This window comes from Butyricicoccus sp. AF35-5AC, assembly GCF_003477715.1.
Taxonomy (GTDB): domain Bacteria; phylum Bacillota; class Clostridia; order Oscillospirales; family Butyricicoccaceae; genus Agathobaculum; species Agathobaculum butyriciproducens.
On record NZ_QUDX01000006.1, the window covers coordinates 171,935 to 229,605 of the forward strand.

Below are 57,671 nucleotides of genomic sequence, written 5' to 3' on the forward strand. Positions count from 1 at the left end.
TTAACGCCGCCGAGGTACTTCTCGAGCTTAGCGATCTCGAGCTGGAGCTTGATAACTTCCTTCTTCGGGAGCAGATCGAAGGTGCCGTCAGCCTGCATCTTCTGCAGCTGGTTCAGACGAGCGATACGGGTACGCATGGTCTTGAAGTTGGTCAGCATGCCGCCCAGCCAACGTGCGTTAACGTAGAACTGACCGCAACGCTCAGCCTCTTCCTTGATTGCGTCCTGTGCCTGCTTCTTGGTGCCGACAAACAGGATGGACTTGCCGGAAGCTGCCATATCGCGTACGAAGAAGTATGCTTCCTCGAGCTTCTTTACAGTCTTCTGGAGGTCAATGATGTAGATACCATTGCGCTCGGTGAAGATGTAGGTAGCCATTTTCGGGTTCCAACGACGGGTCTGATGGCCGAAGTGTACGCCGGCCTCCAGCAGCTGCTTCATAGAAATTACTGCCATTTTGTTTTTCCTCCTTGGTTTTTCCTCCATCCCTGATCATCTGACAGCGGCAACAGAACGAGCGTCCCATCACCGACCGCTTTCATCACGGGATGTGTGAATTCATGCTATGATAGTTTACACCAATGGGAGAGGGATGTCAAGAGGAAAGTTGAAAATTGAGGATGGAAAATGGAGAATGGAGAATGAACGATACGGTTTACGGCGTTTCCCCAGGGTTGGCAGTGCATGAAATGCATACCGCAGGGTGCTGAAATCTTTTTTTGCTGCATAAATTATGACAGGAGGGGATTTCTTTGCGATTGGGTTTTCGTCACACCGCGTTTCAGGCGGTATGCACGGTTTTGGTTTTATGCTTTGCGCTCGGACTGCTTGAGCGTGCCGACACGGTGCAGCCGGTATTCGGGGAGGACAGCGTGCGCGTACCGATTCTAATGTATCACAGCATTCTCAAGGACAGCGCACGGCAGGGCAAATATGTTATCTCGCCGGCGGTTTTGGCGGCCGATTTGGATGCCTTGCAGGCGAAGGGGTATACCGCCGTAACGGTGAGCGATCTGCTGGCGTATGTGCAGGACGGCGCAGACCTGCCGGAGAAGCCGGTGATGATCACCTTCGATGACGGCTACTACAACAACTACATTTACGCCTATCCGCTGCTCAAGCAGCGCGGAATGAAGGCGGTTGTGTCCATCATCGGCAGTCAGACCGCGCTTTTCACCGACAACGGAGAGGAAAACGCCTACTGGTCGCATTTGCGGCTTGACCGCCTGCGCGAAATGCAGGATGTGTTTGAGGTGCAGAATCACTCGTGGAACCTGCACGAGTACGGTGAACGCCGCGGCTGTCTGCGCCGGAGAGGCGAGGACGAAATGCGCTATGAGACCCTGCTCCGCGAGGACACCGAGCAGACGCAGACGCTCATCACAGACGCCGGACTGCCCGCGCCGACCTGCTACACCTATCCGTTCGGTGCGTGCTCCAAGGAGAGCGAAGCGCTGCTTAAAAGCATGGGCTTCCGGTGTACGCTCGGGTGCGAGGAGCGCATCAATACCGTTACACGAAACCCGGACTGTCTGTTTGAACTGGGGCGGTTCAACCGTCCGGCAGGGCAGAGCACGGAACGTTTCCTGCACCGCGCGTTAGGAGAGGATTAAATGCAGAATACCATGCGATTTTCCGAGCTGCACTGCCGTGAGGTGATCAATCTGTGCGACGGAGCACGGATGGGCGAGGTGAGCGATCTGCTGTTCGATCCGGTCTGCGGACAGATTACCGCACTCGTTGTGCCCGCGCAAAGCGGCATTGTCGGGCTGTTCTCCAAAAATGACTGCGTTATTCCGTGGGGGTGCATTGAAACCCTTGGGGAGGACTATATTCTGGTGAGATACAGGGAGAAATAATGCAGGATTAAATCTATACCGTAGGGCGGAGCACTCCGGAGTGCCCCGCCCTGCGGAGAAGGCAAAACCACATCAAATGCAAAAAGAAAAAGGCGGACAACCGTCCGCCTTTTGGCTCAATCCTTCTTATACTTTGCAACGCCCTCGGTGTAGAGGTTGCCGCCGACCGAATCCTGCGACACGATGGCGGAGAAATTCTCCACGGTGAGACGCTTGACCGACTCACAGCCCAGCTCGTCATATGCGATGACCTCGACATTCTTAATGGATGCCGCCTTCGCCGCGCCTGCGCCGCCGATGGCTACCATATAAACCGCGCCGTTGCGCGCCATTGCGTCCTGCACGCCCTGATTGCGCACGCCCTTGCCGATCATGCAGGCAAGACCTGCATCGAGCAGACGCGGTGCGAACGGGTCCATACGGCCGGAGGTGGTCGGGCCGACCGAGCCGATGACCTGACCCGGCTTTGCGGGGGTCGGTCCGGCGTAGTAGATCGCCGCGCCGTCGAGGTCGAACGGCAGCTTGTCGCCTGCGTCCATCGCGGCAACGATCTTCTTGTGTGCGGCGTCGCGCGCGGTGTAGACCGTGCCGGTCAGCGTTACGGTGTCGCCCGCGCGCAGCTTCGGCGCCATTTCCTTGAGCTGTTCGGTTTTCAAATCGTAGTGTGCCATGCTTATTCCTCCGTTTTCGGGCGCAGATTGTTCAGAACCTCACGCAGTCCGTTTTTTGTCTTGTCCGGCTCGGGATGGGGCGCCTCGCCGTCCTTTTTGCCGAGCGACGCGCTGATCTTGTCAATTTCGCCGAGCACTTCACCGGCTTTGCGGGCCATCTCGGCGGATTCCTGCTGGTTGCGTGCCAGCACGGTGCGGTAGTTCTCCTTGGTGGCATCCAACTGACGGCGCACCTGCTCGATGGTCTCCATCGACTTGCGGCGCAGCTTCTGCAGCTCTACCTTGGCATCCTCCTCGATCTGCTTGGCGCGCCGGTACGCGGAAAGCTCCATCTCGGCGATCTTCTCTCTGGTCGCATCGTATTCACCGCATTTGGCTGACAGCTTGGCGTTCTCCGAGGTCAGCCGGTCGTTTTCCGCCGCAAGCTGCGCCGCGCGGGCGTTCTGCGCCTCGATCTCGGTCGCCTGCAGGGAAAAACCGCTTTCGATCTGGTCCAGCTGTGCGCGGATCTTATCGGTATCCAGCGTCATTTCGCCCAGCCGCTCGAGCAGCTCGGCGTTCTTCGCGGTAAGCGCCTCGTTCTGCGTGCGCAGCTCGTTCATCGCGGACTGCGCTTCGGTCAGCTGAGAGCGAAGCTCGGCGGTCTCGATGTAGTATTTCGTGTCGGTTTCTTCTATGTAATGCAGTACGTCCTCGCGGTTAAAGCCGCCGAAGATGGCACTGCGGAATCCACGGGTTTGCTCGTCCATTGCAGTTCCTCCCACAATAATCTTTCTTTAGTATAGCAAATTCATGAGATAAAGGCAAATAATAATTAGTAATTACTAATTCCTAACTGCTAATTACTGACTCATATATATAATATGTGTCTTGCAATCAAAAAAAGAACGTGCTATTATTATCTTAACTTGCAAAAACGAGGAAGATGCTCAATGTTAGAATTAAAAGATTTCGAGGCAGCTGCGGACCGACTGAAAAACGTCATCCACAACATTCCGCTGTCTACGTCCTGCACCTTCTCCGCCATGACCGGCGCAGAGGTTTATCTGAAGTACGAAAATCAGCAGAAGACCGGCTCTTTTAAGGTGCGCGGTGCTTACAATAAGATTATGAAGCGCTTCGCTGAGGGCGACCTGCACGCCGTTGTTGCGTCCTCTGCGGGTAACCATGCACAGGGCGTTGCCTTTGCGGCAACCGCTGCCGGTGTAAAGTCCACCATCGTTATGCCGCGTTCCGCGCCGATCGCCAAGGTTTCCGCAACCCAGGGCTACGGCGCCGAGGTTGTTCTGGCGGGCAACATTTACGATGAAGCCTATGCCAAGGCATGCGAGATCTGCGAGGAGACCGGCGCAGAGTTCATCCACCCGTTTGACGATGAGGATGTTATGGCGGGTCAGGGCACCATCGCGCTGGAAATCCTGCGCGACCTGCCGGGCGTTGACATGATCTTCGTTCCGGCCGGCGGCGGCGGACTGATCTCTGGCGTGGCTGCCTGCGCAAAGCAGATCAACCCGCGCATCCAGATCATCGGCGTACAGGCTGAGGGCGCACCGGCGATCGCAAATTCGTTCCGCACCGGTGAGCGTACTCCGTCCGATACCGTGCACACCATCGCTGACGGTATCGCTGTAAAGACCCCGGGCGAAAAGACCTTTGAGTATATCAAGAAGTATGTGGACCGCGTTGTCACGGTTTCCGATGACGAGATTGCTTCCGCTGTTCTGCTGCTGCTCGAGCGCTGCAAGCAGGTCGTTGAGACCTCGGGTGCGGCTCCGCTCGCGGCTGTCCTCAACAACAAGGTGGATGTACGCGGCAAGAAGGTCGTCTGCGTGCTGTCCGGCGGCAATATCGACGTATCCTTTATCCACAAGATTGTGGAAAAGGGCCTGATCACCCGCTGCCGTCAGCTGAAGTTCTCTGTGCTCATGCCGGATGCTCCGGGCGCACTCGAGCATTTCTCGCACATCGTTGCACAGCAGAATGCCAATATCATCCTGTTCCAGCATGACCGCGTACAGACGGACCTCGAGATCGGCGAGGCGATTATCCATGTCGTCTGTGAGGTCGGCGGCGTTGACCACGCCAAGCGCCTCATCGACACCCTCACCGATGATGGCTATAAGGTGTTTACTTCGCAGATTTGATAAAAATGCAATGAAATTACAGCGTTCCGCTTGGATAGAGCGGGACGCTGTTCTTTTTTTCGGAATAATGGCGGATGGAGAATGAACGCTGTGGTTTAACCTTCTTCGCATTGCGATATCACCGTATGAAATGTATACCGTAGGGTGCGCCAAGGTGAATTGCGGCTATGCCGCAATTTTCCATTCTCCATTTTCAAGTACGCCTGCCTCCTCACTCCTGCCTGAATCAATGACAAATGTAATATTGACAAATAAATAACGATGTGCTATTATCTCAGCGTGATAAGGAATGAAAAAACAGGTGGACGTTTTATCGCATTATTTGCCTTAAAACGGATAGAATAATAAAACCACGCATACAGTCAATCGCAGAAAGGAAGCATTACGCTATGGCAGCACACATCAACGACGAAATGCTGAACAAAATGGACGCATACTGGCGGGCGGCAAATTATCTTGCAGCCGGTCAGCTTTACCTGCTCGATAACCCGCTGCTCAAGGAGCCGCTGAAGCCTGAGCATATCAAGAAAAAGATCGTCGGTCACTGGGGCACGGTGCCCGGTCAGAATCTGATTTACGTTCACCTGAACCGCATCATCAAGCAGTATAATCTGGATATGATCCTGCTGTCCGGTCCGGGTCACGGCGGCAATTTCTTCGTGGCGAACACCTACCTCGAGGGCACCTACAGCGAGGTTTACCCGAACATCAGCGAGGACACCGAGGGCATGAAGCGCCTGTTCAAGCAGTTCTCGTTCCCGGGCGGCATTGCCAGCCATGTTGCCCCGGAGACCCCGGGCTCCATCCACGAGGGCGGCGAGCTTGGTTATTCTCTGGCGCACGGCTTCGGTGCGGTGCTGGATAACCCCGACCTGATCGCAACCGTAGTTGTCGGTGACGGCGAGGCGGAGACCGGCCCGCTGGCAACCTCGTGGCACGGCAACAAGTTTCTCAATCCGGTGACGGACGGCGTTGTTCTGCCGATCCTGCATCTGAACGGCTACAAAATCTCCAACCCGACCCTGCTTTCGCGCATTCCGGAGGAGGAACTGCGCAAAATGCTCGAGGGCTGCGGCTGGAAGCCGTATTTCGTCGAGGGCGATGAGCCGATGAAGGTACACCGCGCACTGGCGGACACGCTCGACACCGTAACCGAGGAAATCCTCGCCATCCGCAAGCACGCCCGCGAGACCGGCGACACGACCCGTCCGATCTACCCGATGATCGTGCTGCGCACCCCGAAGGGCTGGACCGGCCCGAAAAACGTGGACGGCAAGCAGATCGAGGGCAGCTTCCGCGCGCATCAGGTGCCGCTGATGATGGACAGTCCGGAGCACCTGCCCATGCTCGAGCAGTGGCTGCGCAGCTACCATCCGGAGGAGCTGTTCGACGAAAACGGCAAGCTGATTCCCGAACTCAAGGCACTGGCACCGACCGGCGAGCACCGCATCGGCGCAAACCCGCACGCCAACGGCGGTCTGCTCATGCACCAGCTGCGCCTGCCGGATTTCCGCGATTACGGACTGAATGTTCCGGCTCCGGGCAGTGTTGAGGGTCAGGATATGATCGAGCTTGGCGCTTATGTCCGCGATGTCATCAAGCTGAACATGGACAGCCGCAACTTCCGCGTATTCGGCCCGGACGAGACCATGTCCAACCGCCTGAGCCACATTTTCGAGGTCACCGACCGCGAGTGGAACGCCGAGCGTCTGGACACCGACGAATTTCTGTCCGCAAGCGGCCGCGTGATGGACGGCATGCTGTCCGAGCACATGTGCGAGGGCTGGCTCGAGGGCTATCTGCTGACCGGCCGTCACGGCTTTTTCGCAAGCTATGAGGCATTCATCCGCATTATCGACTCGATGGCGGCACAGCACGCCAAGTGGCTCAAGGTCTGCAACGGCCTGCCGTGGCGTCAGCCGATCGCGTCGCTCAACCTGATTCTGGCTTCCAACGTATGGCAGCAGGACCACAACGGCTTTACCCATCAGGACCCGGGTTTCCTTGACCACATCGCCAACAAAAAGGCGGATGTTGTCCGTCTGTACCTGCCGCCCGATGCAAACTGCCTGCTCAGCTGCTTCGATCACTGCATCAAGAGCCGCAACTATGTCAACGTCATCGTGGCTTCCAAGCATCCGCGTCCGCAGTGGCTGACCATGGAGCAGGCTGTGCAGCACTGCACCCAGGGCATCGGCATCTGGGAGTGGGCGTCCAACGATCAGGGCGCAGAACCGGACGTTGTTATGGCGTGCTGCGGCGAGACGCCGACGCTCGAAACGCTGGCTGCCGTATCCATCCTGCGGGAAGAGCTGCCCGAACTCAAGGTTCGCGTTGTCAACGTGGTTGACCTGATGAAGCTGCAGCCCGAGCGGGAGCATCCGCACGGCCTGTCCGATGCCGAGTACGACATGCTGTTCACCAAGGATAAGCCGATCATCTTCGCCTTCCACGGCTACCCGACGCTCGTTCATGAGCTGACCTACCGCCGTCATAACCGCAACCTGCACGTTCGCGGCTACAGGGAGGAGGGCACCATCACCACGCCGTTCGATATGCGCGTGCAGAATGATATCGACCGCTTCCACCTTGTCAAGGACGTTCTGCTGCGCCTGCCGCAGCTTGGCAACCGCGGCGCGTATCTCTACCAGAAGATGAGCGATAAGCTGGTGCAGCATCAGCAGTATATCAACGAGTACGGAGAGGATATGCCGGAAGTCCGCGAGTGGAAATGGAAATAATGGAGAATTGAAAATGGAAAATGGAGAATGACCGTGAAGGGATGGTTCTCCGCAGGGCGCACATTGTGCGCCCTTTTCCTTTTGCAACGATAAATCATGTTCATACCGACAAATAACTGCACAAACATTACCGTAGGGTGCGGCAAGGTGAATTGCGGCATAGCCGCAAGAGAAGGTGCCCTGGGGTACGACCTCGGCGCACCGTTTGTAAATTCATCGGCAACATTTATCTCGTAGTGGAGCACAGTGTGCTCCCTCGTTGTGGTTAAACGGGTGTGCGGCCGCTCCTTGCGCAGGCTCCGGTCGCGCTGCGGGCGAACAATGTTCGCCCCTACGGTTACGCATGTGCAGACGGTTTACACGGTGCGCCGGGGTCGGCGCACCCTACGGTAAGGCTTTCTATCACGTTAATTACTAACTTCTAATTCCTGATTACTAATTATGCTTGACATGCCGTCTGGTTCGTGTTATTATCTAACTGTACTAAAACACACAGTACAGTTGATACACTCTCAAATCAACAAAAGGAAAGGAGGCGCGTCAGGTGATTAAAATCGACTATCGGGATGCCCGACCCATCTATGAACAGGTGGTGGACGGCATTGAGGGACTGGCTCTGCGTGGGGCACTGCCGGCGGACACCCAGCTGCCCAGTGTACGGCAGCTTGCGATGGAACTGTCGATCAACCCGAACACAATACAGCGCGCTTACGGAGAGCTGGAACGCCGCGGTGTGATCTACGCCGCAAAAGGACGGGGAAATTTTATATCGGACAATGCAGCGGCGCTGCGTTCCCAGAGGCTTGACGAACTGGGTGAGCAGATTACCGTACTGGCCGGTCAGGCGCGCTCACTCGGGGCGACCGAGGAGCAGCTGCGCGGCTGGGTAGAGAGGAAAGGAGAGAGCAGAACATGATTACGGCAACCAACGCGACCAAGCGGTTTGAGGACATCACGGCGGTCGATCACATCTGCGCGGAAGTGAAGGACGGCTCGGTCTACGGCCTGATCGGCTCGAACGGCGCGGGCAAGTCCACGTTCCTGCGCATGCTGGCCGGCATTTTGCAGCCGGATGAGGGCACGGTGCAGATCGATGGAGAGGACATTTTCGAGAACATTGCGATGAAGGAACGGTTTTTCTTCATCTCGGATGAGCAGTTCTTTTTCCCGAACAGCACGCCGAAGGAAATGAAAAACTACTACAAGCGCTTTTACAGCAAATTCGATGAAGCGCGCTACCGCAAGCTGATGAACGGCTTCGGTCTGGACGAAAACCGCAAGCTGCGGACGTTCTCCAAGGGCATGAAAAAGCAGGTTTCGGTCATCTGCGGCGTATGCAGCGGCACGGACTACTTATTCTGCGATGAGACGTTCGACGGTCTCGACCCGGTCGTTCGCCAGACGGTAAAGAGCCTGTTTGCCGAGGATGTAGCGGACAGAGGTCTGACGCCCATCATCGCCTCGCACAACCTGCGTGAGCTGGAGGACATCTGCGACCATGTCGGTCTGCTGCATCGCGGCGGTATCCTGTTCTCGCGCGATCTGGACGACATGAAGCTCGGTATGTACAAAATGCAGTGCATTTTCCCGAATCCGCTGCCGGATTCCGCGTGGGAAGGCTTTGACATTCTGCACAAGGAGCAGCGCGGCTCGCTGTACACTATTACGGCGCGCGGCAGCCGCGAGGAGCTGCTCGCCAGGGTGAACGCGCTGAACCCGACCTTCTGCGAAATGCTCCCGCTGACGCTGGAGGAAATCTTTATCAATGAAACGGAGGTGGCAGGCTATGATGTCAAGAAACTCCTGTTCTAAGGGTCTCGTGCGGGATTGCATGAAACGCAACCTGTGGGCCATCGTGCTGTCCACGGTGGGATTCTTTATGGCGCAGCTGCTGCCGGTGATTATGACGGCGCAGCACAGCCTGTCGGCACATAAGCAGGATCTGGTCAATCTGAGTGCGGCAGATGCTGCGGCAAGCTGGCAGGGATATGTGGAGAGCGTCGGTGAGATGCTCGGCGGACAGAATGTGTTTGTCAAGCTGGCCGTCATCATTCTGGCGGTCACCTGCGGTGTGAGCATGTTCGCGTACCTGCACAATCGCCGCAAGGTGGATTTCTATCACAGCCTGCCGATTTCGCGCAGCCGTCTGTTCGCGGTAAACTACGCGACCGGTGCGCTGTGTGCGCTGGTGCCGTACCTCGTGCTGCATGCGCTGAGCATCGTCTGCACGTGCGCGATGGGCTTCGGTGAGGTAGTCAACGCATCGCTCATCGGCGTGATCGCGTCCAACGTCATTTTCTTCTTCCTGCTGTACGCGATGGCGGCTGTTACGACCATCCTGTGCGGCAACACGGTCATCACGCTGCTGCTCGGTCTGTGGGTGTACTTCGGACCGACGCTCGTAACCGCACTGTGGCAGGGTCTCAAGAGCATGTTCTTCCAGACCTATGTGACGGATGCTTCCATGACTTCGCTGCTGTTCTGCAGCAAATTTGCACCGCTGATTCAGTATTTCGGCGTAAACGGCACGAAAATGCATAGCTGGGCAGTGGAGCCTGTCTATACAATGGATTACGCAGCCGGGCTGCAGGAGTCGAGTGCCATCGGTCTGCTGATCGGCTATGCGGTTGCGGCGATCGTTATCACCGCACTGGCGCTGTTCCTGTTCCGCATCCGAAAGAGTGAGCGGGCGGGCACGGCACTGGCATTTAAGCCCGCAAAGCTGCCCGTCAAGATTATTATCTGCGTGGTTATGGGTACGGCGTTCGCTGAGATTTTCAAAATGCTGGTCTACGAATCCGAGCTGTGGTTCTGGGTCGGTCTGGTACTCGGCACGGTCATTTTCCACTGCGTGGTGGAGATTATTTATGCGTTCGACTTCCGCGCCATCTTCCGCAAGCCGCTGCAGCTGGTTATCATCCTTGCAGTGCTGTGTGCGGGTCTGCTGACCATGCAGTTCGACGTGTTCGGCTACGACAAGTGGCTGCCGGATGAGGGCAGCATTGCAGCGGCAGCGCCGATGGGTTACGTCGGTGAATCGGCACTGCTCAGTGAGCCGGAAAACATCGCGGCAGCGCGGCAGCTGGCGGCGCTCGGCGTGGAAAGCCTGAATAATACGGATGAAAATGCACAGAAGGCGTGCATCACCGTCACCTTCAAGCTGAAGAACGGCAAGGTGAAGAGCCGTTCGTATGAGCTGCCGGCCACAGACGAAGTGTTCACGCTCAAAAAGCAGATTTACCAGTCCGCAGAGTACAAGCAGAAGGCGTGGTCGCTGTTTGCGCTCGGCGAGGTCAATGAAGGTTATCACCGCAACATTGTTTTCTACACCAACGGTGACGGCTACAACGGCGTCGGCACACTCAGCGACTCGCAGAAGGCACAGGAGATCATTGACACGCTCAAGGCAGAGACGCTGACCCACACCGGTGATGCCATGCCGGTGCTGCGCATGGAATTCTCGCAGCAGAACAACGACGATTATTACAGCGAGGGTGCCGTATGCGTGACCGACAAGGACGTAAAGACGCTTGCACTCATCAAAAAGTACGCCAATATCGTTCCCAAGGCCATTAGCGCGAAAAACGTAAAGCTGATTACACTGAGCATCTATCTGCCGGATAAAGACTTCTGGCAGGGCGTGCAGGTGACCGATAGAGCAGACATCGACGCGCTGCTCAAGAATGCGGTCAACATTGACGCAATGAATCTGTACGGCAGCGATGCGATGGCGTACGGCGTTATGCAGCAGTTTACCCGCAGCGACGTATCCGTGACCTACACGGACGAAAAGGGCGATGAGTGGAACGCAAGCGCAGGCTATATCGAAGAGGATTATCCGAAGGATATCATCGAGAAATACCGTGCACAGGCCGAGAAGGACGCGGAAAACGGCGTCGAGTCTGCACAGGACGGTGATGTTGCCTATACAACGGAAGTGCCCCTCGGATGAGAAAGCGCGGTATCATCGGCACGCTGCTTCTGCTGGTGTACCTTGCAGGTGTGGGACTGTTTACCGGTCCCTCGCTGGCGCAGCTGCTCGTCGGCAGGCTGCCGCAGCCAAGGCTGGAGCTCGTTCCGTTTGCGGACATCATTTCGGTCGTGACGGACAGCGCAGCGCCCGGTCTGGGCTCGTTCGTGAACATTGCCGGAAATATCGCGCTGCTGTTTCCGCTCGGGCTGTTCCTGCCGCTGTTCTGGCGGTGGTTCGAGCGGGCAGGCCGCACCATCGGCTGGTGCTTCGGCACCTCGCTCAGCATTGAGCTGATACAGCTGGCCGCGGGCGGCGTAACCTCAGTGGATGATCTGCTGCTGAATACGCTCGGCGGTGCGCTCGGCTTCGCGGCGGCAAGGCTTCTGATGAGAGCGTGTCCCAAGCTCGCGCCGCAGGGCGAGGGAAGGGCAGAGTGGGCAGCACCGCTTGTCTGCTGGCTCGTCATCATCGCGGCAAGTACAATATCCGATCTGCTGATTCTGTGGTAGGAGACAGCGGGTCGCAGGATAGAGAGTAATATACGGAAAACAGGCACACCGAGAGGTGTGCCTGTTTTGGGGTTTATGTGATTGAAATACGAGGTAAATGCACAAAAGCCGCCCCGAAGAGCGGCTTATTGACAGTATGAAGCTGCTGATATGGAACGGTGAGGTTATCCCCACGGAATAAGGGGGTGACGCGCATGACAACAATGGAGGTACTTACGCTTCTGATGCTGCTTGCGACGGTTGTCTTCGGTATTTTGAACCTCAAGAAATAACCGCCACCTAAAAAGGCAGCGGCGTTTTCCTCAAGCTCTAAACTTGTTCGGGGAACGACCGCACCTGACACGTGAGAGCCGTTCTTATATCAGTATAATAAACGGACGCTCCGGTTTTGTCAAGTGATGAAACCGGAGCGCTTGTTTGTTGAGAGACATGGTTTTGTACCATATATCCCGTAGGGCGAACAGCGTTCGCCTAAATTGCACGTTGTCATTGATTGGTAGGGGGGCGCACACTCCGACTCGCTAAGAGCCGCCTACGGCGGTTGCTCGCTGGACGCCCACTGCGGTGGGTGTGTGCGCCCCCTACGAGGTAACGTCGCAAACGGCAATATATCGTTACAAACGGTCCGCGCTGGTAGATTTCATCATTGAACGACCGCTCTTTCCTTCGGATTGGGCGCGTGCTGACTTGGCGTTCCTTCGGATTGGGCGCGTGCCTGCCATGATTGGCTATTGCCGCCCATGGTCGCACTGCCACACGCCTGCCTGCCCGTCCGGTGGTGGATTCGCTTCCGTTGCGACGGAAGCCACGCCGGTTGAAACGTGCCACCGGCACGTTTCTAAGAGCCGGCTTTCGAATCCATTCCACCTGACACCAAAAAAGAACCGATACTCGAATGAGTATCGGTTCTTTTGGTGGAAGGTGGTGGATTCGAACCACCGAAGTCATAGACGACAGATTTACAGTCTGTTCCCTTTGGCCACTCGGGAAACCTTCCATATTCAGTTACCAGCTTGATTGGAGCTGGTGGACGGACTTGAACCCCCGACCTGCTGATTACAAATCAGCTGCTCTACCAACTGAGCTACACCAGCGTTTTGTCAAGCCGTCTGTCTCAGCGACTTATATATAATAGCATGCAGAGAGCAAATTGTCAACAGCTTTTTGCGAAGTTATCAAAAATAATTGTAAAGCCCCGTAAACCGCTATCGGAAAAGGGCGGACACACCGATCCGCCCCTGCGTACGGATTAAACGAACACATTTTGCACCAGCACCATGTAAAGCACCGTGCCGACGCCGATGGACAGCAGGTTATTATGCTTCCAGATGTGCAGCAGCGCCGTGATGGCAATGCACAGCAGTTCGGGAATACCATGCGTACCCGTCACCCAGCCGACGTTCTTGAGGCAGTACACGACCAGCAGCGCGATGACTGCGGGCGGCAGGGTAGAGCCGAGGTATCGGATGATCGGCGGGATGGGCTTGGAGCCGTTGAACAGCAGGAACGGCGCGACGCGCGTTGCAAATGTGCAGACGGCTGCCACGGCAATCATGGCGATAGCATAAACAGTTGTCATAATCAGGCGACCTCCTTTGCCAGACGGCCGCGCATAGCGACCAGCATGACGCAGATTGCGAGCATGGCGGGCAGGATGAAATTGTCTGGCCCGAGGATGGCGAGCGACACAGCTGCCGCAGCCAGCCCCATCAGTGCGGGGATGTGGCACTTCGTGCTCTGCCACTGCTCCACGAAGATAACCGTGAACAGCGAGGTCATGGCAAAATCAATGCCGGTGGTGTCAAACGGCAGTATGCCGCCGATGATCGTGCCGAGCACGCCGCCGAGGATCCAGTAGCTGTGATCCAGCATGGCGATCCAGAAGCGCATATCGCCCGCATCGATGCCCTCCGGCGTTTTGACCGAGCACAGCAGGGAATAGGTTTCGTCGGTGAGCGAAAAGATCATGTACCACTTGCGGTGTCCCATCGCGTGGAACGTTTCCAGAAAGGACAGGCCGTAGAAGATATGCCGGCAGTTGAGCAGCAGCGTCATCACCGCAACGGTAACAAGGGACGCCTTGGCCGCCAGAAGCGACACAAGCAGATACTGTCCCGAGCCAGCGTAGATGCTCAGGCTGCAGAAGAAGGACCAGATCGATCCGAAGCCGATATCGCGCAGCATAACACCGAATGCAAAACCGATGAACAGATAGCCGCACAGTACGGGTATCGTGGCGGTAAAGGCAGGACGAAACGCCTTTTTCATGGAAATCACCTACATACTATAAGGGTAAAAGAAAAGCGCTCTGCGAACAGAGCGCTTTGGCATTTCAACGTAAACGCACAGATCGTTAAAATCAGATAGCGCGGGTAACCTTGCCGGAACGGAGGCACCGAGTACATACGTTGATATGGCGGGGAGTACCATCGACCATAGCCTTTACGCGACGAACGTTCGGCTTCCAGGTTCGATTGGAACGACGGTGAGAGTGGGAAACCTGAATACCAAAGGTCACACCCTTATTGCAAATATCGCACTTTGCCATTTTCCTGCACCTCCTTCTTTCGGGCATTGCATAGCAGATATTATATTACCACATGTATAGAATGAATGCAAGCATTTTTTTCAGAAAAAGAGAAAATTTCAAGTTTTCCTGCGGTCCGTGCGGAAATCGTTGAAAATAACAGGAAAATAGGGTATAATACATCTATATCTACTTTATGTATTATACAGTAATCAGACAGCAGAGTAAAGAGGATATAGAATACCTGCCACGGCGGAAGGGAGCATTATACTTATGCAGTTAAAAGAATTCGGTGTCAGCTTGGGCGATCTGATCCATGAATTTAATTTTGAGGTCGTTTACGGTCCGGAGGGCTTTGAAAAGACCGAGATCACCAAGGACGACGTAAACCGTCCCGGTTTGCAGCTGGCAGGATTTTTTGATTATTTCGATCCGAACCGTATCCAGATCATGGGCAAGGTTGAGTCCAGTTATGTAGAGGGGCTGTCGAGCGAGGAGCGCCGCAGCCGTTTCGACCGTCTGTTCGAGACTGGCATCCCTGTGCTGCTGCTCTCGCGCAACATTGACGTATTTCCGGAGTGCCTTGCGGCTGCACAGGAGCACGGTGTGCCGATCCTCCGTACCAATGAGTTTACCTCTACCATCATGAGTGCGATCATCGCCTCCCTCAAGGTCAATCTTGCACCGCGTGTTACGCTGCACGGCGTACTCATCGAAATCTACGGCGAAGGTGTGCTTCTGCTCGGTGACTCCGGTGTCGGCAAGTCCGAGACCGCGATCGAGCTGGTAAAGCGCGGCCACCGTCTGATCGCGGACGACGCGGTTGAGATCAAGCGCGTATCCGACAAGACGCTCGTCGGTACGGCGCCCGAGGTTATCCGCCACTTTATCGAGCTGCGCGGCATCGGCATTGTTGATGTTCGCCGTATCTTCGGTGTCGGCGCGATTAAAATGACCGAAAAGGTTGAGCTTGTCATCAACCTCGAGCCGTGGGAAGACGGCAAGCAGTACGACCGTCTCGGCATGGACAGCCAGACGACCTCCATCCTCGATATCGCAGTTCCGAGCCTGACCATTCCGGTAAAGCCCGGTCGTAACCTTGCCGTTATCATCGAGGTTGCAGCGATGAATGACCGTCAGAAGAAGATGGGCTTCAACGCCGCAAAGGAACTGCAGGAGCGTATGCTCAAGCAGTACGGCAACTGATAAAAGGTAAATAAGGCAGTACAGCACAATGCAAGCGGTATTGCCTTGAAAATTTAATAAAAGGTGGGGATCTTTATGAAAAAAGCAGCGGTATTGGTATGTATGGCGTCTGTTCTTCTTTCGGGATGCAGCGGCGCCGGTGGGGAAAAGGTGTCGCAGACGGCGGATTCCTGCGCGCAGGCGGTTGCGTCCGAGCTGGCAAAGACCGACTGGACGGCAGTCAGCACCGATGCAAACAGCGAGGACGCTGCGTATGTGATGGCGCATAGGGACACGGTTGCGCTCGACAGGCTGATCGCGTTTACACTCACGTCCGATGGCGGGCCGAGTGAGGGCGCGTGCGAGGAGCTGCGGAGCCGTTTTCTGGAATCGCCGCACACTGTTCTGGCGTATCTGGTGCTGATGGGGGATCAGACGGTATCGTCGGACGACAGCACACCGGCGGCAGAGTTCATCTGCGGGCAGATTGCCTCGGCAGATGCCGCATGGCATGACGGCTCGGAGGAGTTTGCACAGGTAATGGAATCGTGCAAAGCCGACTATCCGGAAGGACCGGCGGCAGAGCTGCTGAGCAAAATGGAGACGGCACACGAAGCCTCTCTGGAACGAAATAAATAAGGGATGCAGGCAAAAGCGTGACTTTAGCGGTCATGTCTTTTGCCTGCGTTTTCTTTTAGGGAAAACGACTAAACAGAGCGGATGTTTTTTGTTGCACTCACCAAAAGAAAACCGGGAACAAAACCACTTCCGGACCGTCTAACTGGGTATAAAAAGGAGGTAGTTATTATGATGGAGAAAAAACGAATGGCGGCATTGCTTGCAGCGGTGCTGTTCGGCATGAGCGCGATTCCCGCCGGAGCGGTGAACCTGATCGACACGGACGCGGCAGCGACCGACTCCGCCGAGCACGCGGAGCTTGATCTGTACGGCGTGCGCGCCACAGTAACCGACAGGCAGGACGGCGAGCTGACCGTCAGCACCGAAACCGCAGGCACAGTTGTGGTGCATATTTCGGAGCAGACGATCATCATGGACACGCAGACTGGTTTGCCGGCAGGCGCGCAGGATATCAAGAAAGGCGATGAGGTGTACCTCTACTGCGGGGAAATGATGGCGCTGTCCGAGCCGCCGCAGGTGTATGCCAAGGCGGTTCTGGTCAATCTGACCGACGAACACGAGCCTGCAAGCCTGCTGTCTGCCGAGCAGGTGAAGAGAAATGCGGACGGCAGTCTGACTGTGCAGGCAAGCGACGGCGGCCTGACGCTGAACATTGCACGGAATGCGTCTGTTACGCCGTTCGGCACGAAAAACAAGGCAAAACTTGAGGATATCCGCATGGGAACCCGGTTTTTTGCATGGTATGATACGATTCTGGAATCCTATCCGGCACAGGCGAGCACGGACAAGGTTGTGCTGCTGCCTTCTGAGGACGATACGTTCGCCATCGTCATTGAGGGCGATATGGTCGCTGGCGAAGGCCGCATGACAAACGGCGTGGCCATGGTTCCGCTGCGCCTGACTGCCGAGCTGTGCGGCTTTACGGTTAAGTGGAACGCCAGAGATCGCGCGGTGCACCTCACCAACGGCACGGTGCAGACGACTGTGACCATCGGTCGGGATGCGTATTTCCGCGCAACCGCTCTGCCGGACGCGGACGGCATGAGCCGCCCGGGAGCACTCGGTGCCGCGCCCTATATCGCACAGAGCAGAACGTGGGTTCCGGCGGAGCTGTTCGGCCTGCTCGGTGAGCAGCTTGAGATGCGCGGGGATGCGCTGTATCTCGGCGGGGTGCCGAATGCTTTCACCGGAGAAGCCGATGAGACGAATGCGTTTAACATCGTGTGCAAGGACAAGACGCTCGACAAAGGGCGCATGGAAAACGGTGTGGCTATGGTGCCGCTCCGTGAGGTCGGCGAAGCCCTCGGCTACACCGTGACGTGGGATATAGAGAACCGTCAGGCGAAGATGAACAACGGCAAGGTTATGACGCATATAAACATCGGTGAGGATTCCTATATCCGTTCGGTGATGAACGGCGATGGCACGGAAGCACCGGTTTCGTTCGGCGCGGCGCCGTATTTCGCTGATGGCAAGACGTGGGTTCCGGCAAAGCTGTTTGAACTGCTCGGAGAACAGGTTGAAATGAAGGGGAATACGCTGTATCTCGGTGGAACGGAGAACTAAATACGAGAAAGGATGACCGCCATGAAACGAAAGTGGAAAGCCTGCCTGTGCATAGCCGCGTTCCTGCTGGCGGTGCTGCCAGTCTCCGCAAGCGCGGATTCTGGCCCGAAACCGCAGATCACCATTCAGGTGCAGAATGCGCCGGACGGCGATTACTACGTTGACCTGCTCATTCCGGGCGAGATACCCGAGCGCGGCATCGACAATATAGAGTGGAACCACATTGACCGTGCGTCTCTGCCGCTGGATGCGCTGGAGCGCGACCGCATGGACGGCTGGCACTATGCCATGCTGGACGGCACGCCTGCACCGCTGTTTTACAAGCATCCGGACAAGGACATGTTTGTGTTCAGCTATTTCGGCACGCCGGACACGTTTCGGATTGCGATTTATGATGATTCTCAGCAGAAAGTAAACTTTTCTGAGGTGATGAAGCGCACACAGCTGCAGCAGATATTCACCTGTGACTTTGCGGATAATACGGTAAAAACCGGAAATCCGCTGCTGACATATCTCAAACAGTTCGCGTCCTCGCTGCTGCCGACGCTGCTAATAGAGGGAATCCTGCTGCTGCCGTTCGGCTTCTGGGACAGGCGCAACGCAAAGCTGTTCCTCGTTGTCAACATCGGCACACAGCTGCTGCTCACTGTCGTAACGGCGGCCTGCATGTGGATTGGCATGCCGTTCTACCGGTATCTGGTGTTTGCGCCGCTTGAGCTTGTGATTTGGATCATCGAGGCCGTTATTTACCGCAAACGGCTGCAGACCCGGCGGGAAACGGCTCATCCGGTCGCTTACGCGCTGTGCGCCAACGCATTGAGCGCAGCCGCAACTTTGTTCAGCGTGCACATGATATTTCCGTGGGTTTGAGTGAAAAGAACCTGTCAATCGACAGGTTCTTTTGCAGGCTGTCGCGAAACTACAGTTTCGCCGACAAGCAGGAACGGACCGTAGGCCGTTCCAAAGTCGTCCAAAAGTTCCCATACGGAAACTTTTTCCCTCTTAAGGTATAAAAACCGAGATACACGCTCCCGGTTTTTATGAATTTGCAAAGCAAATTCTATTTAACGCGCGCTGCCGCGCGATATGATAAAATTGGTTCAATACCAACTTTTTTGACAAACTGAAAAGAACCTGTCAATCGACAGGTTCTTTTGCGTATTCCGGCATTTTGTGGTATGCTATACGGAGCAAAGGAGGCGAGCGGCCGTGTCAGACAAAGCATACTATCATCTGCCCGGATTGTTTGAATTTTACGAGTTTTACCGCGCATTTCTGCCGTTATACCGCGCAAATCGTGACTGGTTTTATGACTGGTGTGAGATTGGGTCCATTTACGGCGCACCGGCGGACTGTCTCTGGGGAGGCGGACGAGCGGGTTTCGGTGAGTGCGGCGCACGCGAAGCGCTGGCTCTGGCGCAGGAATACGGCATTTCCGCGCGGCTGACATTCAGCAATTCGCTTCTGCGCGAGGAACACCTGTCCGATCGCAAATGCAATGCACTATGCGAGTTGTTTTCGCAGGCAAACAGCGTGGAAAACGGCGTAATCGTGCATTCTGAGCTGTTGACCGACTACCTGCGGACGCGGTATCCGGCGCTGTACCTCGTGTCGTCCACGACCAAGGTGCTGACCGATTTTGAAGATTTCCGGCGCGAGCTGGACAGGGAAGAATTTCGGTATGTCGTGCCGGATTTTCGATTGAATAAGCGGTTTGACGAATGGAACGCCTTGTCGCAGATGCACAAAGATAAGGTGGAATTTTTGTGCAATGAGTGCTGCTGGTTTGGGTGCAATGACCGCAAACGCTGTTACGAGGTTGTCAGCCGCAAAAATCTCGGCGAGGACTGCGAGCACCGGTGCAAAGCACCGAATGCACAGGGCGGCTATCGGTTCTCCAAGGCGATGGAAAATCCGGAGTTCATCGGCATTGATGCTATTTTGCGGACGTATCTGCCGATGGGATTTTCACAGTTCAAGATTGAAGGCAGGGGACTGGGCAGCGCGCTGATCCTCGAGTTTTTGCTGTATTATATGACAAAACCGGCGTATCAGCTGCGCGTGAGAGAAGAAATCTATCTGGATAATATGCTCGATTTATTTTAGAGCATAAGAAAAGAACCTGTCGTAAGACAGGTTCTTTCAGTCTGTCAAAAAAGTATTATTTTAATTTTTACGCTTCGTGCGGCAGCACGCATAAAATAGAATTTGCGGAGCAAATTCATAAAAAGTCGGGGCGTGTACCTGACTTTTTATACAAGGGAAGAAAAAATGTGCCCGCAGGGCGCGGTTTTTCTTCAGTATTCGCTCGAAAGCGTGGTTTCGAGCGAGATGCTGCTCGAAAAACGAAGTTTTTCGACAGTCTAAAAGAACCTGCCGTAAGACAGGTTCTTTTTCACATAAGCAAGCAGAAATTACTTGTTCTTATTCTTGATGTACTCGTCCATTGCAGCCGCAGCGCGCTTGCCTGCGCCCATTGCGAGGATAACGGTAGCTGCGCCGGTAACGGCGTCGCCGCCGGCGAATACGCCGTCCTTGGAGGGGATGCCGTGCTCGTCATCAGCCACGATGCAGACCTTGCGGTTGGTATCCAGACCCGGCGTGGTGTGACGGATCAGCGGGTTCGGGCTGGTGCCGATTGCCGCGATAACGCAGTCCAGATCGAGCACAAACTCGCTGCCCTCGACCGGAATCGGACGGCGGCGGCCGGATGCGTCAGGCTCGCCCAGCTCCATCTTCTGGCACTTGAGGCCGGTGACGTTGAAGTTCTCGTCAGACAGCACCTCGAGCGGCGCGGTCAGGAACTTGAACACAACGCCCTCTTCCTTCGCGTGGTGAATCTCCTCGAGACGAGCCGGAAGCTCCTTCTCGGAACGGCGGTACACGATGTAAACTTCCTCGGCGCCCATGCGCTTTGCACAGCGGGCGGCGTCCATGGCTACGTTGCCGCCGCCGACTACTGCGACCTTCTTGGCGTGGTAGATCGGGGTGTCGGCGTTTTCCTTGTACGCCTTCATCAGGTTGATGCGGGTCAGGTACTCGTTCGCGGAGTAAACGCCGTTTGCGTTCTCGCCCGGAACACCGATAAAGGTCGGCAGACCGGCACCGGAGCCAACGAAAATTGCTTCAAAACCGTCACCGAACAGCTCGTCGATGGTCTCAGAACGGCCTACAACAAAGTTGAGAATGAACTCAACGCCCAGATCCTTCAGCGTGTCGATCTCCTTCTGCACGATAGCCTTCGGCAGACGGAACTCCGGAATGCCGTACATCAGTACGCCGCCTGCGGTGTGCAGCGCCTCGAAAACGGTAACCTCGTAACCCATGCGAGCCAGATCGCCTGCGCAGGTCAGACCGGCCGGGCCTGCACCAACGATGGCAACCTTGTGACCGTTGGACTCCGGCTTTACAGCCTTCTCGGTGCTGTTTTCGCGCGCATAGTCCGCAACGAAGCGCTCCAGACGGCCGATGGCTACCGGCTCGCCCTTGATGCCACGGACACAGTGACACTCGCACTGGCTCTCCTGCGGGCAGACACGGCCGCAGACAGCCGGCAGAGCGGAGGTTTCCTTGATTTTGGCAGCCGCCTCGAGGAACTTGCCCTCGGCAACCAGAGCGATAAACTCCGGAATCTTAACCTGTACCGGGCAGCCGGTCATGCAGGGCTTGTTCTTGCAGTTCAGGCAGCGCTGTGCTTCCTCGATCGCCATTTCGGCGGTGTAGCCAAGCGTTACCTCTTCAAAGTTCTTATTGCGGACGTCCGGCGCCTGCTCAGGCATCGGGCACTTGTTCGGATTCATATTCGGCATGATTACTTGACCTCCTTCTTGAACAGATTGCAATGCTCCTCGCGGCGCTCTACCGCCGCGCGCTCCTGTGCCTTGTACATGGCACCGCGGCGCATTGCACTGTCAAAATCAACGAGGTGACCGTCGAAATCCGGGCCGTCAACGCACGCGAACTTGGTTTCGCCGCCAACGGTGAGACGGCAGCCGCCGCACATGCCGGTACCGTCAACCATGATGGTGTTCATGGAAACGATGGTCTTGATGCCGTACGGACGGGTGGTCTCGCAGACAAACTTCATCATGATCATCGGGCCGATGGCAATAACGGCATCGTACTGGTTGCCCGCGTCAATCAGCTCCTTGAGCACTTGCGTAACCAAAGCCTTGCGGCCGTTCGAGCCGTCGTCGGTCACGATGTGCAGGTTGGTGCAGGCGTTCTTCATCTCGTCCTCGAGGATGATGATGTCCTTGCTGCGGAAACCGGCGATCAGGTCAACCTCAGCGCCCATTTCATGCAGCTTCTTGGCCTGCGGATATGCGATAGCGCAGCCCAGACCGCCGCCGACAACAGCGACCTTCTTGAGACCCTCGAGCTCGCTCTCCTTGCCGAGCGGACCGACAAAATCATGCAGGCAGTCGCCCTCGTTCAGCGCGCCGAGCGCCATCGTCGTTGCGCCGACCTCCTGGAAAATAATCGTGACGGAACCCTTTTCGCGGTCAAAATCTGCGATTGTGAGCGGAATACGCTCGCCTTCTGCGCTGACACGCAGGATGATGAACTGACCCGGCTCTGCCTTGCGGGCAACGTGCGGTGCCTCGATCACCATCAGCTTGGTGTTTGCGTTCAGCGTTTGCTTTTTCAAAATCTGATACACTCTTTTTCGTACCTCCTTGCGATTGTCGCATCGAACATTTTACATTATACTGTATCGCTTTAAGCAACGCAAGTGAAAATGAAAAATCAGCAGTAAAAATGGGCAGAATCGATGAAAACACACCTTGTTTGTCAAAAAATTAACTGGTTTGACGAAAGCTTCACAAAGCCGGACGGCAGTAAAACAGCACAATGTCGCTTTTCGGAACCCAGCCGCAGGCTGTGCGCGTGCGTACATGACACCAGCCGTTCTGCTCGCACAGGATGAACAGGCGCGCACCGCTTGCTGCACTGCCGACAATCGGCGCGGAGCGAACCGGATCGGAGTGCAACAGGAGAAGTGCGCCGCGCGGCTCGGCGCAGGCCGTGCGAAACGCAGGCGATACATATATAACAGGGGACATAGGGCACCTCCTTGTGGTTAATGCAGACTATGCTGCAAAAATGCAGAGCGTTAATTGGCAATTAACGAATTACCGATGGCTTGTGTCATGATTACTGAAAAAATAAATGCTTTTCCATAGTTTTTTCGCTGAAATTTAGGTTGCATTATTATAGAACGCGCTGTATAATAATCAATATTAGAAAGAGATGCCCGTTTTGCACGGGTCAAATCGGAAGGAGTTAACACAAATGAAGAAGTTTTCCATTGCTATGCTGAGCATGGTACTGGCAGGTTCTATGCTGCTGACCGGCTGCGGCGGCTCCAAGACCGCTGATTCCAGCAGCGACGCACAGGATTCCACCACATCTACCTCTGCGGACGGCGGCACGCTGCGCATGGGTACTAACGCTACTTTCCCGCCGTACGAGTTCGTTGGCGACGACGGTAACGTACAGGGCATCGATGTGGACATTGCTGCTGCTATCGCTGACAAGCTGGGCATGAAGCTCGAGGTCACCGATATGGAGTTCGATTCCCTGATTCCGGCGCTGCAGAGCGACACCGTCGACGTGGCGCTGGCTGGCATGACCGTTACCCCGGATCGTCAGGAGAACGTAGATTTCTCGGATTCCTACGCAAAGGGCGTTCAGGTCATCATCGTTAAGGACGGTTCCGATATCGCTTCTCCGGATGATCTGGAGGGCAAGAACATCGGCGTTCAGACCGGCACCACCGGCGACATCTACTGCACCGGTGACTACGGTCAGGAGCATGTAAAGCAGTTCAACAACGGTCCGCTCGCAGTTGCTGCACTGGTAAATGATCAGATCGACTGCGTTGTTATCGACCAGGAGCCGGCTAAGAACTATGTTGCTGCAAACAGCGGCCTCAAGATCCTCGACACCGCTTACGCTGACGAGGATTACGCGATCGCTATCAAGAAGGGCAACACCGAGCTGCTCGACAAGGTAAACGGCGCTCTGAAGGAGCTCGAGGGTGACGGCACCCTGCAGTCCATCGTCGACAAGTATATCAGCGCTGACTCCGCAGCACAGTAAATCAACAAACGCGTACAAAGGAAGAGGGACGGTTCAGCGCCGCCCCTCTTTTGCAGTAAAATGAAAAGAAAGAGGGGATGACCTGTGAACGGTATTACAATGGACCAGTGGCTGAAAATTGTACCGGATTCGGTTGTCAATCTGCCGGAGGGTCTGCGGAACCTGCTGTTCCAGCTGTACCAGACCTTTATCGCAGCGGACCGCTGGAAATGGTTCCTGAACGGTCTGAAAATCACATTTGCGGTCACGATCGGTGCACTGATCCTCGGTGTTATCATCGGTCTGCTGATCGCTATAGTCCGCACGGCGCATGATTCCCGCCGCATGGGCAAAAGCAACATCATTCTGAGCATTCTCAACGCAATCTGCAAGCTGTATCTGACCGTCATCCGCGGTACGCCTATGATGGTTCAGCTGCTGATCATGGGCTTTGTTATCATGGTGCCTAAGGATGATACAGCGCGTCTGGTGTGCGGCATCGTTACACTGGGCATCAACTCGGGCGCGTATGTTGCCGAGATCGTGCGCGGCGGTCTGATGTCGGTCAATCCGGGTCAGATGGAGGCCGGCCGTTCGCTCGGCCTGAACTATGCACAGACCATGCGCCTGATCGTCATTCCGCAGGCGATCAAGAACATTCTTCCGGCACTCGGCAATGAGATGATCACCCTGCTGAAGGATACCTCGCTCGTGTCGGTCATCGCGCTGCGCGACGTGACCAAGCAGGCACAGAATATTGTGTCCAATACCTATCAGGCCTATGTGCCGTATGTCAGCCTTGCGATCATCTATCTGGTGCTCGTTATCATCCTGACCAAGCTGCTCGGCATTTTTGAGAGGAGGCTGCGCGAAAGTGATCGACGTTAAAAACCTGCACAAATCCTTTGGCAACCATGAGGTGCTCAAGGGTGTCAACGAGCATATCGAGAAGGGCGAGAAGGTCGTAGTCATCGGCCCGTCCGGCTCGGGTAAGTCCACCTTTCTGCGCTGTCTGAACCTGCTTGAGGAGCCGACCGGCGGCGAAATTATCTTCGAAGGACAGAACATCACCGCCAAGGACACGGATATCAATCTGGTGCGCCGCCGTATGGGCATGGTGTTCCAGCAGTTCAATCTGTTTCCGCACCTGACCGTGCGCGAGAATATCAAGCTGGCACCGGTCAAGCTCAAGGTCATGACCGATGAAGAGGCGGACAAGCGTGCGCTCGAGCTGCTCGCGCGTGTCGGTCTGCCGGACAAGGCGGACAGCTATCCGGCGCAGCTTTCCGGCGGTCAGCAGCAGCGTATCGCCATCGCGCGCGCGCTGGCAATGAATCCGGATGTGATGCTGTTCGACGAGCCGACCTCGGCGCTTGACCCGGAAATGGTCGGTGAGGTTCTGGAAATCATGAAGGAGCTGGCTGATGACGGCATGACCATGGTTGTTGTTACCCACGAGATGGGCTTTGCCCGCGAGGTTGCAACGCGCGTGCTGTTCATGGACGGCGGCAATATCGTAGAGCAGAACGAGCCGAAGGAGTTCTTCGCAAATCCGCAGCATCCGAGACTGAAGGATTTTCTGTCGAAGGTGCTCTAAGCAAATAAAAAGGACGCGTGAGCGTCCTTTTTTATTTGCCTGAAATGGAGAATGGAGAATGCCGCTGTCGTTGCGGAGGCTCTGTTCGTGCTGCGGCCGTGAGGGTTTGCCATTTGCATGATTCTAATACAATGAACATGAATGTTGCTGCAGGGTGCGCCGACTCGGCGCACCGTATTAAACGAGTTGGCATACGCGAAATCGTAGGGGAGCACATTGTGCTCCCGTGCAACGACAAATCAAACGGTTCGTGGGCGAACAATGTTCGCCCCTACGGGATGATTGGTGCAAACCGGATACAAGCGGTGCGCCGAGTCGGCGCACCCTACGATATAACGGGTTTTTAACGATTTATCCCTCGAATCAGTTGCAGACGTATAATCGCAGGGCACATTGTGCTCCCACGCAAAGCGAAACAGTCATATTCTTTCCAATCTGCACTCTGAGGATAATTCTCCATTCTGTTGCCAGAAAACAAAAAAGAAAGGCAGAAGAAAACTTCTGCCTTTTTGTACAAAAATATACTTGACATTCTGTGAAAAATCATGGTATAATAAAACGCTTTATAAAATCGGGTACATTATCCGATTCCTAAGTATATGTTAGCACGGTCTGCAAGAAATTGCAAGACCAAGAGCAATATTTTCGCAACGCCGCCGGGCGTATCAACCAACACCAACAGCCGAAAGAAACGGAGTGATCAAAGCACATGAAGGTGAAAGACGTACAGCACGGCAAAACCACACGAAAGAGCTTTGCACGAATCGAAGAGATTCTCGAAATGCCGAATCTCATCGAGGTGCAGAAGAAGTCTTACGAATGGTTCCTGGATCAGGGCCTGCGTGAGGTTTTTGACGATACCGCGTCCATCACGGACTACACCGGAAATCTGGAGCTTTCCTTCCTCGATTTTTCGATGGACGAGGAGCCGAAGTACAGCATTGAGGAGTGCAAGGCACGAGATGCAACGTATGCAACTCCGCTGAAGGTCCGCATGCGTCTGCGCAACAAGGAGACCGGTGAGATCAAGGAGCAGGAGATCTTCATGGGTGACTTCCCGAAGATGACCCACGCTGCTACCTTCATCATCAACGGTGCAGAACGCGCGATCGTATCTCAGCTCGTTCGTTCCCCGGGCGTATACTACGGCAAGGAGCTTGACAAGACCGACAAGGTTCTGCTCTCCGCTACCGTAATCCCGTACCGCGGCGCATGGCTCGAGTACGAGACCGATGCAAACGACGTTTTCTACGTTCGCATTGATAAAAACCGCAAGATTCCGATCACCAGCTTCATCCGTGCCATCGGTGTTAAGACCGATGCCGAGATCAAGGAGCTGTTCGGTGAGGATCCGCTGATCGTTGCAACCCTCGACAAGGACCCGGCGCACACCGCCGAGGAAGCCCTCATCGAGATCTACAAGAAGATGCGTCCGGGCGAGCCGCCCTCTGTGGAGTCGGCTACCTCTCTGATGGACGCCATGTTCTTCGATATGCGCCGCTACGACATTTCCGCAGTCGGCCGCTACAAGTACAACAAGAAGCTGAACATCGCACGCCGCATCACCGGCCACAAGCTGGTAAATGCAGTCGCTGACCCGATGACCGGCGAGGTTCTGGCAGAGGACGGCGAGGTTCTCTCCCGCGAGAAGGCAACCATGATGGCTGCCCGCGGCGTAAACAGCGTTGTGATCGAGTCTGCCGAGGGCACTGCCGTTAAGGTATTCGGCAACGGCATGGTAGACGTAAACGATTTCTCCGACTACCTCGGCGGCGCAACCGCAGAGGATCTGGGCCTCAAGGAGAAGGTTCGCTTCACCGTCCTCAAGGAGATCATCGACTCCGGCGTACAGGGCGACGAGCTGAAGAAGACCGTGAAGGAGCGTCACTTCGATCTGATTCCGAAGACCATCATCGTTGATGATATGCTCGCTTCCATCTGCTATCTGCTCAACCTCGGTCACGGCATCGGCACGGTTGACGATATCGACCATCTGGGCAACCGCCGTCTGCGCTGCGTAGGCGAGCTGCTGCAGAACCAGTTCCGCATCGGCTTCTCCCGCATGGAGCGTGTTATCCGTGAGCGCATGACCATTCAGGACCTCGACGTGGTTACGCCGCAGTCTCTGATCAACATCCGTCCGGTAACCGCAGCCATCAAGGAGTTCTTCGGTTCTTCTCCGCTTTCGCAGTTCATGGACCAGAACAACCCGCTGGCTGAGCTGACGCACAAGCGCCGTATGTCCGCCCTCGGTCCCGGCGGTCTGTCCCGTGACCGTGCATCCTTCGAGGTTCGAGACGTACACTACTCGCATTACGGCCGTCTGTGCCCGATCGAGACCCCTGAAGGTCCTAACATCGGCCTGATCTCCTATCTGGCAACCTACGCACGCATCAACGACTTCGGCTTTATCGAGGCGCCGTACCGCGTTATCGAAAAGACCAAGGACGAGGAAACCGGCGAGGTCCGCTGCCACGTTACCGACGAGGTTCGCTACATGACCGCGGACGTCGAGGACGAGTACATCGTCTGCCAGGCTACCGAGCCGCTCGACGAGAACAACAACCTCGTAAACGACCGTGTAACCTGCCGTATGCGCGACGAGTTCGTCGAGGTAGATCGCAAGGACGTTGACCTGATGGACGTTTCTCCGCGCATGATGATCTCGGTTGCTACCGCATTCATCCCGTTCCTCGACCATGACGACGCAAACCGCGCACTGATGGGCGCGAACATGCAGCGTCAGGCCGTACCGCTGCTCCGCACCGAGGCTCCGGTCGTTGCAACCGGCATGGAGTACAAGGCAGCTGTTGACTCCGGTACGATTCCGCTGGCAGAGGGTGACGGCGTTGTTACCCGCGTAACCGCCCGCGAGGTTTGCGTACACTATGACAACGGCACCGACAAGACCTATCCGCTGACCAAGTTCATGCGTTCCAACCAGTCCACCTGTATCAACATGCGTCCGATCGTTGATCTGGGCGAGCGTGTCAAGGCAGGCGACGTTCTGTCCGACGGCCCGTCTACCGATCAGGGCGAGGTTGCACTGGGCAAGAATGCCCTCATCGGCTTCATGACCTGGGAAGGCTACAACTACGAGGACGCCGTACTGCTGAACGAGCGTCTGGTACGCGACGATGTTTACACCTCCATCCATATCGAGGAGTACGAGTCCGAATCCCGTGATACCAAGCTCGGACCTGAGGAGATCACCCGTGATATCCCGAACGTCGGCGAGGACGCACTCCGCAACCTCGACGAGCGCGGCATCATCCGTGTCGGCGCTGAGGTTCATGCCGGCGACATCCTGGTCGGCAAGGTTACCCCGAAGGGCGAGACCGAGCTGACCGCAGAGGAGCGCCTGCTCCGTGCGATCTTCGGTGAGAAGGCCCGCGAGGTTCGTGATACCTCTCTGCGTGCGCCGCACGGCGAATCCGGTATCGTTGTAGACGTTAAGGTATTTACCCGCGAGAACGGCGACGAGCTGTCTCCCGGTGTCAACATGGTCGTCCGCGTTTATATCGCGCAGAAGCGCAAGATCTCTGTCGGCGATAAGATGGCAGGCCGTCATGGTAACAAGGGTGTCGTTTCCCGCATTCTGCCGCAGGAGGATATGCCGTTCCTGGAGGATGGCCGTCCGCTCGACATCGTACTGAACCCGTTGGGCGTACCGTCCCGAATGAACATCGGTCAGGTGCTCGAGGTTCACCTTGGCTTCGCAGCCAAGAAGCTCGGCTGGAAGGTCGAGACCCCGGTATTCGACGGCGCAACGCTCGAGGATATCAAGGAGACGCTGGTTGCAGCAGGCGTTAACGAGGACGGCAAGAGCGTCGTATACGACGGCCGTACCGGTGAGAAGTTCGATAACCGCGTAACCGTTGGTTATATGTACTACCTCAAGCTGCATCATCTGGTAGACGATAAGATCCATGCCCGTTCGACCGGCCCGTACTCGCTCGTAACCCAGCAGCCTCTGGGCGGCAAGGCGCAGTTCGGCGGCCAGCGCTTCGGCGAGATGGAAGTTTGGGCGCTGGAAGCATACGGCGCCGCATATACCCTGCAGGAGATCCTGACCGTCAAGTCCGACGATATCACCGGCCGTGTCAAGACCTACGAGGCGATCGTCAAGGGTCACAACGTACCGCAGCCGGGCGTTCCGGAATCCTTCAAGGTACTCACCAAGGAGCTGCAGGCTCTGTGTCTGGATATTCAGGTTCTGGACGAGAACATGGAAGTGATCGAGCTGTCTGAGGACGACGACGAGGAGACCGCTGAGTACACCCGTCCGATGGAGCAGGCTGTCTCCGGCGCGGATGACGAGTTCACCGCAGCAGGCTTCGGCATCAACGATGCCGAGGAAGGCGACACCGATCTCTTTGCACTGGATAACCCCGCCGAGGATGGCGGTGACGATGCCGAAGGTGATTTCGACGACGGTCTGGGCGAATAAGGCTGAGCGTAAGTGAAATCATCTGTGAATAGGGAAGGAGCATCTTAAAATATATGGGATATCATACGTTTAACGCCATTAAGATCGGTCTGGCTTCGCCCGAGCTGATCCGCCAGTGGTCTTACGGCGAGGTAAAGAAGCCCGAAACCATTAACTACCGTACGCTCAAGCCGGAACGCGATGGCCTGTTCTGCGAGCGTATCTTTGGACCGACCAAGGACTGGGAGTGCCACTGCGGCAAGTACAAGAAGGTCCGCTTCAAGGGCAAGATCTGCGACAAGTGCGGCGTTGAGGTCACCAAGGCCAAGGTCCGCCGCGAGCGCATGGGCCACATTGAGCTGGCAGCGCCGGTATCGCACATCTGGTACTTCAAGGGCATCCCGTCCCGCATGGGCCTGATCCTTGATATCAGCCCGCGTGTGCTGGAGAAGGTCCTGTACTTTGCGAACTATATCGTAATCGATCCGGGCGACACGCCGCTGATGAAGAAGCAGATCCTGACCGAGGCTGAGTACCGCGACATGCGTGAAAAGTACGACGAGGACTTCCGTGCCGGCATGGGCGCGGAGTCCATCAAGGAGCTGCTCGCGGAGCTGGACCTCGACCAGCTCTCCAAGGAGCTGACCGCAGAGCTGCGTGAGGCTTCCGGCCAGAAGCGCCTGCGCATCATCAAGCGACTGGAGGTTGTAGAATCCTTCCGTCTGTCGCACAACCGCCCGGAGTGGATGATCATGGACGTTGTTCCGGTCATCCCGCCGGAAATCCGTCCGATGGTACAGCTGGACGGTGGCCGCTTCGCAACGAGCGACCTGAACGACCTGTACCGTCGCGTGATCAACCGCAACAACCGTCTCAAGCGTCTGCTCGAGCTGGGTGCGCCGGATATCATCGTGCGCAACGAGAAGCGCATGCTGCAGGAGGCTGTTGACGCCCTGATTGATAACGGCCGCCGCGGCCGTCCGGTCACCGGCCCGAACAACCGTGCACTCAAGTCCCTGTCCGACATGCTGAAGGGCAAGCAGGGCCGTTTCCGTCAGAACCTGCTCGGCAAGCGAGTTGACTACTCCGGCCGTTCGGTTATCGTCGTAGGCCCGGATCTGAAGATCTATCAGTGCGGTCTGCCGAAGGAAATGGCACTCGAGCTGTTCAAGCCGTTCGTTATGAAGAAGCTGGTTGAGGACGGCACCGCACAGAACATCAAGTCCGCCAAGAAGATGGTAGAGCGTGCAAAGCCCGAGGTATGGGACGTGCTCGAAGGCATCATCAAGGGTCATCCGGTTATGCTGAACCGTGCACCGACCCTGCACCGTCTGGGTATTCAGGCGTTCGAGCCGGTCCTCGTAGAAGGCCGTGCGATCCGCCTGCATCCGCTGGTATGTACCGCATTCAACGCCGACTTTGACGGCGACCAGATGGCAGTTCACGTTCCGCTGTCCGCAGAGGCACAGGCTGAGGCCCGTCTGCTGATGCTGTCCGCGAACAACCTGCTCAAGCCGCAGGACGGCAAGCCGGTTACCATTCCGTCTCAGGATATGGTCCTCGGCTCCTACTACCTGACCATCGACCGCGATACCGAGCCGGGCGCCGGCAAGGTATTCCGCAACGTGGACGAGGCTCTGATGGCGTACAACGAGGGTATCGTTGGCATTCACGCGCCGATCAAGGTTCGTCTGTCCAAGGAAGTAAACGGCAAGACCGAGTCCGCTATCGTAGACGCGACCCCGGGCCGCCTGATCTTCAACGAGCGCATCCCGCAGGACCTCGGCTTTGTTGACCGCTCGGATCCGTCCAAGAAGTTTGATCTTGAGATCATGTTCACCTGCGGCAAGAAGGAGCTTGGCAAGATCATTGACAAGTGTATCCGCGTACACGGCTTCCATATCACCGCTGAGGTGCTCGACTCCATCAAGGCGATGGGCTACAAGTACTCCACTAAGGGTGCGCTGACCGTAGCCGTAGCCGACATGCTCGTGCCGGACGGCAAGGACGAGATGATCCGCGAGTCCGAGAAGAAGGTTGCCAAGATCGACCGCAAGTACAAGCGCGGCTTTATCACCGATCAGGAGCGCTACCGTCTGACCGTAGCCGAGTGGGAAGAGACCACCAAGAAGGTTACCGCAAAGCTGCAGGCCAACATGAAGGAGCAGCGCTACAACCCGATTCACATGATGGCTGATTCCGGTGCCCGTGGTTCTATCAACCAGATCCGTCAGCTGGCCGGTATGCGAGGCCTGATGGCATCCGCCTCCGGTAAGACCATCGAAATCCCGATCAAGTCCAACTTCCGTGAAGGCCTGACCGTACTCGAATACTTCATCGCTGCCCGCGGTGCTCGAAAGGGCATGGCCGATACCGCACTGCGTACCGCTGACTCGGGTTACCTGACCCGCCGTCTGGTAGACGTTTCTCAGGACGTTATCATCCGCGAGGACGACTGTGGCGCAACCAAGGGTATCTGGGTAGAGGATATCAAGGAAGGCAACCAGATCATCGAGCCGCTGCGCGAGCGTCTGCTCGGCCGCTTCCCGGTTGACGATATCGTAAATCCGGAGACCGGCGAGGTTATCGTACCGAAGAGCAAGATGATGACCGAGGCTGACGCCGATGCGGTTGTCGGCGCAGGCATCACCCGCGTTCAGATCCGCTCCGTGCTCGAGTGCCGTGCCCGCAAGGGTGTCTGCGCGCACTGCTACGGCATCAACCTGGCAATGGGCACGCCGGTCGGCAAGGGCGAGGCTGTCGGTATCATCGCAGCACAGTCCATCGGCGAGCCGGGTACCCAGCTTACCATGCGTACCTTCCATACCGGCGGTGTCGCAGGTTCGGATATTACGCAGGGTCTTCCGCGAGTTGAGGAGCTGTTCGAGGCCCGCAAGCCGAAGAAGGCTGCAACGCTGGCCGAGATCGGCGGCATGGTCTCCATCGAGGAGTCCAAGCGCACCACCGTCAAGACCGTCAACATCGTCAACCCGCAGACCGGCGATATGCGTTCCTACCAGCTGGCTTCGTCCTCCGGTATCCGCGTAACCGACGGTCAGGAGATTCCGCAGGGCTTCCAGCTGAACGAAGGCTCGCTCAACCCGCATGACATTCTGCGTATCCTCGATCCTCGCGCCGTTCACGACTACGAGATCAAGGAAGTTCAGAAGGTTTACCGTCAGCAGGGCGTAGATATCAACGATAAGCATATCGAGGTTATCGTTCGTCAGATGATGCGCAAGGTTCGCGTTGAGGACGCAGGCGACGCTGAGGTTCTGCCGGGTTCTGTTATGGACTGGCTCGAGTTCGAGGATTACAACAACAAGGTGCAGGCACGCATCGACGCCGGCGAGGAAGGTCTCCGTCTGGCTGTTGCAGAGCCGACCCTCATGGGTATCACCAAGGCATCCCTCGCAACCGATTCCTGGATGTCCGCTGCATCCTTCCAGGAGACCACCCGCGTACTGACCGACGCTGCAATCAAGGGCAAGGTCGATCCGCTGATGGGCCTGAAGGAGAACGTAATCATCGGCAAGCTGATTCCGGCTGGCTCGGGTGTGTCCGATTACTGCACCGGTCACTACGAGCAGACTGTAAATCTCGACTGATTTGCAGAAAGCCGAAAACGCTGTATAGATTAAACAAAACAGGGGAACACTGTAAGGTGTTCTCCTGTTTTTGCATGTGCCGAATGGAAAATTGAGAATGGAGAATTACCGAAAGAGTGGAAATTGCGCAGAGATAAGCATAATATCAGAAAAAGTTCGCAGGTGCCGTCCGTCATAACGCGCAAACGAGTTGCGCGGCACGGTTGGTGCCGCGCCCCGCGTAGAGTAGACCGCATGTGTAGCAGTACGGTATCCGACAATGCGAATATGCGGATACATGGGCGCACAAAGTGCGTCCTGCGGAAGAAAAAATCCTCTGGCGTTCCCTTATAGTCTCAGCTCTGCAAATTTCGCCGTGCTATCTAAGGGAAAAGGGGAGATTCACAAGAGGGTGGAAAACCGTAGGTTGTCTATCCTCTTGTGCCCCCGCCGGGCAGGCGAGATTCCCTCGCTTCGCAAGCGCCGATTTCCGCGAAAATCCTCTGGAAAAGAAAAATCTCGTAAAAAATAAAAAATTTCGAGAAAACACTTGACAACAGGGGGACAAACCCGTATACTATGGGAGTATGCCGTATAGGAGGAGTATTATGCTTTCAGAACTTCACACGGCGCACAAGGTGATCGGTGTAAAGCAGTCGAAAAAAGCGATTCGGGACGGCGCAGCCGCACAGGTCTTTGTTGCGCTGGACGCAGAAAAACGAGTCGTTGGACCGATTTATGAGCTTTGCAGTGAACACGGTATGGAAGTTACCGAGGTCACCACGATGACGGAGCTCGGCGATGCGGTCGGCATTGATGTCGGCGCGGCAGTAGTCGTAGTTCTGCACTGATTTTTCTTTGTTGAATCGCGCAAAACGCGCTTTTCATAAATATCTTTGAAAGAAGGAGGAAATAAAATGCCAACTTTTAACCAACTCGTCCGTAAGGGTCGTGAGGCAGTCGTTACCAAGTCTACGGCACCGGCTCTTCAGGTAGGCTACAACTCTCAGAAGAAGAAGGCTACCGATCAGTCCGCTCCGCAGAAGCGCGGCGTTTGCACCACGGTTAAGACCATGACCCCGAAGAAGCCGAACTCTGCTCTTCGTAAGGTAGCTCGTGTAAAGCTGACCAACCAGATGGAAGTTTCCGCTTACATCCCCGGTGAAGGCCACAACCTGCAGGAGCACTCTGTAGTTATGGTTCGCGGCGGTCGTGTAAAGGACCTTCCTGGTGTTCGTTACCACATCATCCGTGGTACTCTGGATACCCAGGGTGTTGCTAACCGTCGTCAGGCTCGTTCCAAGTATGGCGCGAAGCGCCCGAAGGCAGGCAAGTAATCTTTTGAGCGGCGTCTGATCGCGTGATACTGCGTTGCATCCGCACTTGCGTACCTTTGTACGCGGCGTGTGGCTGCGCCTTGTCTCACACGACCATACTTGCTCAAAACGCGCGTGCATTACAAAGTGTACAAGCGATAATTACTCCGCCAAAGGAGCCAACCCACAAGGTTTTGCGAGAAAGTTATTTTTCAGCAAAGCAGCTATGCTTTGTCTGAGGCATTTTAGTTCCGATTGTATAAATCGGGCCTTTACCTCGGACAGGCATGAACAACGGCGGTCAAAGATCCGCCGAAGTACCTATGAAATCAAATATTTTTGAAGGAGGGAAGTAAAGTGCCAAGAAGAGGTAATGTCCCCAAGAGAGACGTTCTGCCCGATCCGCTTTATAATTCCAAGCTCGTCACCAAGCTGGTAAACTCTATCATGCTCGACGGCAAGAAGGGCGTTTCGCAGAAGGTTGTTTATGGTGCTTTCGATATCGTTCGTGAAAAGACCGGTCGTGAACCGCTGGAGGTTTTCACCGAGGCTATGGAAAACATCATGCCGACCCTGGAAGTTAAGGCTCGCCGTGTAGGCGGCGCTACCTACCAGGTGCCGATGGAAGTTCGCCCGGAGCGTCGTCAGACCCTGGGCCTGCGTTGGATCACCAAGTACTCCCGCGCTCGTTCTGAAAAGACCATGCGTGAGCGTCTGGCAGGCGAGATCCTGGACGCTTGCAACAATCTGGGCGGTGCTGTTAAGAAGCGCGAGGATACCCACAAGATGGCAGAGGCGAACAAGGCGTTCGCACACTACCGCTACTAATCTGTCGGTTTCCGCATAACGCTTTGAAAGGAGAGCAATATGCCTAGAGAATATTCCCTGGAAAGAACCAGAAATATCGGCATCATGGCGCACATCGACGCCGGTAAGACCACTACCACCGAGCGTATTCTGTATTACACCGGTGTAAACCATAAGATCGGCGATACCCACGACGGTACCGCTACCATGGACTGGATGGAGCAGGAGCAGGAGCGTGGTATCACCATCACCTCCGCAGCTACCACCTGCCACTGGTCCGGCTCTACTCATCAGTTCCCGGAGCATCGTATCAACATCATCGACACCCCGGGCCACGTTGACTTTACCGTAGAGGTAGAGCGCTCCCTGCGTGTACTGGACGGTTCTGTAACCGTATTCTGTGCAAAGGGCGGCGTAGAGCCGCAGTCTGAGACCGTTTGGCATCAGGCTGACAAGTACAAGGTTCCGCGTATGGCGTTCGTAAACAAGATGGACATCATGGGTGCTGATTTCTACAACGTAGTCGGCATGATGAAGGACCGTCTGAAGTGCAACGCTGTTCCGGTTCAGCTGCCGATCGGCTCTGAGGATACCTTCAAGGGTATCATCGACCTGATCACCATGCGCGCTGAGGTTTACTACGATGACCTCGGCAAGGATATCCGCGATGAGGAAATTCCGGCTGACATGATGGAGAAGGCTCAGCAGTACCACGACGAACTGTGGGAGCACGTTGCTGAGCTGGACGAGGACCTCATGATGAAGTACCTCGAGGGCGAAGAGCTGACCATTCCGGAAGTTAAGGCTGCAATCCGCAAGGGCTGTATCGCCAACGAGATCGTTCCGGTACTCTGCGGCACCGCATACCGCAACAAGGGCGTACAGCCGCTGCTGGACGCTGTTATCGAATACATGCCGGCTCCGACCGACATCCCGGACATCAAGGGTGTAAACCCGCAGACCGACGAGGAGGATTCCCGTCCGTCTTCTGATGATGCGCCGTTCTCCGCGCTGGCGTTCAAGATCGCTACCGACCCGTTCGTTGGCCGTCTGACGTTCTTCCGCGTATACTCCGGCACCATCACCGCTGGTTCCTCCGTGCTGAATGCTACCAAGGATCAGCGCGAGCGTCTGGGCCGTATTCTGCAGATGCACGCTAACCATCGTCAGGATATCGACTGCGTATATTCCGGTGATATCGCTGCGGGCATCGGCTTTAAGAACACCACCACCGGCGATACGCTGTGTGATGAGAAGCACCCGATCATCCTCGAGTCTATGGAGTTCCCGGACCCGGTTATCCGTGTTGCGATCGAGCCGAAGACCAAGGCTGGTCAGGAGAAGATGGGTATCGCGCTGGCTAAGCTGGCAGAAGAGGACCCGACCTTCAAGACCTACACCGATGAAGAGACCGGCCAGACCATTATCGCTGGTATGGGCGAGCTTCATCTGGAGATCATCGTTGACCGTCTGCTGCGCGAGTTCAAGGTAGAGGCTAACGTAGGTTCTCCTCAGGTTGCTTACAAGGAGACCATCCGCCGCTCCGCTGACGTTGATCAGAAGTACGCTCGTCAGTCCGGTGGTAAGGGCCAGTACGGCCATGTTAAGATCATCGTTGAGCCGAACGAGTCCGGCAAGGGCTACGAGTTCATCAACAAGATCGTTGGCGGTGCTATCCCGAAGGAATATATCGAGCCTGTTAATCAGGGTATCCAGGGCGCTATGCAGGCTGGTATCCTCGCAGGCTACCCGGTTGTTGACGTTAAGGTAACCCTGTATGATGGCTCTTACCACGAAGTTGACTCCTCTGAAATGGCGTTCAAGATCGCTGGTTCTATGGCGTTCAAGGAAGCTATGAAGAAGGCTGATCCAGTTCTGATGGAGCCGATCATGCAGGTTGACGTAATGGTACCGGAGGAGTACATGGGCGACGTTATCGGCGACCTGAACTCCCGTCGTGGTCAGATCCAGGGCATGGAGCCGCGCGGCGGCGTACAGGCTATCTCTGCCGGCGTTCCGCTGAGCGAGATGTTCGGTTACGCAACTGCTCTGCGTTCCCGCACCCAGGGCCGTGGCCAGTACACCATGCAGCCGAGCCACTACACTGAAGTGCCGAAGAGCATTCAGGAGAAGATCATCGACAACCGTAACAAAAACAACGACTAAAATCTGCTGCACCCTATTGCATTTTTTCTCGAAATGCAGTAAAATAAATGCAACATGACTTTTAATTCATTTTACGAGGAGGATATCCACAATGGCAAAGGAAAAATTTGACCGTTCTCTGCCGCACGTTAACATTGGCACCATCGGCCACGTTGACCATGGCAAGACCACTCTGACCGCTGCAATCACCAAGGTTCTGGCTCTCGAGGGCGATGCTGAGTATCAGGCATACGACGCAATCGACAAGGCTCCGGAGGAGAAGGAGCGCGGCATTACCATCAACACCGCACACGTTGAGTATCACACCGCTAACCGTCACTACGCTCACGTTGACTGCCCGGGCCATGCCGACTACGTTAAGAACATGATCACCGGCGCTGCTCAGATGGACGGTGCTATCCTGGTTGTATCCGCTGCTGACGGCCCGATGCCGCAGACCCGCGAGCACATCCTGCTGTCCCGTCAGGTAGGCGTTCCGTATATCGTTGTCTTCATGAACAAGGCTGATCAGGTAGACGACGAGGAGCTGCTCGACCTGGTTGAGATGGAGATCCGTGAGCTGCTGTCCTCTTACGATTTCCCGGGCGACGACGTTCCGGTAATCCGTGGCTCCGCTCTGAACGTTCTGACCTCTGACTCCACCGATCCGAACGCTCCGGAGTACAAGTGCATCCGCGACCTGATGGAAGCTGTTGACACCTATATCCCGACCCCGGACCGTGCTGCTGACAAGCCGTTCATCATGCCGGTCGAGGACGTATTCTCCATCACCGGTCGTGGTACCGTAGCTACCGGCCGTGTAGAGCGTGGCCAGCTGAAGATGGGCGAGGAAGTTGAGATCGTTGGTCTGATGGACGCTCCGCGCAAGACCGTTGTAACCGGTATCGAGATGTTCCGCAAGCTGCTCGACTACGCTGAAGCAGGCGACAACATCGGTGCTCTGCTCCGTGGTATTCAGAAGACCGAGGTTGAGCGCGGCCAGGTTCTGGCTAAGCCGGGCTCCATTCACCCGCACACCAAGTTCCACGGTCAGGTATACGTTCTGAAGAAGGAAGAGGGCGGCCGTCATACTCCGTTCTTCAACAACTACCGTCCGCAGTTCTACTTCCGTACCACCGACGTAACTGGCGTTATCACTCTGCCGGAAGGCACTGAGATGTGCATGCCGGGCGATAACGTTGAGATGGACGTTGAGCTGATCACCCCGATCGCTATCGAGGAAGGCCTGCGTTTCGCTATCCGTGAGGGTGGCCGCACCGTAGGTTCCGGCGTTGTAACCGCTATCAACGCTTAATTTCAGTTAAGCAATAGCATAACGCAATTTACAAGCTCCCATGCTTCGGCATGGGAGTTTTTTTGTGCGTAAAATCTTCTTTCCTGCGCATACTATGCGAGGGAGGGATGCAATTATGTCGGAAAAACACGAAAACCGCTATCAGCTACGGGCGGCCGAGAAGGCGTTCGAGTGGCTGCGCCGCAGCAAACCGGCAGTGGCCGCGAGGGAACAGGAAAAGATGAGCGAGGGTATCGCGCTGCCGCCCAATGAACGGGATTGCGGCACCGCCTGTTCCATGCAAGGCACCGATCGGGAAACGCTCAATGAGTGGTGCAAAGAACATGAAACCTGAAAAAGAGACGCGAAAGCGTCTCTTTTGAGGCTGTCGCGAAACTACAGTTTTCTTAACACTTTCCGAAATATCCACAGTATATCTACCGATTTCAACCTTTTGATTTGGTCGTGACACCAAAATGAAACCAAACGGATTTTAGATTTTTCAAATGGCTTCAAGAAGCTCTACTGCTGCAGCTTCTGCGGATTCCAACACATGAATATAGGTGTTATAAGTAACAGATATATTCGCGTGTCCGAGCCACTTGCTTACTACGGTAATCGGAATACCGGCGTTAAGTGCCTGTGTAGCAAAGGTGTGACGAAGCTGGTGAAGTGTGAACGGCTTGTCGATACCGGCATACGCCAATACGCGACGCAGAACACGGCGAAGCTGGTCGCTGCTCAGTGTTGTACCCTTGCGCGTTACCGCAACGGAATCGCTGACAATATCCATTTCACGATAGACAGCTTTCAGACTGTTCAAAGCGGCAATCGCTTTTGTGTTCAACGGCACAATGCGGTTGCCGCTTGCCGTTTTGGTACACTTAATCCGTGCTTTCTTATGCTTGATACGCACGCCGTCCTTGTCGCGGTCGTAGACCATCGACAGATTTTTGTTCACCGTAACAATTCTGCTTTCAAAATCAATGTCAGACCATTTGAGTGCTAAAAACTCACCGCACCGCAAACCGGTATGCACCAGAAAGACCAATGCGTGTGCCTGCATGATACAGGGTCTACCATTTTTATTTTTCATTTCTGCAATCCGTTCGACTGCCCGCACTTCGTCGCTTTCCAGCGCAACAATTTCGCGTTCCGGTTTAAAGGTCGCTTTCTTCGGCATCTTGACATTGTGCATAGGATTCCGTGAGAGATCGCCCTCAGAATGAGCATAAGAAAAAATTTCGGAAAGAATGATATAAATGATTTTGACAACAGTGAGCGAAAGCGTCTGACTCTTTTCAACAAGCAGTTTTTGCAACTGCTCACTGTGAATAGACGCAAGCTGCATTTTGCCAAACGCAGGCTTAATATGCGTCAAATAAGCACTTTCGTATTTGTCGAAGCTGCTGTCCTCAACCGAGTGCAGCTTGAAAGTGTATAACCACTGGTCGGCGTAATCACCGAAACGCCTGCTTGTGCTTTTGACAAGACCTTTTGCAGCGTCCTTTTTGAGTTCGCGCAGCTTGCGCTTTGCTTCGGATTCGCTCTTAGCGTACACAACACACGGTTTGAGCATATTCACGCTCTTATACTTTGCTACCCAGCGGCCGTCGTTTCGCTGGTATATACTGCCTTCTCCATACTTTCTTTTGGGTTTCTGTATTGCTGTAATCATCGTTTACTCCTTGTGTTTGTAACGGTGATGGCACAGCCAACAACGCTAATATTATATCATAACAATCATAAAATTGTAAGCGGCATATTTACACTCCATACTGCCGTGAACAGTTTATTCACGCTCGTATTCTTACACTTGCCGATTGACTTACGACACCTCTCACCCGAATCCTATTCTGCCGGTGGGGAGTATCCTTTTCCGCTGTTCTCGCCACGCCGGTAGCTGACCGGCTGTTTTATCGAAGCGGCTTGTCGGTTGCCCGACACGGAAAATTCGTTACAGATGGAGCTTTATTCAGTTGTCAAAGTCCAATTAACCTCCTGCTTTTTGCTATTCGGCCTGTCTGTGCATTGCGTTACTATGCATATTTGCTGACAAGCCATGTATCACCGAAACCAAAATTAAAGAAAGCTAAGATAAGTATGGAGTTTAGGCTTTCATCTTTGATTGGGATTCTATCATACCGTATATACAGAACAAAGTCAATCGGGGCAGAAATTGTTCACATTTGATTCATAATTAAACTTTGGTACACAGAAAAGTTGCAAAAATGCAATATTCTTGTCCTCGTAACACTTTGCAATCGAACATTTGTTGCATAGTCCTAAATCGGCAGTTTCGGCAAAGCAAAAGTGGTCAAATAATTGACCACTTTCCGTAAAAATATTTTGGTTTTCCCGACAATTCGGACAAATAAATTCCGAAACGCACCTGTACAGAACAGATGTACAGCGGCGCGTTAAGGGGGAGAGGAACGAAATCCGCGCCGCCCGCGTCTTTCCTCTCCCCCTGCTGCGGTTATGGATAACTCCCTTGCGGCAGTTACCCACAGCCGCAGCACCCCCTCACCATTCTCGCGGCGGCGAACGCAGAGAGAAATCTTTTGAAGTCTATAACAGTAGACCCTTTCCGACGTAAGCAGTCTGCAATTTTGAACAATTACTTGTTTAAGTACAAAAGGACTTTTGTTGAAATTGACAAAGTAATAATTGACAAATGCCAAGCAACTTAGTACAATTTAATTAACTAAAAACCCAAACTCTTAGGAGAATGGCAGAAATGGCAAAACAGAGGAAACTCTGCGGCGCAAAGCTATAGGGTCTAAACGATTGCTCTGCAATCGCATGACAGCCAGTTACCTAACCAGTCCCCGCATTTTAAGAAACAGCGCAATACTGTGTGGACTACTATCCATGCGGTACTGCGCCCTTTTTTAACTGTTTGGGCGCAAAAGAAAGGGAGCGATCGAAAAATGAAACGCACACGAATCAGCGTATTGCTTGTAATAGCCTTGCTGTTGCAGCTATACGCACCACTCACGGCAGGCGCAGCGGACTTTACGCCAAACCCACAGACGGAATATGCCAAACGGTTTATTGCCGCCTGTGATGGACAGACATGGTTCATCAATGAGATTGAGCGTCTTCTGAACGCACAGCAACGCACACTGGATACCATCACCGGAGCGGAAGACCTTGTAGAAATCAAGAGCATTGGTCTGAAAGGCCGAAACATCACCGGACATATACCGGCTGCAATCGGGGAACTTAGTGAATTGCGGTATCTGTTCCTCTCGGATAATCATTTGAGCGGAGATATTCCATCTGCGCTCTATACGCTCCCGAAATTGCAGAATGTGGATTTAGGCGGTAATGATTATGCAGGTGCGATTCCTTCCGAATTTGGCACAATGCCCGCATTGAAAACGCTGGTTCTCAAAGACAATCAGTACACCGGTACGATACCGGATACGATTTTGAGCAATACCCAGATTGAGGTGCTGAACCTCATGGGAAATCAGTTGACCGGCGGTTTTCCTGCGGCAGTTGCCGGTATGAGCAGTCTGAAATACTTGAACCTTTCAGAAAACGTTATCGGCGGCACGATTCCCGACCTGTCCGCGCTGACGAATCTTATCTCTCTTTCGGCGTGGCAATGCGGCATGACCGGCACGATTCCCGAAACGCTGTACTCGCTTTCCGGTTTGCAGATTTTAGACCTGTCCGAAAACAAGCTGGAAGGCGAAATCTCTGCCGGTATTGCTAATCTGGCAGGCTTGCAATATCTCGCGCTGGACACGAACCCTCTGCGCGGTGTATTACCGGACGCATTTACACAGACTGCGTTGACCGAGATTCATTTGGAAAACACTTATCTGCGCGGTTTAGTTCCTGCTACGCTCAAAGCACGTCATGACGCAGGCGCAAAGGTCTATCTGAACAATAACTACATGACCGGCGCTGTCTTGAAGGATATGCCGAACAACAGCGGTAACTTTACAGATGGTGCAGCAAGCGAACAGTATCAGCTTACCAGCACTCGTTCCACGGTTACGGTCAGCAAGGACGGCACGGTAAACCTGTATGCGCTGCTGCTGAACAAGTCGCTGACTACCGGCAGCACGGCAAAAGTGCTGCTTAGACCGGACGAGTATGTTGTCACCTTCGATGATACCAAGGTGCAGGTTACTGCGGATAGCAGCGGTATCTATGTGAAGGCATTGACGGATATTCCGCAGAATACGAATTTCAGTATCACAATCCAAATCAAGGACAACACCGGCTCTGAATACTCCAAGGTAAAGCTGACCCTCACTACCGATGTTACCAGCGGTGGCGGCGGCGGTATCGGCGGCGGCGGTATCGGCGGCGGTGGCGGCGGCACACCTGCAACGCCCAAGGCAGAACACAAGCTGTATATCAACGGCTTTACCGATGGTATGTTCCATGCCGAACGCAATATCACCCGCGAACAGACCGCGAAAATGCTGATTGACGCGTTGGAAAAGGAAACTGCCGAACCGGAGCAATCCTCGTATACCGATATTGCCAATAACCGCTGGTCGTATCGCTGGGTTGAAGCAGCGTCCAAGGAAGGCTACATGGTCGGCTATAACGGCGGCGTGTTCAAACCGGAATTTGCAATCACTCGTGCAGAGATGGCAACAGCCTTGTCGCGTATCGCAGCGAAGGAAGGCTTGATTATGAACGGCAGTACCAAGACCTTCTCTGATGTGGCAGACGGCAAATGGTACAGCAGCTATATTCGTCAAGCGGTGCAGTACGGCTTAATCAGCGGCTATACGGACGGCACCTTCCGACCGGAGCAGTACATCACCCGCGCTGAAACCGTAACGATGATAAACCGTATGCTCGGCAGAAACTATGAAATGGCAACCGAACTGCACAGCATGGCTTGTCCGTTCCCCGATGTCAGCCAGAGCAACTGGGCGTATGGCAACATCATGGAAGCCGCTATCACGCACAAGCACTGATAGAAAGAATTAGAAACGGAAGAACTCCTGAATAGTTGGAGGTAAACTTATGAAGAAAGCATTAGTCCGCAGAGTAGTTTCTCTGTTCCTGTGCTTTTGCATGGTGATTGGATTCGTGCCAATCATCGACGCGCAGGCAGCGGAAATCAAGGGCGGCACATTCGACCCGCATACCGGTTATCTGGAACTGGAATTTGGGTATCAGCTTACGCAGTATGTGAATATCAATGTCTATGTCCGCAGTCCTTCGGACGATGGATTGAAGAAAGAATTTGTCGGCTCGATTGTAGAGAATTATCTGCTCTCCGGTGCAAACGATGTTAAAGCATGGCTTCCCGAAGATTCACCGGACACTATGGTATCGCCCTACACACCGGCTACAAAAACGGACGGCGGTTTGGTAGAACTGTCCGAGGACGGCATTTATCAAGCAGACAAGAACTTTGCCGGTGAAGATATTGAGCCGGTATCCATGATGAAGCACACGCTTATATGGGATGGCTCTCTCAATGGTATTCCGATTATCGGTCCGAACCTCGATGAAGATGTATTTTATCTGACCGTAGAAATTGAACCGCTCGGCAGACCGGATAAGAATGTCGAGTGTACCGGCAGTGATGACAGCCACACGCACGGTCAGAACTATACTTGGCCGCAGAAGCAGGAGAACGGCAAGAAAAAGTTTGCGGTCAGTACCGAACTGCTGGTAGACTACCGTGATTATGTTGTCGGTGAAGATGGCACGGCAGCATTCCTCATGCTGGAAGGCAGCTTGTCCGATGAAGTACGCAAGAAGCTGTACGAGCAGTTTGTCAGCGGCAGTCTGGCGTGCAATGAATTGACCGGTTTCCCCGAACTGGAAGGCTTGGTGCTGGACTACCAGAACCTTGACCCTGTAAACATGGTAACAGGTGCATACAACTTCATGTACGAGGACTTGAAGCTGGAAGGCATTATCCCGCTGACCTTCCTTCGTGTTTACAACTCGCGCTACGACAAGGGTGCGCTGGGTACTGGCTTTACGCACAGCTATGACTATTCGCTCATCAATGACCGTGGTATTATCCGTGTGACAATGCCTGGCGGTGAGGAGCAAATCTTCCTTACGCTCCGTGGCGGCGGCTATGATTCTCTGGCAGACAGCGGCTTTGTTCTGGAAGATGCGGCAGGCGGCTACCGCATGACGCACGAGGACGGCGCAGCGTTCATTTTCTCGAATGACGGCAAGCTGCGTACCATCTCTAATCCCGATGGTACGCAGGTAGCACAGCTTACCTACAACGGCGATGAACTGACCGAGATTGACGGCATTGCAGGCAGCTATACGCTGGCATGGTCGAACGGACATATTTCGTCCGTGACCGATAACGCAAGCCGCACCGTATCGTATGAGCATGACAACGATCTTCTGACCGGCGTTACCAATGCGGACGGTGATACGCTGCACTATACCTACGATGGCAACGGCTATCTGAACAGTGCTACCGACTTTGAAGGCGAAGTCTATATTAAGAACGAGTATGACGGCATAGGCCGTGTGGTAAAGCAGACCTTTATCAATGCGGACATTCCCACTGTTTCCACCGTTTCCTATGACGATGAAGCGCGTGTTACGACCTGTGTAGATGCTAATGGGCTTGAAACGCGCTACTACTACGATAACCACCGCAACATCCAGAAAATCGGAACAGTTATCGACGGCACGGAATACACCACCGCCAACACCTATGACGGCGATTATCGCGCCAACTCTGCAAGCGACCGTCTGAACGGTGCAACCGCATACGAGTACGACAGCAGCGGCAATGTGACGAAGGTTCGCTATGCGGATAATACCGCTATGACGCTGACTTATACAGCGGGCGGCGATATTGCGTCTATCACGGACGCGCTCGGCAATACGGAAACCTATACCTACTCCGGACACAGCTTGACCGAGTTCCGCGACAAGAACGGACATACCACTTCGTACACCTATAATGCACTCGGTCTGCCGATTACGGTTACGGACGCACTCGGCAATCAGACTACCTATGCGTATGACGATAAGGGACGGCAGCTTTCTGTCACTGACGCAGAAGGCGGCGTTACCAGCTTTGAATACGATGCCGTAGGCCGCATCGTTGCAGAGCATACCAAGGTGAGTGATACGGCTACCGCAACGACCAAGCATACCTACTCCAAGGCGGGCAAGCTGCTGAAAACCGTAGATGCACTCGGCGGTGAAACCTCGTATGAGTACAATGCCAACGGCTTTACCACCTCGACCAAGGACGCGCTCGGCGGCACGGTAACGACCGAATACGGCACGAACGGTGAACCGCTGAAACGCACGGATGCAAATGGCAACGAAACCACCTATGAATATGACCAGGACACCGCACAGCTTGTATCGGTAACAGACGCAGAGGGCAACGAAACCCGCTACACCTACAACGACCGCGGCCTGCTTATCCAGACTACGGACGCAGAAGGTAATGCGACCACCTATGAATATGACGCACTCGACCGTGTAGCAAAGACGATTGACGCGCTGGACGGCGAAACGACCTATGCGTATGACAGCATGGGACGTACGGTTTCGGAAACCGACGCAGAAGGCAACAAGAAAACCTACACCTATGACGCACTCGGACGAACCAAGACCGAAACCGACGGTGCAGGCAATAAGACTACCTATACCTATGACCCTGTTGGCAATCTGCTTGTCACAACGGACGCAAACGGCAATGAAACCAAGACCGAGTACAACGCCATCAATGCAGCGGTAAAGCAGATTGACGGCGAAGGCAACGAAACCACCTACACTTACGACAAGGCAGGACGGCTGCTGACCGAAACGGACGCACTCGGCGGCGTTACCGCGTACACCTATGACCTTGCGGGCAATCAGCTTAGTGTTATCGACCCCGAAGGCAATGTGACAAAGTATATCTATGACCTGTTGGGACGCGCCGTAGAGCAAATTAACGCAGACGGCAGCAAGACCCGCACTGTGTATGACGCGCTGGGACGCACGACCGAAAGCTATGACGAACTCGGCGGTAAGACTGCTACCACCTATGATGCGAACGGCAACCAACTCACCGTCACTGACCCGAAAGGCAACAAAACTTCGTATCAGTACAACCGCAAAGACCAGATTACTGTTATCACCTATGCGGACGGCGGCGAAACCCACTATACCTACAATGCGCTCGGAAATGTCAGCGAAGTAACCGACCAGAACGGCAATGCAACCAAGTACACCTATGACGCACTCGGCAGAACGCATACCGAAACCAACGCAGTAGGTGTTGTGACCGAATACGGCTACGACAAGGTAGGCAACACGGTTTCTGTCACCAAGGACGGAACAGTAATCGCAAAGAGCGAGTACGACGGTGCATATCGTGTGATAAAAACGATTGACGGACTGGGTAATGCGGGAACAAAGCAGTATGACGGTGTAGGCAATGTGCTGGTTTCCACCGACCGTGAAGGCAATGCAACACAGTACACCTACGACAAAAACTATAACCTGCTCAAGACCACCGACGCAGAAGGCGGCGTGTCCTTGTCTGCTTATGACGCACTGGGTCGTGTCGTTTCTGAAACCGATGAAAATGGCAGCGCAACGACCTACACCTACGATAAGAACGGCAATGTGCTGACCGAAACCGACGCACTTTCTGGTGTTGTTACCAACACTTACGACGCACGCGGCAGAGTAGCAGCAACCACGGACAAGCTGGGTGCAACGACTACCTACACCTATGACGCAGCCGGTAATCTCCGCAAGGAAACCGACGCGAATAATGCGTATGCCGTTTATCAGTATGATGCGAACAACAATCTCATTCAGTACACCAACCGCAACAACGAATGGGTGAAGTATGCGTATGACTGCATGAATCGGCAGGTCAAGGAAACCAACCAGCTTAACCATGCAACCGAGTACGAATACGACCTTGCAGGCAACCAGACGGCGGTGATCGACGGCAACAAGAACAAGACCATATACACCTATGACGGCTTGAATCGTCTTGTTTCCAAGACCAACGCCGAAGGCGGTATGTTCGAGTACCGGTATGATTCGTTTGGCAACACCGCAGGCACGACGATGTACGGCGGCGGTGACGAGAAGGCCGCGACCACTTATGCCTATGATGCAGCGGGCAATCTGCTGACCGAAACCTCTCCGCTGGGCAGCGTGACTACCTACACGCATGACAAGGAAGGCAATGTGCTGACGCAGGTTGACGAAAACGGCAAGCAGACCGCGTACACCTACGACAAGTTGTATCGCATGGTTTCCCGCAAGGACGCGGATGGTACTGCGACCTTTGCCTATGACAAGGCGGGCAACATGACCTCGGCCAAGGATGGAAACGGCACGGTAGCATTTGCGTTCGACGCGCTTTCCCGCACCACCGCTGTCACAAATGAGGACGGCACGACCACGGCGTACACCTACGACGCGGCAAGCAACCGTCTGTCCATCACCTACCCCGACGGCAAGGCTGTTACGACCGCGTATGATAGTCTCGGCAATGTGAAGTCCCAGACCGACCATGACGGCACAGGCATTACCTACACGCGCGACGCGGAAGGACGCACAATCAAGGAAGGCCACAGCGACGGCAGCACGACCGAGTATGATTATAACGCCGCCGGTCTGCTGACGCTGCAAAAGGAAGTCACCAAGAGCAACAGCACACGCCGTCAGACTGCGTATACCTACGATGACGCGGGCAATATCGTAAGTGAGAACCGTTCCGGTGTAGACATTGCCAAAAAGGACGAGCTGGTACGCTACTACTACGATAAGGCAAACCAGCTTATCCGCACCAATGTTGAAGGCAAGAATACGAAGTATTCCTACGACCTTGCGGGCAATCTGCTTTCCAACGGCACGAACACTTACACCTACGACCTGCAAAACCGTCTGGTTAGCAAGACCGGTAAGGACGGTACGACCACTTATACCTATGACGCGGCGGGCAATCTGATTAAGAAGGCTGCACCGGACGGCACGACCGAATATACCTACACGGCACAGAACAAGCTGAAAACCGGCAAGACCGAGGACGGCCAGAGCAGCACCTATACTTACAATGCGCTCAATGCACGCATTAAGAATGTACAGGTGCGCGACAACAAGAACGCCGGTCATGCAAACTCCGACTTGAAGGACGGTTCGCACGGCACCGATTATCTGGACTTCTTGATGGACGGCCGCTTTTTCTGGCAGCGCACATGGGAAACCGAGGTAGGCACGACATTCCAGAGCAACTTTGAAACCGTAACAAAGAACTATGTTGTGGACTATCTTTCTACGGCTAACCGTGATATACTGGTAACAGAGGACGGCAGCTTCACACAGCGTTATGTGTACGATGAGAACAGCACCCGAATCTCCGCAGAGTACGGCTATGCAGCCGGCACGAAGCGCGGCGAAGGCGGCGAGAACCTGCAAAGCGACTTTGCTGCAAACGATGTGCGCAAGGTGTGGTATCGCACCAGCCACCTTGGCAGCACACTGTTTGCCGTAGATGAAAACGGCAAGGTAATCTCGCACACGATCTATGACCCGTGGGGCAATCCGCTGACCGAAACCTACACGGACACGAATTTCAGCGGTATCGACAACGCCAACAATTTCACCGGCTACACTTGGGACGAAGTGCTTGACCTGTATTTCGCGCAGAATCGTTTCTACGACCCTGCCGACCACCGGTTCACGCAGGAGGATCCCATCAAGGACGGCGAGAATTGGTATGGGTATTGCGGGAATAATCCGATCAATGGATTTGATCCATCTGGAATGACTTTATGGTCTGATGCCAGCGCGCAGATCAAAAGATGGGGAACGGCAGCAAAGAGTTGGACAACTGAGCAATTAAATAAGGCAAAAACATGGATTAAAGAACGGGTACAGTCTGTAATAGCTACCATTAAAAGTTATACAATGCATTTTACAGACTATACTCGTAGGCAAGATGTAATGCGAGGCATGGTTGCATCTGCCCTTATCAATGTGGTTGGTAAACAAGCTGATTTGTTGAATGCCTTAATAAATACCCACCGAATATCCATTTCTCTGCCTACACAACAGGAATTAACTTCATATCTTACCACCAGCAGTAAACTCAATTCGTATTTCTTGAATCAGTCTAATTTTAAAGATTCCTATTACTTAGGAAGAATGATAGGCGATGGTATTGTTGCTGCCGCAGGAATTGGGTTAAGTGCAAAGTCCATTTTTGAGATGTTTGTTGGTGGAGGTATGGCTGGTATTGGTACCGCCACAGCACCCACAGGCGTTGGTGTTGCGATTATGGGTGTTGGCACTGCATTAACAGCCGATGGCGTAATTACTGTAGGCGCGGGAATATCTATTGCTGTCGCCGCAGCCGATAGTTTTGGTGGCGATTCTGACAATTTCAACTATTATCATAAATTGGATTGCAATAAGCTGGTCGCAAAATGGAATGAAATTCTATCCAAATGCACCAAAAGAAATGTAACCAAAGGAAGCCATGTTATATATGAAAGAAATCAATCCAATGGTTTTTCCACAGCTAAAAAAGATTTTGATTCTTTGAACTTGTCAAATATCAAAACAAGTACCAATAGTAAGGGCAAAACAACATATATTGGTACCGGTGCAAATGGAACCACCTATAATCTTCACTGGAGTTCTACAGAAAATCGTTGGTGCTTGCAACAGGGAAAGATCAAAATTAGGTATTAAAAGTCACAGATAGGTGAGCATAGATAAATTTATCTATGCTCATCTATTGAGAATCGGAGGTATAGAATGTTCAAGGAATGGTTGTATTTCAAAAATGAGTACGAAAAACATCATGATGCTATGATGCTTGATGGATATTCATGGAATGAGGATGGACTCTTAATCGAGTTGAGATCATTAAGTGACAAACGATACAAAATCCATTTTCATGTAAATGTTGAGATTGTAAAAATTGAGTACAATTCAGGTAGTGATTTGACTACTCAAGATATAGATGATGATTATATACAGAAATCGGGAGCAATTCCTCCGTGCATTGGATTCTATATAACCAATGAATCGGAGTTAGTTCATCGGGTGAAAGAGATCGATATGTTTCAGTCGAATATATATGATAACAAAGAGTATCTTCATTATATTATGACAACGGAGGATTTTCGTATTGATATTGTGAGTACATTGCCACCTACTATAAATTCGACTGTATAATTCAATAAATTACCACTATTCAAAGGCAAGCTTTACATGGGGAGTAACTTGATGAATAGATATATTCGAACTATGATCCAAATTCTCGTTTGCTGTTTCGGTGTGTTAATTTTGGGTGGTTGTCATGTACAGCTATCTGATTCAACCACAGAATCCAAGAATTTGGCAAATGCTCTGATCCATCCAAACTATGACGGCATTCAAGCGGCTGCAGAAGCTGGCGCAGACATGGATCAAGTCAAAATAGACGGTGTTTCGCAAAACCCAATTTTATATCTTTGGAATCCTTCACCGCGTCCACTGTTCATAGAACAATTGCTGAAAAACGGAAGTGACGCAAATTATGCGGACCGGAACGGCAACACCCTGCTGATGTATGCGTCAGGTTATGAACCGCAGAAATATGGATTTTTGCCGGGAAAGGGAAATTATTCGTCCGCTGATTATGCGGAACTGTTTTTACGATACGATGCAGATGTATCGCAGCAGAATAAAGAAGGTTGGACAGCGTTAGATTACGCCGTCCAACTGGATGACGATATGGCGGCAATGAACCTGTTGCTTTCCTATGGTGCAGAGGTGACACCTGTGGTGCTATCTCATGCACTGGATTTTGAAGGCGCGTATACCCATTATCAGCGGATTCATAAATTAGTTGCTTTGCTGGATTCGTCGCAGACGAGCACAATTCTCACGCCAATCTTTGATGCTGCGATTCGCGGTGACAATGCGACGGTGCAGGAATTGGCGACGAAAACCGATCTTTCTGAGGCAGAGCGATTGCAAACGCTTTGTCACGCCGTTGCCTTCTGCAATGCTGATACTGTCAGATTATTGCTTGCGGATGGTTTTGGAACCATTCAGACCATAGATGCCGCTGACAACACGCTGTTGCAAATCGCAGCGATGCAGAACAATACCGATGTGATGAACTTCCTGCTGAAACAGGGATCATGGGACACCGAAAGCCGTGATGCGGCATTGTGCACCGCAATTCGAAACAACAGCACGGAGGCTTGCCGACTTTTACTGGACAGTGGCACTCCGGTCATTACCGGGACAGTAAGTATCTGGGAAGTGTTTGATAATATTATGGACGGTGCATCCGAAAACGGCAATGTTGAAATTACGCAGATGCTGATCCAGCATGGCTATCCCGTGAACGAAACCACGGCATGGTATGCGATGAAAAACGCAGCAAGGACCGGACAAACAGCAATTATTCAATATTGGGTTTCGCTCGGATACGATCCGGACTACCATTCAGATGACACGAACGGAGATTCCAGTGTCCTGCAGGACGCCTGCTGGGCAGAACAGATAGAAACCGTGCAATATCTACTGGACATCGGCTGCGATGTCAACGCAGCACAGAGATGTTTACCGATGGCTGTTGAAACCGGAAACATTGCACTGGTCAAGTTGCTATTAGAGCACGGTGCTGCTGTGGATGAAAGTACTGTATTTGATGATGGCTCCGCGGAGCGTACTCCAAAAGAAGGCGCAGAATTATATGGATTTGGTGAAATTTTAGAATTGTTGGAGCAATATCAGCAGTGAAAGACACAAAATGATTCAGATAGCCACCGGAGATAATTCTCCGGTGGCTATTCTTTTATTCCAGTTCACTCGTCACCTGCGCGACAATCTTCCTATGCTTTTCGTTCAGCACTGTGCCGTCCAAAAGCCGCTGCACAAAATCCCGACCTTTCATTTTCTCAATCTCCTGCAGCATTTTGATAGACTTTGCGACCTGTGTGTTAATCCAGTTTTCCGTGCGTTCTAAGTCGAACGGCTTCGGCTTCATTGTCAGTTTCAGTTTGCGTTCCTCGCCCTGCATGAACTGTTCCCAGTGCTTGTCCGTAGGGCAGTCATAACGCCGCTTATCGGTTTGCGGCTCGACGAAGCGTACATAGTTGTTGATGATGGAAAACGCTGTTCCTGCCGCGTCCTCGCTGTCCATTAGCGCGTCTGCGGAATTTTCCGCCGCGTTGTTCGTCAGCCGCAGTTCAAAGCGGTTAAGAATGTCTGCGTCCTCAATTGACTTGCCGAATTTAGCCTTTTGCTCCTGTGCTTTTTCATAGATACAGAAGTACACATCGGAATCCTTAGAGCCAAGATAGAGCGTGTGACCCATCTCCATCTTTAAGTCCTCGTCGGTTTCCCACGAATTTTCACGACCGGACGCAAAGTATTCCACATTCCGCAGCCGCGTGACACACTCGCCAGTAACACGCTTGCGGTACAGTGTCGGCACATGGAGCAGTCCTGCATGGTCGTTGATTGCAAGGTCAATACGCTTGAATACGCAGCCCTCGGCGGCACAGTCGCGCATAAACTCATACCACGACCGCTTCTGTCCGCGCAGGTAGCACTCAAACTCACGGCAGCCGCGCCCGCGCAGTTCCAGCAGCACACCCTTTTCTTCATCGGGCGAAGACAGAACAAGAATGTTTCCGTGCGTAAAGCGATAGGAATAGCCGTACACGCCGCCGTCCTCGGAGATTACATATTTCATGTTCAGCCGCAGAATTTTTTCAAGTACATATCGCGCGTCCGTTGTCTTGAATCGGATTCGCATATAGTCGAACATGATAGACAACGGTTCATTTTCGGGATTGAATCGCTCAACCGCTGACATGATTTCAAAACGCTTCTGATAGGGCAATTCGGTCTTGCCGGTTTCCAGAGCGCGAAGCTGCTTTGTTGTCATGCCGAGTTGAAGCGCGAACCATTCCTGCTCAACACCGTAAGCGCGGCGCGTCTTACGAAGCCGTGCGCCCCATTTCATGCGGTTCTGTTCGTGAGTGGAAAGTGCCTGCTGCAAACTTTCGTATACCCAATCTGACGGAATACCGTTGTCGTTTTCAATGTCACGCAGATAGCGAACGCTGATACCGGCACGCTGGGCGAGTTCGTCTTGCGTTAAACCAAGTTCCAGACGCGAGGTTTTAATATATTCGCTGATAGTGCTGTTCATAAGACAGGCTCCTTTCTATGTCAAATACCCCAAACCGGAAGTTTCGGACACTGCCGAATCGCTGATTGCGAGGTTTCCGGCATGGGGTCTTAGGTTTTTGTAGTTTCTTGTTGTAGTTCCACCCCCCTGTTAGATACAGGGGGTTCAAGGCAAGGGACGCGGCTGCACCGCGTCCCAACAGCACCGCGACTGGCTTCGCTTGCGGCTTACGCGCTGCACGCCGCAGCTTGCCGGTCGGGTGCTGTGACAGGCTGAATAGCCTAACTTCGGAGTAAACAAAAACCGCCCTCTGAATGTAACTTCAAAGGACGGCTTTCCGTCTTGATTTATTCATTTGTGATTAGCTTTGTTGTTGCTGACTGAACCATCTTCCGCAGGGTGTTTGCACCAGAAAATGTACCAAAGTATTTAACACCAGTTAACACCAGATGAACATTATCAGACGATAATGGAACCATTAACATTTGGGGCATTTTGCAGTGCATCGTTTTTAGAATGGTTAAAAATTTCTTATTGTGCGGTCTTTGAGTGGTAATTTGGTTCTTAATCAAAAAAATAGTATGCGTGGAGAAAATAGGCTCTGTTTTTTTCGTATTAGAACTACAGTTTCGCCGACAAGCAGGAACGGACCGTGGGCCGTTCCAAAGTCGTCCGAAAGTTCCTATACAGAAACTTTCTCCCTCCAGAAGTTCAAAAAGGGTGATACATGCTCCCCCTTTTTGAGCATTTGCAGAGCAAATGCTATTTCATGCGCGCTGCCGCGCGAAATGCTGAAAAATGCTGACTATACGACTTTTTCGACAGACTGAAAGAGACGCGAAAGCGTCTCTTTTTTAGGAATGGAAAATGAAATTTGGTTATAGTTCTATCATCACGTTCATTCTCCATTCTCAATTTTCAATTATTCCCTGATTTTCTGCTCGGTTTACTTATCTGAACAATTGTGCTATACTATATACTAACAAAGTATTCCCTCCGTGCATAGGCTGATAGCAGGAGGGAACGCTCATGTCTGTTTTTCTGCAATCGGTTCTGGCGGTATTTGCCGCGGTGGGATTTTACACCGTGCTGCACACGGTGTACGAGATCGTCTCTGCGCGGCTGCTGCGGCTGCACGGCTCGGCGGAACTGACGCTGTACGGCGACGGCTGCGATGCCGTCAGCGAACATCTGATCCGCGCGGCACTGCGCGTGCGGCGGCAGTATTTTTCCGGTCTGCTGATCACATTTGTCGAAATCGGCAGCGGACAGGGACAGAACATCGCCAAGTACATGGCGGCACGGCAGGACATAACCTATCTGGAATGACAAGTTGGGACGGTGGGACGTTGGACGAAAGAGAATATTTGATCGTGCGCGGCACGGTGCAGCAGATCGTTTACTACAACGATGAAAACGGCTACGCCGTGCTGCGCCTTGCTGCGGAAAACGGAGCCGAGGTCACGGCGACCGGCACGTTTCCCAACATTGGACTGGGTGAGGAGGTCATTCTGACCGGCTGCTGGGTGACGCACCCGACCTACGGCGAGCAGTTTGCGACCGAGGCGTTTGAGCGCCGGCTGCCGACTTCGGTGCGCGGCATCGCAGAGTACCTCGGTTCGGGTCTGATTCGCGGCATCGGTCCGCGGCTGGCGGCAAAAATTGCGGAAAAGTTCGGTGAAGACACGTTTGACATTCTTATGCACGAGCCGGAGCGTCTGTCGGAGCTGCGCGGCATTACCGACCGCAAGGCGAAGGAGATCGGCCGTCAGTTCACCGAACAGAGCGAAATGCGTCTGCTGATGGACTTCCTGAGCGAACACGGCCTGCCGGTCGCGCTCACGCCGCTGCTGTATAAGCGCCTGCACGAAAGCGCCATCGACGCGCTGTGCGAGAACCCGTATCTGCTGTGTGACCCATACTATGATGTGGACTTCAAGCTGGCGGACGGTCTGGCGATGGAGCTTGGACTGTCGCTGCTGAGCGATGAGCGCGTGGACGCGGGCATTCTGTATACGCTGACCTTCAACCTGAACAACGGCCACACGTTCATCCCGGTGGAGAAACTGCTGTACGCGGTGTGCATGCTGCTGAGCGACGATGATGTGGTCGTGGACGAGGATCGGGCGCTGCGCGGCATTTCCCGTCTGGAGGAGAAGGGGCGGCTGGTGCGTGAGCACATCGCGGGCCGCGACGCGGTCTATCTGCGCGATATGCACGACGCGGAGGCCTACCTTGCCGAAATGCTCGGCTACATGGCAGAGCGCAATTATGAGTACGATTTTGATGTGGATGAGCTGCTTTCCGCGCTTTTGGAAAGCAGTGAGTTCACTTTTTCCGAGAAACAGCAGCTTGCGATTTCAACGGCTGCACGCAATGGTCTTGTTATCCTGACCGGCGGCCCGGGCACCGGCAAAACGACCACGGTGCGCGGCATCCTGCAGGTGTTTGAGGCACTGGGACTGGACACGCTGCTCGCCGCGCCGACCGGCCGCGCGGCAAAACGTCTTTCCGACCTGACCGGCATGGAGGCGAAAACCATTCACCGGCTGCTCGAGGCAGGCTTTGCGGGCGGCGGACGCACGGTGTTTGCCCGCAGTGTGACCAATCCGCTCGAGTGCGACGCGGTCATTCTGGACGAGGTGTCCATGGTGGACATCACGCTTATGCAGGCGCTCATCAATGCGCTGCCGCACGGTGCACGGCTCGTGCTCGTCGGTGATGCGGATCAGCTGCCGCCGGTAGGCCCGGGCAACTTCCTGCGCGACTTGATCACCTCGCATCGGGTGCCGACCATTCAGCTGACTGAGATTTTCCGTCAGGCGCAGCAGTCGGATATTGTCATGAACGCGCACGCGGTCAACGCGGGTGAAATGCCCAGGCCATCCGGCGCGGACGGCGACTTTTTCATCATGAAACGGGCGGATCCGGCGTCTGTTATCGAAACGGTGGCACAGCTTTGCGCCCAGAGACTGCCCAAGCACTACGGCTTCACTCCTGCACAGATACAGGTGCTTTCGCCTGCCAAGCGGCACGGCAGCGGAACCATTCCGCTCAACCGCCGTCTGCAGGAGGCGCTCAATCCACCGAGTGAAAGCAAGCTGGAAAAGCGCTTCGGAGACACCATTTTCCGCGAGGGCGACCGCGTGATGCAGGTGCGAAACAACTACGACATCGTGTGGGAAAAGCAGGGGGATGACGAGCAGGGAACCGGCGTGTTCAACGGTGACGTCGGCGAGATCATTCGCATTTTTCCGCAGCAGGAGTGCATGGTGATTCGCTTTGACGACCGTATTGCGACCTACACCTTCGATATGCTGAACGAGCTGGAGCTGGCGTATGCCGTCACCGTACATAAATCGCAGGGCAGCGAGTTTGACGCGGTGGTGCTCGCTCTGTCGGACGGTCTGCCGCGCAAGCTGCTTACGCGCAACATTCTCTACACCGCGATCACACGCGC

Annotated in this window: 41 protein-coding genes, 2 tRNA genes and 1 riboswitch (2 of these 44 running past the window's edge); of the genes, 30 read left to right on the plus strand and 13 right to left on the minus strand. The window is 54.1% G+C overall.

Features of this window, described 5'->3' with window-relative positions:
* Window positions 1–455 carry the 5' portion of a 30S ribosomal protein S2 gene (rpsB, locus tag DWZ82_RS09705; protein ID WP_110436512.1) on the minus strand. Its footprint begins 271 nt before the window's first position, so only the first 455 of its 726 coding nucleotides appear in the window; the start codon lies at window positions 453–455; its stop codon lies off the left edge, out of view.
* Window positions 456–751: 296 nt separating this feature from the next.
* Between rpsB and DWZ82_RS09710 the strand changes: the two genes are divergently transcribed.
* Together DWZ82_RS09710 and DWZ82_RS09715 are read left to right on the plus strand one after the other, a co-directional pair.
* Window positions 752–1,612 carry a polysaccharide deacetylase family protein gene (locus tag DWZ82_RS09710; RefSeq protein WP_147356923.1) on the plus strand — a complete coding sequence of 287 codons (861 nt, stop codon included), beginning with the start codon at window positions 752–754 and terminating at the stop codon, window positions 1,610–1,612.
* Window positions 1,613–1,858 (plus strand): YlmC/YmxH family sporulation protein, encoded by a 246-nt coding sequence (locus DWZ82_RS09715; RefSeq protein WP_118480466.1) that lies wholly within the window; start codon window positions 1,613–1,615, stop codon window positions 1,856–1,858.
* 116 nt (window positions 1,859–1,974) lie between these two features.
* On the opposite strand, the gene DWZ82_RS09720 is transcribed toward DWZ82_RS09715, so the two are convergent.
* Both DWZ82_RS09720 and DWZ82_RS09725 read right to left on the minus strand, forming a co-directional pair.
* Window positions 1,975–2,529 (minus strand): FumA C-terminus/TtdB family hydratase beta subunit, encoded by a 555-nt coding sequence (locus DWZ82_RS09720; protein ID WP_118480468.1) that lies wholly within the window; start codon window positions 2,527–2,529, stop codon window positions 1,975–1,977.
* A gap of 2 nt (window positions 2,530–2,531) precedes the next feature.
* The gene (locus DWZ82_RS09725; protein ID WP_118480470.1) at window positions 2,532–3,278 is read right to left on the minus strand and encodes a hypothetical protein; all 747 of its coding nucleotides are present in this window, start codon (window positions 3,276–3,278) and stop codon (window positions 2,532–2,534) included.
* Between the two features lie 183 nt (window positions 3,279–3,461).
* Between DWZ82_RS09725 and ilvA the strand changes: the two genes are divergently transcribed.
* From ilvA to DWZ82_RS09755, 6 genes are all read left to right on the plus strand, one after another.
* Window positions 3,462–4,673 carry a threonine ammonia-lyase gene (gene ilvA, locus DWZ82_RS09730; RefSeq protein ID WP_117751836.1) on the plus strand — a complete coding sequence of 404 codons (1,212 nt, stop codon included), beginning with the start codon at window positions 3,462–3,464 and terminating at the stop codon, window positions 4,671–4,673.
* A gap of 389 nt (window positions 4,674–5,062) precedes the next feature.
* A complete protein-coding gene (locus DWZ82_RS09735; protein ID WP_118480472.1) occupies window positions 5,063–7,414 on the plus strand; it encodes a phosphoketolase family protein in 2,352 nt (783 codons plus the stop codon).
* Between the two features lie 544 nt (window positions 7,415–7,958).
* Window positions 7,959–8,330, plus strand: coding sequence for a GntR family transcriptional regulator (locus DWZ82_RS09740; RefSeq protein WP_118480474.1), 372 nt, complete (start codon window positions 7,959–7,961; stop codon window positions 8,328–8,330).
* Complete coding sequence (locus tag DWZ82_RS09745) at window positions 8,327–9,226, plus strand: ABC transporter ATP-binding protein (RefSeq protein ID WP_117492281.1); 900 nt, start codon at window positions 8,327–8,329, stop codon at window positions 9,224–9,226. The genes DWZ82_RS09740 and DWZ82_RS09745 overlap by 4 nt, the downstream gene beginning before the upstream one ends.
* A complete protein-coding gene (locus DWZ82_RS09750; protein ID WP_118480476.1) occupies window positions 9,201–11,366 on the plus strand; it encodes a DUF6449 domain-containing protein in 2,166 nt (721 codons plus the stop codon). Before DWZ82_RS09745 ends, DWZ82_RS09750 begins: the two co-directional genes overlap by 26 nt.
* Complete coding sequence (locus DWZ82_RS09755) at window positions 11,363–11,896, plus strand: VanZ family protein (RefSeq protein ID WP_118480478.1); 534 nt, start codon at window positions 11,363–11,365, stop codon at window positions 11,894–11,896. The genes DWZ82_RS09750 and DWZ82_RS09755 overlap by 4 nt, the downstream gene beginning before the upstream one ends.
* Before the next feature lie 912 nt (window positions 11,897–12,808).
* Here the strand turns inward: DWZ82_RS09755 and DWZ82_RS09760 are convergent.
* The 5 genes from DWZ82_RS09760 to rpmB all read right to left on the minus strand — a co-directional run bounded on the left by DWZ82_RS09760 (window position 12,809) and on the right by rpmB (window position 14,444).
* A tRNA-Tyr gene (locus DWZ82_RS09760) sits at window positions 12,809–12,893 on the minus strand.
* 21 nt (window positions 12,894–12,914) lie between these two features.
* A tRNA-Thr gene (locus DWZ82_RS09765) sits at window positions 12,915–12,990 on the minus strand.
* Between the two features lie 155 nt (window positions 12,991–13,145).
* Window positions 13,146–13,475 carry a branched-chain amino acid transporter permease gene (locus DWZ82_RS09770; RefSeq protein ID WP_110436522.1) on the minus strand — a complete coding sequence of 110 codons (330 nt, stop codon included), beginning with the start codon at window positions 13,473–13,475 and terminating at the stop codon, window positions 13,146–13,148.
* 2 nt (window positions 13,476–13,477) lie between these two features.
* Entirely contained in the window at window positions 13,478–14,164 is a 687-nt protein-coding gene (locus DWZ82_RS09775; RefSeq protein ID WP_118480480.1) for an AzlC family ABC transporter permease, read from the minus strand.
* A 91-nt stretch (window positions 14,165–14,255) separates the two neighbouring features.
* Window positions 14,256–14,444 carry a 50S ribosomal protein L28 gene (rpmB, locus tag DWZ82_RS09780; protein ID WP_110436524.1) on the minus strand — a complete coding sequence of 63 codons (189 nt, stop codon included), beginning with the start codon at window positions 14,442–14,444 and terminating at the stop codon, window positions 14,256–14,258.
* Window positions 14,445–14,696: 252 nt separating this feature from the next.
* Between rpmB and hprK the strand changes: the two genes are divergently transcribed.
* From hprK to DWZ82_RS09805, 5 genes are all read left to right on the plus strand, one after another.
* Window positions 14,697–15,629, plus strand: coding sequence for an HPr(Ser) kinase/phosphatase (hprK, locus tag DWZ82_RS09785; protein ID WP_117492289.1), 933 nt, complete (start codon window positions 14,697–14,699; stop codon window positions 15,627–15,629).
* A gap of 75 nt (window positions 15,630–15,704) precedes the next feature.
* Window positions 15,705–16,247, plus strand: coding sequence for a hypothetical protein (locus tag DWZ82_RS09790; protein ID WP_118480482.1), 543 nt, complete (start codon window positions 15,705–15,707; stop codon window positions 16,245–16,247).
* A gap of 168 nt (window positions 16,248–16,415) precedes the next feature.
* Window positions 16,416–17,813, plus strand: coding sequence for a stalk domain-containing protein (locus DWZ82_RS09795; protein ID WP_158575173.1), 1,398 nt, complete (start codon window positions 16,416–16,418; stop codon window positions 17,811–17,813).
* Between the two features lie 21 nt (window positions 17,814–17,834).
* Window positions 17,835–18,683 carry a hypothetical protein gene (locus tag DWZ82_RS09800; RefSeq protein WP_118480486.1) on the plus strand — a complete coding sequence of 283 codons (849 nt, stop codon included), beginning with the start codon at window positions 17,835–17,837 and terminating at the stop codon, window positions 18,681–18,683.
* A 339-nt stretch (window positions 18,684–19,022) separates the two neighbouring features.
* On the plus strand, window positions 19,023–19,919 hold the full coding sequence (locus DWZ82_RS09805) for a hypothetical protein (protein ID WP_118480488.1): 897 nt from the start codon (window positions 19,023–19,025) through the stop codon (window positions 19,917–19,919).
* A 308-nt stretch (window positions 19,920–20,227) separates the two neighbouring features.
* Here DWZ82_RS09805 and gltA read toward each other — a convergent pair whose 3' ends face one another.
* From gltA to DWZ82_RS09820, 3 genes are all read right to left on the minus strand, one after another.
* Window positions 20,228–21,622 (minus strand): NADPH-dependent glutamate synthase, encoded by a 1,395-nt coding sequence (gltA, locus tag DWZ82_RS09810; RefSeq protein WP_118480490.1) that lies wholly within the window; start codon window positions 21,620–21,622, stop codon window positions 20,228–20,230.
* A 2-nt stretch (window positions 21,623–21,624) separates the two neighbouring features.
* Window positions 21,625–22,476: a sulfide/dihydroorotate dehydrogenase-like FAD/NAD-binding protein gene (locus DWZ82_RS09815; protein ID WP_118480492.1), complete on the minus strand. Its 852-nt coding sequence runs from the start codon at window positions 22,474–22,476 to the stop codon at window positions 21,625–21,627.
* Between the two features lie 160 nt (window positions 22,477–22,636).
* Window positions 22,637–22,879, minus strand: coding sequence for an SH3 domain-containing protein (locus tag DWZ82_RS09820; protein WP_117492425.1), 243 nt, complete (start codon window positions 22,877–22,879; stop codon window positions 22,637–22,639).
* A 229-nt stretch (window positions 22,880–23,108) separates the two neighbouring features.
* Here DWZ82_RS09820 and DWZ82_RS09825 point away from each other — a divergent pair, with 229 nt between their 5' ends.
* The 11 genes from DWZ82_RS09825 to DWZ82_RS09875 all read left to right on the plus strand — a co-directional run bounded on the left by DWZ82_RS09825 (window position 23,109) and on the right by DWZ82_RS09875 (window position 39,427).
* Window positions 23,109–23,918, plus strand: coding sequence for a basic amino acid ABC transporter substrate-binding protein (locus DWZ82_RS09825; protein ID WP_118480494.1), 810 nt, complete (start codon window positions 23,109–23,111; stop codon window positions 23,916–23,918).
* Between the two features lie 84 nt (window positions 23,919–24,002).
* On the plus strand, window positions 24,003–24,785 hold the full coding sequence (locus DWZ82_RS09830) for an amino acid ABC transporter permease (protein WP_442861183.1): 783 nt from the start codon (window positions 24,003–24,005) through the stop codon (window positions 24,783–24,785).
* Entirely contained in the window at window positions 24,772–25,494 is a 723-nt protein-coding gene (locus DWZ82_RS09835) for an amino acid ABC transporter ATP-binding protein (protein WP_110436534.1), read from the plus strand. The genes DWZ82_RS09830 and DWZ82_RS09835 overlap by 14 nt, the downstream gene beginning before the upstream one ends.
* Before the next feature lie 709 nt (window positions 25,495–26,203).
* Window positions 26,204–29,944, plus strand: coding sequence for a DNA-directed RNA polymerase subunit beta (rpoB, locus tag DWZ82_RS09840; protein ID WP_118480496.1), 3,741 nt, complete (start codon window positions 26,204–26,206; stop codon window positions 29,942–29,944).
* A 53-nt stretch (window positions 29,945–29,997) separates the two neighbouring features.
* On the plus strand, window positions 29,998–33,531 hold the full coding sequence (gene rpoC / locus DWZ82_RS09845; protein ID WP_118480498.1) for a DNA-directed RNA polymerase subunit beta': 3,534 nt from the start codon (window positions 29,998–30,000) through the stop codon (window positions 33,529–33,531).
* Between the two features lie 587 nt (window positions 33,532–34,118).
* Window positions 34,119–34,361, plus strand: coding sequence for a ribosomal L7Ae/L30e/S12e/Gadd45 family protein (locus DWZ82_RS09850; protein WP_110436537.1), 243 nt, complete (start codon window positions 34,119–34,121; stop codon window positions 34,359–34,361).
* 66 nt (window positions 34,362–34,427) lie between these two features.
* A complete protein-coding gene (gene rpsL / locus DWZ82_RS09855; RefSeq protein WP_110436538.1) occupies window positions 34,428–34,847 on the plus strand; it encodes a 30S ribosomal protein S12 in 420 nt (139 codons plus the stop codon).
* Between the two features lie 336 nt (window positions 34,848–35,183).
* Window positions 35,184–35,654 carry a 30S ribosomal protein S7 gene (rpsG, locus tag DWZ82_RS09860; RefSeq protein ID WP_181967828.1) on the plus strand — a complete coding sequence of 157 codons (471 nt, stop codon included), beginning with the start codon at window positions 35,184–35,186 and terminating at the stop codon, window positions 35,652–35,654.
* A gap of 39 nt (window positions 35,655–35,693) precedes the next feature.
* Window positions 35,694–37,799, plus strand: a complete 2,106-nt coding sequence (gene fusA / locus DWZ82_RS09865) for an elongation factor G (protein ID WP_118480500.1) — start codon at window positions 35,694–35,696, stop codon at window positions 37,797–37,799.
* 91 nt (window positions 37,800–37,890) lie between these two features.
* A complete protein-coding gene (gene tuf, locus DWZ82_RS09870; protein ID WP_118480502.1) occupies window positions 37,891–39,093 on the plus strand; it encodes an elongation factor Tu in 1,203 nt (400 codons plus the stop codon).
* Window positions 39,094–39,208: 115 nt separating this feature from the next.
* The gene (locus DWZ82_RS09875; protein ID WP_118480504.1) at window positions 39,209–39,427 is read left to right on the plus strand and encodes a hypothetical protein; all 219 of its coding nucleotides are present in this window, start codon (window positions 39,209–39,211) and stop codon (window positions 39,425–39,427) included.
* Between the two features lie 147 nt (window positions 39,428–39,574).
* On the opposite strand, the gene DWZ82_RS09880 is transcribed toward DWZ82_RS09875, so the two are convergent.
* Window positions 39,575–40,750 carry a tyrosine-type recombinase/integrase gene (locus DWZ82_RS09880; protein ID WP_118480506.1) on the minus strand — a complete coding sequence of 392 codons (1,176 nt, stop codon included), beginning with the start codon at window positions 40,748–40,750 and terminating at the stop codon, window positions 39,575–39,577.
* 1,054 nt (window positions 40,751–41,804) lie between these two features.
* Window positions 41,805–41,896: riboswitch (cyclic di-GMP riboswitch) on the plus strand.
* A 109-nt stretch (window positions 41,897–42,005) separates the two neighbouring features.
* Between DWZ82_RS09880 and DWZ82_RS09885 the strand changes: the two genes are divergently transcribed.
* The 4 genes from DWZ82_RS09885 to DWZ82_RS09900 all read left to right on the plus strand — a co-directional run bounded on the left by DWZ82_RS09885 (window position 42,006) and on the right by DWZ82_RS09900 (window position 52,812).
* Window positions 42,006–44,027 (plus strand): S-layer homology domain-containing protein, encoded by a 2,022-nt coding sequence (locus DWZ82_RS09885; RefSeq protein ID WP_118480508.1) that lies wholly within the window; start codon window positions 42,006–42,008, stop codon window positions 44,025–44,027.
* A gap of 49 nt (window positions 44,028–44,076) precedes the next feature.
* Window positions 44,077–50,763 (plus strand): RHS repeat-associated core domain-containing protein, encoded by a 6,687-nt coding sequence (locus DWZ82_RS09890; protein ID WP_118480510.1) that lies wholly within the window; start codon window positions 44,077–44,079, stop codon window positions 50,761–50,763.
* Between the two features lie 66 nt (window positions 50,764–50,829).
* The gene (locus DWZ82_RS09895) at window positions 50,830–51,252 is read left to right on the plus strand and encodes a hypothetical protein (RefSeq protein ID WP_118480512.1); all 423 of its coding nucleotides are present in this window, start codon (window positions 50,830–50,832) and stop codon (window positions 51,250–51,252) included.
* Window positions 51,253–51,303: 51 nt separating this feature from the next.
* The gene (locus tag DWZ82_RS09900; protein WP_158575175.1) at window positions 51,304–52,812 is read left to right on the plus strand and encodes an ankyrin repeat domain-containing protein; all 1,509 of its coding nucleotides are present in this window, start codon (window positions 51,304–51,306) and stop codon (window positions 52,810–52,812) included.
* A 55-nt stretch (window positions 52,813–52,867) separates the two neighbouring features.
* Here DWZ82_RS09900 and DWZ82_RS09905 read toward each other — a convergent pair whose 3' ends face one another.
* Window positions 52,868–54,232 carry a replication initiation factor domain-containing protein gene (locus DWZ82_RS09905; RefSeq protein WP_118480516.1) on the minus strand — a complete coding sequence of 455 codons (1,365 nt, stop codon included), beginning with the start codon at window positions 54,230–54,232 and terminating at the stop codon, window positions 52,868–52,870.
* Between the two features lie 1,008 nt (window positions 54,233–55,240).
* Between DWZ82_RS09905 and DWZ82_RS09910 the strand changes: the two genes are divergently transcribed.
* A complete protein-coding gene (locus DWZ82_RS09910) occupies window positions 55,241–55,540 on the plus strand; it encodes a hypothetical protein (protein ID WP_118480518.1) in 300 nt (99 codons plus the stop codon).
* Between the two features lie 20 nt (window positions 55,541–55,560).
* Window positions 55,561–57,671 carry the 5' portion of an SF1B family DNA helicase RecD2 gene (gene recD2, locus DWZ82_RS09915; RefSeq protein WP_243022925.1) on the plus strand. The gene runs 169 nt beyond the window's last position, so 2,111 of the gene's 2,280 nt are visible here — the first part of the coding sequence; its start codon is at window positions 55,561–55,563; its stop codon lies beyond the right edge, outside the window.

Coding starts and splice junctions, on each gene's coding strand:
- DWZ82_RS09715 (WP_118480466.1), top strand. CDS start 1,613: ATGCAGAATACCATGCGATTTTCCGAGCTGCACTGCCGTGAGGTGATC.
- DWZ82_RS09720 (WP_118480468.1), bottom strand. CDS start 2,529: ATGGCACACTACGATTTGAAAACCGAACAGCTCAAGGAAATGGCGCCG.
- DWZ82_RS09725 (WP_118480470.1), bottom strand. CDS start 3,278: ATGGACGAGCAAACCCGTGGATTCCGCAGTGCCATCTTCGGCGGCTTT.
- ilvA (WP_117751836.1), top strand. CDS start 3,462: ATGTTAGAATTAAAAGATTTCGAGGCAGCTGCGGACCGACTGAAAAAC.
- DWZ82_RS09735 (WP_118480472.1), top strand. CDS start 5,063: ATGGCAGCACACATCAACGACGAAATGCTGAACAAAATGGACGCATAC.
- DWZ82_RS09745 (WP_117492281.1), top strand. CDS start 8,327: ATGATTACGGCAACCAACGCGACCAAGCGGTTTGAGGACATCACGGCG.
- DWZ82_RS09750 (WP_118480476.1), top strand. CDS start 9,201: ATGATGTCAAGAAACTCCTGTTCTAAGGGTCTCGTGCGGGATTGCATG.
- DWZ82_RS09755 (WP_118480478.1), top strand. CDS start 11,363: ATGAGAAAGCGCGGTATCATCGGCACGCTGCTTCTGCTGGTGTACCTT.
- DWZ82_RS09770 (WP_110436522.1), bottom strand. CDS start 13,475: ATGACAACTGTTTATGCTATCGCCATGATTGCCGTGGCAGCCGTCTGC.
- DWZ82_RS09775 (WP_118480480.1), bottom strand. CDS start 14,164: ATGAAAAAGGCGTTTCGTCCTGCCTTTACCGCCACGATACCCGTACTG.
- rpmB (WP_110436524.1), bottom strand. CDS start 14,444: ATGGCAAAGTGCGATATTTGCAATAAGGGTGTGACCTTTGGTATTCAG.
- hprK (WP_117492289.1), top strand. CDS start 14,697: ATGCAGTTAAAAGAATTCGGTGTCAGCTTGGGCGATCTGATCCATGAA.
- DWZ82_RS09790 (WP_118480482.1), top strand. CDS start 15,705: ATGAAAAAAGCAGCGGTATTGGTATGTATGGCGTCTGTTCTTCTTTCG.
- DWZ82_RS09795 (WP_158575173.1), top strand. CDS start 16,416: ATGATGGAGAAAAAACGAATGGCGGCATTGCTTGCAGCGGTGCTGTTC.
- DWZ82_RS09800 (WP_118480486.1), top strand. CDS start 17,835: ATGAAACGAAAGTGGAAAGCCTGCCTGTGCATAGCCGCGTTCCTGCTG.
- gltA (WP_118480490.1), bottom strand. CDS start 21,622: ATGCCGAATATGAATCCGAACAAGTGCCCGATGCCTGAGCAGGCGCCG.
- DWZ82_RS09820 (WP_117492425.1), bottom strand. CDS start 22,879: ATGTCCCCTGTTATATATGTATCGCCTGCGTTTCGCACGGCCTGCGCC.
- DWZ82_RS09825 (WP_118480494.1), top strand. CDS start 23,109: ATGAAGAAGTTTTCCATTGCTATGCTGAGCATGGTACTGGCAGGTTCT.
- rpoB (WP_118480496.1), top strand. CDS start 26,204: ATGAAGGTGAAAGACGTACAGCACGGCAAAACCACACGAAAGAGCTTT.
- rpoC (WP_118480498.1), top strand. CDS start 29,998: ATGGGATATCATACGTTTAACGCCATTAAGATCGGTCTGGCTTCGCCC.
- DWZ82_RS09850 (WP_110436537.1), top strand. CDS start 34,119: ATGCTTTCAGAACTTCACACGGCGCACAAGGTGATCGGTGTAAAGCAG.
- rpsL (WP_110436538.1), top strand. CDS start 34,428: ATGCCAACTTTTAACCAACTCGTCCGTAAGGGTCGTGAGGCAGTCGTT.
- fusA (WP_118480500.1), top strand. CDS start 35,694: ATGCCTAGAGAATATTCCCTGGAAAGAACCAGAAATATCGGCATCATG.
- tuf (WP_118480502.1), top strand. CDS start 37,891: ATGGCAAAGGAAAAATTTGACCGTTCTCTGCCGCACGTTAACATTGGC.
- DWZ82_RS09875 (WP_118480504.1), top strand. CDS start 39,209: ATGTCGGAAAAACACGAAAACCGCTATCAGCTACGGGCGGCCGAGAAG.
- DWZ82_RS09880 (WP_118480506.1), bottom strand. CDS start 40,750: ATGATTACAGCAATACAGAAACCCAAAAGAAAGTATGGAGAAGGCAGT.
- DWZ82_RS09885 (WP_118480508.1), top strand. CDS start 42,006: ATGAAACGCACACGAATCAGCGTATTGCTTGTAATAGCCTTGCTGTTG.
- DWZ82_RS09890 (WP_118480510.1), top strand. CDS start 44,077: ATGAAGAAAGCATTAGTCCGCAGAGTAGTTTCTCTGTTCCTGTGCTTT.
- DWZ82_RS09895 (WP_118480512.1), top strand. CDS start 50,830: ATGTTCAAGGAATGGTTGTATTTCAAAAATGAGTACGAAAAACATCAT.
- DWZ82_RS09900 (WP_158575175.1), top strand. CDS start 51,304: ATGAATAGATATATTCGAACTATGATCCAAATTCTCGTTTGCTGTTTC.
- DWZ82_RS09905 (WP_118480516.1), bottom strand. CDS start 54,232: ATGAACAGCACTATCAGCGAATATATTAAAACCTCGCGTCTGGAACTT.
- DWZ82_RS09910 (WP_118480518.1), top strand. CDS start 55,241: ATGTCTGTTTTTCTGCAATCGGTTCTGGCGGTATTTGCCGCGGTGGGA.